Origin of the sequence: Altererythrobacter sp. Root672 (assembly GCF_001427865.1) — a bacterium.
In the GTDB taxonomy this organism is placed as follows: Bacteria; Pseudomonadota; Alphaproteobacteria; order Sphingomonadales; family Sphingomonadaceae; genus Croceibacterium_A.
The window spans coordinates 487097-539849 of record NZ_LMHH01000002.1 but is presented as its reverse complement, the minus strand read 5'-3'; the positions used below and the strand labels follow the sequence as shown (position 1 = coordinate 539849).

Here is a 52753-nt window from a genome sequence, read left to right as displayed (position 1 = left end):
CGATGCTGGCCGGAATTGCCGCCGCCGTCGCTGGTGCTGGTGACGCGGCGATGGCGGCGATGGCCCTTGGCCAACAGGCCGCTCTTGGGAATTACCTGTCCTTTTCCCGGACCCAGGAATCGAGTGCTGACGCCGCGGGCGTGCAGTACCTTTCGAAGGCGGGGATTACGGGCAAGGGCTCGCTCGCGTTCTTCCAAAAGCTGCAAAATCAGGAATTCCGCTACGGCTACAGCCAGAGCGACGAAGCCGGTTTCGCCCGGACGCACCCGCTCTCCGGCGATCGCCTTGCCCGTCTTGAGCTGGACTATCGCGCCGATCCCGCTTGGGACACGCCGCCCGACCCGGAGCAGCAGGAACGCTTCCTGCGCATCAAGGCCAAGCTGTTCGGCTATCTGGCGACGCCGCAGCAGACGCTCAATTCCTATCCGACCTACATGACATCGGTGCCGGCCCGCTATGCCCGCGCCTATGCCTACCACAAGGAATCGCGGATGGAGGATGCGCTCGCCGAAACCGACGCGCTGATCGCCGCTGATCCCAAGGACCCCTATTTCCTCGAGCTGAAGGGCCAGGTCCTGCTCGAATCGGGCAAGCCTGCGGAGGCGCTGGAACCGCTGCGCCAGTCGGTCGAAATGACCAACAACGACCCGCTGATCGCCACGACTTTCGCTCACGCCCTGCTCGCGACCGAAGACCAGGGCCATCTGGAAGAGGCCGAAAAGGTGCTCCGCGCGGCTGTCGGTCGCGACCGGGAGAACCCCTCGGCCTGGTACCAGCTCGGTGTGGTCTACGGCGCTCGCGGCGACATCCCGCGGGCTCGGCTGGCGAGCGCAGAGCAACAGATCATGAGCGGCCGTCCGCGCGAGGCCCTGCAGAACGCGGAATCGGCTGAACATACCTTGCCACAGGGCACGTCGGACTGGATCCGGGCGCAGGACGTCGCGATGCAGGCGCGCGCGGAGCTCGAGAACGAACGGAACCGCCGATGACGGCTTCCATTGCCAGCGGGCCGGGTAATCCTTAGGTCAAGGCCAATGCGCTGGTTTCTTACTCTGGTAATTTCGCTCTCCGCCGGTTTCGCCGGTGCTGCCCTGTGGGACCTGACCGGTCTCGGAGGCCGCACCACGCGCGAATACCTGATGGCCAATCCTGAAGTGCTGCCCGAAGCGATGAAAGTGCTTCAGGAGCGCGAACAGCTTGCCCGGATCGAGCCGATGCGCGGCCAACTCGAAACGCCTTTCCCAGGCGCCGTGCTCGGCAATCCGCAAGGATCGGTCACACTGGTCGAGTTCAGCGATTACGCCTGCACCTATTGCCGCCAAAGCATTGCGGATGTGGATGCGCTGATCGCTGCCAATCCTGACCTTAGGGTGGTGATGCACGAATATCCGATCCTTTCAGCCGAGAGCGTCGACGCCGCTCGCATGGCGCTCGCAGCGGCTCAGCAGGGCCGCTACGCGCAGTTCCACGCCGCGATGTTCCGGCTTGGCCCTCCTAGCCCTGAGGCGATCCAGGCGGCCGCCAAGGAGGCCGGGATGGACCTTGCGAAGGCCAATGCCGCCATTGCCTCGGGCATGTTCGACGCCCAGCTGCACGCCAATGCCTCGCTTGCCAGCACGCTGGGCATTTCGGGCACGCCGGGCTGGGTCATCGGCAACCGGACGTTGAACGGCGCAGTCGGCCGTGACACGATCGGGGAGGCCATCGAAGAGGCGCGCAAGACCTGAGCTGGCTACCCTCATTCAGCAGCCCGGCTTCCCGCAAGCTCGTGACGCAGACTCCCGCATCGGGCGAGTACGGCGCGATGTCGAACCTCCCCTTCCGCCCTGCGCCTTTCTTCGAGAACAAGGACCGCGCCTTCTGGCGCCTGCAGTTCGTGGGTTGGGGCGCCGCGGCGTTTCAGCGCGGGATGTCCGCACTCGCGAACGGTCAGGACCTGTCATTCCTGGTGCTGGTGCTGATCGAAGCCATAACCGGCTTCTCGATCAGCCTGGTCCTCTCGGTGATCTACGGAAAGCTGATCAACCGCCGCCCGATCATCACCTGGAGTGTGACGGCCGTCGTCCTGGTCACGGCAGTGTTCGTGGCAGCGTTCATCAACGGTTGGGCAGTCAGCCTGCAGCGAGGGGGCACGACCGGGTTCGTCCAGCTGGTTCTGGGCCTGTCCTACATCCACATGACCCTGCTCGGCGCGTGGTCAGCGCTCTACTACGCCATCAACTATTACCTGCAGGTCGAAGAGCAAGCGGACAGACTTGAGCGGCTCGAGGCGCAGGCGACGAGCGCCCAGCTCGCCATGCTTCGCTATCAGCTCAATCCGCACTTCCTGTTCAATACCCTGAATTCGATCAGCACCCTGGTCCTGCTCAAACAGACCGAGCCGGCGAATGCCATGCTCACGCGGCTGTCGGGCTTCCTGCGGCACACCCTGGTTACCCAGCCCGGCGGCAAGGTTTCCGTGGCGCAGGAGGTAGAAACCCTGAAGCTCTACCTCGATATCGAGCGCATGCGCTTCGAGGAACGGCTGCGCACCGTGTTCAAGGTCGAGCCCGCAGCGGCGGGGGCCAGCATCCCTTCGCTGCTGCTCCAGCCGTTGGTGGAAAATGCGATCAAGTACGCCGTCTCGCCCCAGGAAGAAGGCGCGCGCATCAGCCTGACCGCGCAAGTCATCGGCAACCGTTTACGCGTGACCGTAGCCGACACCGGCCCGGGCGCGCAGGCCACCGCAACGGCCGCACGCGTCAGCGATGCGCTGTTGGGATCTCACAACATGGTGTCGACCGGCGTCGGCCTGGCGAATATCCGCGACAGACTGGCGCAAGCCTATGGCGAGGAGCACCGTTTCGAGATTGAAACGCCACCGGAGGGTGGCTTCACCGTGATTATCGAAATTCCGTACGAACCCTTCCAGGACTCTGCGGCGGAAATTGGCTCCGCCGTGAAACCGGCAACGGCTCCATCCGTTGCCACCGTACCCGGACAACGGGCGATGGGAACTAGTGCATGACAATTCGAACGCTAATCGTCGATGACGAGAAACTTGCGATCCAGGGCCTTCAGCTGCGGCTGGAGCCTTATTCCGACGTCGAGATCATCGGCACCTGCGCCAATGGGCGCGAGGCGATCCGCGCCATCAAGACCGAAAAGCCCGACCTGGTCTTCCTCGACATCCAGATGCCCGGCTTCGACGGCTTTTCGGTGGTCAAGGGCGTGATGGAGCTCGAACCGCCGTTGTTCGTCTTCGTCACTGCGTTCGAGGAACACGCGATCCGCGCTTTCGAGGCCAATGCCGTCAATTACCTGATGAAGCCGGTGGACGAGGACAAGCTGGCCGACACGCTCGACCGCGTCCGCACCCGCCTCGCTGAAAAGCGCTCGGCCGACGAGGCCAAGAAGCTGCAGGACGTGCTGGCTGAAATCGCGCCCGACGCGATCGAGAACATGCCCATCGAAGACGAGAATGCCGGCCGCTACGAAAAGATGATCAACATCAAGGATCGGGGCCAGATCTTCCGCGTCGATGTCGATTCGATCGAGCACATCGAAGCCGCGGGCGACTACATGTGCATCTACACCGGCGACAACTCGCTGATCCTGCGCGAGACGATGAAGGACCTCGAACGCCGGCTCGATCCGCGCGTGTTCCAGCGCGTCCACCGCTCGACCATCGTCAATCTCGACCAGGTGCGCCAGGTGAAGCCGCACACCAATGGCGAGTGTTTCCTGGTACTGGGCTCAGGTGCCGAGGTGAAGGTCAGCCGTTCGTATAGGGACGTGGTGGCCCGGTTCGTCCACTAGTCTGTTTCCGCCTCAATCGTCGGCGGGCCCATCCAGTCCCCTGGCTTGCGGCACTGCCCGTCGACGCTTGAGGCTCAGCTAAAAAAGCTCCAGACGGCGCGAATGACCGTCTTCTCCCTTCCCGGCTTCGACCTGAACGCTTTCGTCCGCGCCACTCTGGATGAAGATCTGGGTGTCGGCCTGCCCAATGGCGGGCGCGATGTGACGGCCGAGAGCGTCATACCCGCGGACTCCCGCTTCTCGGGCCTGATGGACAGCCGCGATCCGATCGTCGTTGCGGGCCTGCCGATTGCGGCGGCGTTCTTCCAAGCGCTCGATCCAGACATGGAGATCGAGCTGCTGGCGGAGGAGGGCGATGCGGTTCCCGCCGGCACCGACATCATGCGCCTGACGGGCAATGCCCGCGCCATGCTCACCGCCGAACGCAGCGCGCTTAACACCGTGCAGCACCTCTCGGGAATCGCCACCATGAGCCGCCAATACGTCGAGGCCATGGGCCAGACCGATTGCGTCCTGCTCGACACGCGCAAGACCATCCCCGGCCTGCGCATGCTCGAGAAATACGCCACCCGCATGGGCGGCGCCCAGAACCACCGGATGGGGCTGTGGGACGCAGCGATGATCAAGGACAACCACATCCTCGTTGCGGGCGGAGTAGCCGAGGCCGTCCGCCGCGCGCGCGAGGTGGGGGTCGAACGGATCATTTGCGAGGTGGATCGCATTGACCAGATCGAACCCGCCCTCGCCGCCGGGGCAGGCCACCTGTTGCTCGACAACATGGATCCGCCGACCTTGCGAGAGGCTGTGAATGCAGTCGGCGGAAGAGTGCCGACAGAGGCCTCTGGCGGCGTGCGTCTCGACACCATCAGCGCCATAGCGGCAAGCGGGGTCGACTTCGTCTCCGTAGGACGCCTCACCCAGAGCGCGCCCGCGGCCGACATTGGACTCGACTTCACGCCCCTGTGACATTGCGCGAATGGACCCGCTGAGGCAGGAAGTCCTGGCAATCAAGGGGGGCAATCCATGCGACCGCAATCCATTCTTATGTTCGAACGGCTGTTTCTGGCCTCGCTCGCCTTGAGCTTGGTCGGCTTCGCCATCAGCTACCAAGCTGCGGTGGACGCCCTGACGAGCGATCCGGCTATGCAGCAGCTGGGGATCGGCGGCGGCCTCATCATTGGCGCTGCGGCCGTCGGATATGCGATCTATCTCGGCCTCTGGTACCTGATCGCCCACAAGGCCGCGAACTGGGCGAAATGGGTCCTCGTCGTTTTCGTGGCACTCGGTTTGACGTCGCTCCGCGCTGCGTTTTCGGGCTCCTGGGGTCTCACGACTTTCCTGAATCTGGCAGTTTACGGGCTTGAGCTCGTCGCGGTTGCCTACTTGTTCAAGGCCGACGCAAAAGCATGGCTGAGCGGCGAGGACACAGGCGACCCGGCCACCTTCGAGTGAGCAAAGGGACGCTTGTTGCGAGCCTTGTAGCTCTCACACTGGCGTCCGGCACGGCTCAGGCCCAGGCTTATCAGTGCCAGGTCCCCCGCGGGCCTCTGAGCGTGCCCGCCGTCAAGCGCGACGGGCCCGTGCGTCAGGTACCGATCGCTGGCTATACGCTCGCACTCAGCTGGTCTCCTGAGTACTGCCGCGGGCGCGAAACGCGGGCGAGCGATCGCCGGCAATGTTCGGGCAAGTCAGGGCGTTTCGGCTTTGTTGTCCACGGTCTCTGGCCGCCCGAGGGCCGCGGCACCTGGCCGCAATGGTGCCCGGCCACGAGCCAGCCATCGTCCCCCGAGCTTGCCCGTAACCTATGTATGACACCCTCGGCAGGGCTGCTGGCGCACGAGTGGGCCAAGCATGGCAGCTGCATGACGCGGCGACCCGAGAACTACTTCAAGGTCACGCGCATCCTCTGGAACAGCCTGCGCTGGCCGGACTTCGATCGGATCGCCCGCTCGGAAGACCTGACCGCCGGAGACATTCGCGAAGCCTTCACGCAAGCGAATCGCTATTGGGAGCCCGAGCATGTCGGCCTGGTTCTCAATGAGCGCGGATGGCTGAAAGAGATGCGGCTTTGCTACGGCAAGGACTTCATGCCGGCCAAATGCGACAAACAGCGTTTCGGACCAGCCGATTCGGCGCCGGTGAAGGTTTGGCGCGGCCTTTAGCGCCGGGCGGCGAAAAATTCCCGCAACTGCGCCGCCGCAGGTTCTTCGCCGATACCGGGATAGACTTCGGGCCGGTGAAGGCATTGCGGATGCTCGAATACCCGCGCACCGTGCTCAACCGCTCCGCCCTTGGGATCGGGCGCGCCGTAATAGAGCCGAGCGATTCGCGCATGGACGATGGCTCCGGCACACATCGCGCAAGGTTCAAGCGTGACCCACAGATCGCATCCCTCAAGCCGCTCACTGCCCAGCTTTTCCGCCGCGCGGCGTAAGGCCAGCACTTCGGCGTGGGCCGTGGGGTCGGTCAGTTCGCGCGGGGCGTTGTGCGCTTCGCCCACGACGACTCCGTCCTTGACCACCACGGCACCGATCGGCACCTCGCCCGCCAAGGCAGCTTTGCGGGCCAGTTCGAGCGCACGCGCCATCGGTTCGGGAAGCGGCCAGCGGGTCATGCAACCCGGCTAGGGCGCAAGATTGGTTGACGCAAGCAGGACCCACCGCTATGTGCGCCGCTTTCCGGGACACCCCCAGGCTTAGATTTTCGAGAGACGAACGATGTCGCGTATTTGCGAATTGACCGGCAAGGGTCGCCAGACTGGCCACAACGTGAGCCACGCTAACAACAAGACCAAGCGCGTGTTCCTGCCGAACCTGCAGAACGTGACGCTGCTCAGCGAGAAGCTGGACCGGAGCTTCAAGTTCCGCGTGTCGACCCATGGCCTGCGCTCGGTCGAGCACAACGGTGGCCTCGACAACTGGCTGCTGAAGACCTCGGACGAAAAGCTCAGCTCGCAGGCTCGCAAGATCAAGCGCGAACTGAAGAAGACAGCCGTAGCCGCTTAAGGCTGCGGCGCTTCCGGCGCCCTAAAATCCGAATCAGCGAGGCGTGCGGCCTGTTCCGCGCGCCTTTTGCTGTGTCTGGCCGTCGGGCCGCCATTCGAGCTTCATCAGCAAGGTCCGCTGGAACGAGGCGGCGTTGTCGTCCGAGATCAGCCAGGCAACGACAGTTCCGTCGTTGGCCTGCGTGATGGCGAGCCCTTCGTAGTTATCGGTCGGAAGGGGTTCTTCGAGATCGGCGATGACCTCCCCCTTCCACACCGCCCCACTGCGAATTTCGGCCGGATCGGCCACCATCAGCTTTCCGGCGAATCGCGGTGGCAGGCGCCATTTCACTTCTCGCAACAGGATCAGCATTCTCCCGTCGGGAAGTTGCGCCATGTCGACGGGGCGAAACCCCTCGGGAGCGGCGAATCGAAAGGCCTGCGGAGTGCTGCCCTCGACCGGATCGTTAGGGAACAACAAGCCGGGGGAGTCATCGGTAAACCACGCAGGATCGGCCTCTGCGAGCACCAGGAAGCGTCCATCGTCCAGACGGGCCATGGCCTCGGGACCTGTATTGCCACCCCAATTGCGCATCGCCGCAGGACGCACACGGCCCTCGGGGCGAAGATTCCGATCGAGTCGACCAATTCTGTTGCTGTGTTCGTAACCAACCCACAGCCGGCCGCTGGCGCGATCGCGGGTGGCCGACTCAGCGTCGAAGTGGGTTTTGTCGCTGACACTTTGGCCAACCAGGGAGGCGAGGCGCGGATGCGGCTCACCCTCGCCTGGCGGGGTGAACTCAAGCTGGTTTCCGCTGTCGCTCACGGCAAGCAGTCGGCCGGAATCGAGTAGTACCAGGCCCGAGTAACTTCCGAATCGACTGTTGCGGCTGTCGAGCCCCCACACGCCCGCGACATCGAACACCCCAAGCTCGCTATCCGCCACCGGCAATGGCGTGATCGAAAGCGACTGACGATTGTCCTCCACGCTCACGCCGGGCGTCGAGCGGATCCAGGTCCCAGGCGCCAGAACAAGCGCCACGATCAGCAGAAGGAACAGCCGCAACATCCCGCCGGATGCCTCTCAAAGGTTCAGGGCATCGGCCCGGTGAAGAGCAGCGGATCGAGCCGAGCGCCGCGCCAGACCAGCCCCCAATGAAGATGCGGCCCTGTTGCCCGGCCCGTCGCGCCGATCCTCCCGATCAGCTGACCCTGCTTCACCGCCTCGCCGGTGTGCACGAGCAGTTCGGAGCTGTGCAGGAACGCGCTGCTCAGGCCCATGCCGTGATCGATGATCAGCAGGTTGCCCTCAAGCGTGAAAGGCGATTCGGCAGCGAGCACCACCACGCCATCCGCGGGTGCGACATAAGAGGTGCCGGTGCCGCCCGCGATGTCTATCCCCGAATGATAGCTCCCCGGCTCCCCGCGATAGACCCGCTGCGAACCGAATCGCCCCGAGATCCGCCCGGTGGCCGGCCAGACGAAGTTCTGCCGCCAACCCTGGCTACCGGATTCCACCTGACGGGCAGCGGCGATGCGTTCGAGTTCAGGCTTGCGCCGCGCCATGAACGCTTCGCTCGGCACATTGGCAGTGGGGGAGGCATCGACCTGCTCGATATTCCACGCGCGCGGCGAAACCGAGATCTCTTGCGCCAGGTGACTGCCGTTCTGGAGCGAGACGGACAAGAAAGTCCGTGGGCCTGCGTCGCGATCAAAGGCGGCAAAGAACTGTCTGTCGGCGTCGAAGGAGATGACGGTGCCACCAAGGTCGGCCTGGACAGTGCCAATCGGTAACTGACCGCGAATCCAGCCGCCTTGGGTCATTTCCCCGCTGAGATCGAGCGCCATGGGTTTGACCTGGACCGCGAGCGGCGCCGGCTCATCCTGTGCCCGAACCGCAGCATGTGACGCGACACAAGCAACGCCCAGACACCCCAGGGCCAGAGCCAGGGCGCGCTTCACGCTTGGCCGAGCAACCTGCGAGTCGAGATTTCAGGGCTGGCGTAGGGTTCCTGCCGGTCCACGCTCCAGTAGCGCAGTTCTTCCAGCGCGATCGGTTCGCCGGTTACCGCGCATGTGACAAAGCGTCCGGGTTTGATGACCCGGAATCCGTTGGGGCCGTAGAGCAGAGTGGCGGCTTGTTCGCCTGAAGACATCAGCATGGCCATCGCCTTACCAAGCCCCCTCCCTCAAAGCAATTTCGGTTGCTCGCCGGGCGACGAAGCCGGCTTGCTTCGCGGCGGGCGGGGCGATCCTGCCGGGACCACGTCGAGCGTCCCGTCGCGGAACTTCAACGACAGGCTTGCCTCCTTGCGAGCATGGGCAGCGTCGGTGACCGCCGCGCCCTGGGCGTCCAGCACCATGACGTAGCCGCGCTGTAGCGGACGTTCGGGATGGAGATGCTCGGCCAAGCGGGAAATCGATCCCAACCGTTCGCGCCCTTCCGCCAGCGGCCGGGTCAGCAGCGTGGGTAGCAGCCGAACCGTCGCCAATCGGTCGCGGGCCCGATCGACCCGGGCTCTGAGCAAGGGCGCCGAAAGGCGCGCCGAATCGCCTTGCAGCCGGTCCTTGGCTTGCGCCGCCCGGTCCGCCAGCCCGCGCCGCAGTCGTTCGCCGAGATCGTCGAGCCGCTGGGCCGGCTGTGTGGCCAGCGCTTCGGGCTTGGGCATCCGCGCCAGCCGCGCTTCAAGTCGCTCGCGCCCGAGCTGCACTGGGCGGAGCGCGCACTTGCGCTGGCGCAGGCCGAACTCGTCGAGCGTCGCGGCTAGGTCCCGCAGGACCGGCACCGCGATTTCGGCGGCCGCTGTGGGTGTCGGCGCACGGTGATCGGCTGCATAGTCGGCCAAGGTCGTGTCGGTCTCGTGCCCGACTGCGCTGATCACCGGAATCGGCGACCCTGCAATGGCGCGGACCACGATCTCTTCGTTGAAAGACCACAAGTCCTCGATCGAGCCCCCGCCACGGGCGACGATCAGCAAGTCAGGGCGCGGTATCGGCCCGCCTTCGGGCAAAGCGGCAAAGCCGGCGAGCGCATTGGCGACTTGCTCGGCAGCGCCCTGGCCCTGGACAAGCACGGGCCAGACCAGGACCTGGCTCGGGAAACGGTCGGCCAGGCGATGGAGGATGTCGCGGATCACCGCGCCGGTGGGTGAAGTGACCACGCCGATGATCCGCGGCAGGAACGGCAACCGCCGCTTGCGTTCCGCGGCGAACAAGCCCTCCGCCTCAAGCCGCCGGCGAGTCTTCTCGAGCAGCGCGAGCAGCGCGCCCTCGCCCGCCACTTCCATCGCCTCGATGACGATCTGGTACTTCGAGCGGCCCGGGTAGGTCGTCAGCTTGCCAGTGGCGACGACTTCGATGCCGTCCTCCGGCACAAAGCCCAGCCGCTGCACGCCGCCGCGCCACATAACCCCGTCGATCACCGCGCCTTCGTCCTTGAGGCTGCAGTAGAGGTGCCCCGAGGCCGCGCGCTTGACCCCGGAAAGCTCGCCGCGCAGGCGCACGAAACCGAAGCGATCCTCGACCGTACGCTTCAGAATATTCGAAATCTCGGTGATCGAGAGCGGCGCAGCGTTGTCCCCGGGCTGCCCCTTGGCTACCAGCCCGCCGGCGGGGGCATCATCGTCATTGAAGGAAGGGCCGGGCATGAACATCCTGCTGATTGGATCGGGCGGACGCGAACATGCGCTGGCATGGAAACTCGCGCAATCCCGGCTGATCGCGGAAAACGGCGGCACGCTCTACGCATCCCCCGGAAATCCGGGCGTTGCACAGCACGCCACGCTGGTACCGCTCGACCTGACCGACCACGCGCAGGTCGTCGCCTTCTGCAACGAGCGGGGCATCGGTCTGGTGGTCATCGGGCCCGAGGCGCCTCTGGTGGACGGTCTATCCGATTCGCTACGCGCGGCAGGCTTCGCCGTGTTTGGGCCATCCCAGGCGGCCGCCCAGCTCGAAGGCAGCAAGGGTTTCACCAAGGACCTGTGCGAACGAGCCGGTATTCCCACCGCGGGCTATGTCCGCACCACGTCGCTGGAACAGGCCGTGGCGGCACTCGACCGCTTCACTGCCCCCTACGTGCTCAAGGCCGATGGCCTCGCCGCGGGCAAGGGCGTGGTGATCGCGTTGGACCGGGCGGAAGCGGAAGCTGCCCTAGACGACATGTTCGGCGGCTCGTTCGGTGATGCCGGCGCGGAAGTCGTGATCGAAGAGTTCATGGAAGGCGAGGAAGTGAGCTTCTTCGCCCTGACCGACGGCGCGGTCATCGTCCCGTTCGGCAGCGCGCAGGACCACAAGCGCGTTGGCGATGGCGATACCGGCCCCAACACCGGCGGCATGGGCGCCTACAGCCCGGCAAGGGTTCTGACGCCCGAATTGCGCGGCGAAGTGCTGAGCAAGATCCTGGAGCCGACGGTCAAGACGATGGCCGACGAAGGTACGCCCTATGCGGGCGTGCTCTACGCCGGGCTCATGCTGACGAGCGAAGGTCCCAAGCTGGTCGAATACAACTGCCGCTTCGGCGATCCCGAATGCCAGGTCTTGATGATGCGGTTGGAAAGCGATCTCGGCGAATACCTGCTCGCCTGCGCCGACTACAGCCTCGGTGCGCTGCCGGCTCCGCAGTTCTCGACCGAGAAAGCGCTGACCGTGGTGATGGCGGCGGATGGCTATCCAGGAACGCCCGCCAAGGGTGGACGGATCGCGAATATCGAGGTTGCCGAAGCCACGGGAGCGAAAGTCTTCCATGCGGGGACCACGCTCGATGTGGAGGGGCGACTGGTCGCCAACGGCGGGCGCGTGCTCAACGTGACCGCGCATGGTGGCAGCGTGGCCGAAGCCCAAGCCGCAGCCTATCGCGCGGTCGATGCACTGGATTTTCCGACTGGATTCTGCCGCCGCGACATCGGCTGGCGCGAGATCGAGCGCGAGACTGCGGGACAATAAGCTTGTGAGATCCTCCCCGAGCTCGTCTCGGGGAGGTGGCGCGCGCTGAAAGCGCGTGACGGAGGGGTACGCGGAAGAGCGCGGCCTGCCCCTCCACGCCCGACTTCGTCGGCGGTCCCCCTCCCCGAGCAAGCTCGGGGAGGATCTAAAACCCCAGCATATCCCGCACTGCCCAGACCGGCAGGTATGGACGGGAGAGCGCCTTGTCGATCGCGTAAGGCCACCAACCGGGCCCGAAGGGATAGTACAGCCGCACCGGCACGCCCATCCGGCGCGCGACTTCCAAGGTCCGGCGGCGCGGAAGGCCGCGGATGAGTTCGAGTTCGCAAGGCGTCCCCGCATCGAGAAGCGTCCCGAGCGCGGTTTCGGCGAGGCGCGGATCGTGTGTCGCGACGCCCACCATGGTCCAGCGCCCAGCGAGGATCGATGCGAGCTCGAGATAAGCTGCCGCGACGTCGGGAACGTCCCCGCCCGGATCGGCCCACTCGCCCTTGACCAGCCGGATGCGGCACGGTTCGTCGCGCAGGCGCTCGGCATCGGCAGCACTGCGCCGCCACCGCGCTGGGAGCGCGATACCGGCACAGAATTCCTGGGCCAGGGCCACGGTCTGTTCGGCATGCGGCTCGGTCAGGGCATCGAACACGAGTGGCACGCCCGAAGCGGCAATCCGGCGCAAAGCCATAGGGTCGAAACCCAGCGCGGGCGCTTTCACCGCCAGCAGGGTATTGCCGCGAGCCTGCGCGAGCGCGTGCGCGACTTGGCGATTGGCGGCGATGACGTGCTCACGGCTGGTCTCGCCGGCTCCGAAAAAGCCCGCCGTGGTCTTGAACCCTTGCTGTGCGAACTCAGCGCATTGCGCGGCCGCAGCGGCCGGCTCTTGGCCCGGAACGATCCGTTCGACGAGGTTGGGCAGCGCGTAGCGGAAATCGCGCAGCCGGGATTTGATCACACCGCTCATGCCGCGCTCGGCCGGAGCCGCCCCCACATCCAGACGTAACCGTCAGCCAGCAGCGCCGTCAGTCCGGAAAGACTCAAGGGATATGTCCGCACCCGGCGGCATTCGTGCTGTTCGCGGGTCCAGAAGTCGGCGATCCAGGCCTCGGCATCGCCGAGCAGTTCAAAGCTCACCAGCCCCTGCCCAGCCGCTCGGCCCAGGCAATGCAGCATCAACAGCGTGCCGGGTGAGCACCGGCCATAGGCCTCGTCGTAACCGATCTTGTAGAGCCAGTAGCGACCCGCCCATTCGACAGCGAGTTGCATGGCGATCGCCTTGCCGTCGATGCGCAGGAAGGCGACGCGAAATTCTCCGCGGTCGCAGGCGGCCTGGAAATAGGAACGGAAGAACTCCTCCTTGACCGGCTCGCTGGCGATCGCGGTTCCAGCCTCAGTCTTCCAGCTGCGCGCTTCGACCGCCACGGCCTCGTCGAACAAGGCGTCAAATTCGGCCGGGTTCGGGGACAGGATTTCGCAGGTCACTTGGCCAAATTCGGCCGCCCGACGCTCGGCCCGGCGGAAGTCGGACCTGCGGCGGGCGGAGAACCGGCGCTCCGCATCGGTCCACGACGCATCGAGCAGGATATAGGGGCAGGCCGTTGCCGGACGCACCGAAACCCAGCCGCGCCCCTTCATGGCCGCCCTGAGGGCCGGAATCAGCGAGGAGTTGGCTGGAACGCGGTGCAGTTCGACCGCACGGGCCTGCCGGGACAGAAATTGCGCCAGCGTTTGGGCCGAACGGCTGTCACGGCACAGGGCATCGCCCGGCTCGAACACTTCGGCTGCGCCGGGCAAGCGCCACCGCGCGAACGGGCCGCGTCCGTGGCACAAGGGAAGGACAGCGACGGTTTCGTCCGCTTCCTTCGCTTCGATCAGCTTGATCGGGGTATCGGCCAGCAGGGTGCGGCCAAGGGCCGCAACGAAATCAGCGCCTTGCGTCGGCAACGTGGCCTGAGGCTGGAGCAGCTCCCACCCACGCACGAGCGCCTCCATCCCGCCGGGAAGGCCGAGGTCGATCATGAGGACGTGAATCGCATCGTTGGATGGCGCTCCGGTTCTCCCGCGCGGATAGCGCGGAAGTCCTAAGATTCACCCAATTGTGCCCTTTTTCCGGGGCTGGCTGGTCAGCCGAGCCGTTCGTCCATCAGCGCGGTGAGGTTGGCTTCGGGCCGCGCACCGTAGTGGCTGATGACCTCGGCCGCGGCGATCGCGCCCATGCGCAAGCACGTCGCGAGCGGCAACTCGCGTACATGGCCAGCCAGGAATCCGGCCGCGAACAGATCGCCTGCGCCCGTGGTGTCGACGACCTCGTCTATCGGCTCTGCCGCCACTTCGGCGCGTTCTTCACCGGCGACCGCAATGGCGCCCTTGGCGCTGCGCGTGATCACCAGGATCGGCACTTGCGGAGCGAGAATGGCGACCCCCGCCTCGAAGTCCCGCTCACCCGTCATGGTGTGGAGCTCGTCCTCGTTGCCGAACAGGATGTCGATCTGCCCTTCGGCCAACAAGGCCCTGAAATCATTGGCATGGCGCGCGATGACGAACGAATCCGAAAGGGTAAGAGCGACCTTGCGCCCGGCATCGCGGGCGGCTGAAATGGCCCGGCGCATGGCAGCGCGCGGCTCTTCCGGATCCCACAGGTAGCCTTCGAGGTAGAGCACGCGGGCGTTGGCGATCACTTCGTCATCGAGCGCGCTCGCGGGAAGGAACTGCGAAGCGCCAAGGAAGGTGTTCATCGTCCGCTGGCCATCGGGCGTCACATAGATCAGGCAGCGCGCCGTCGCGGGCTCGCCGGCGCGGGCGGGCGTGTCGAAAGCGATGCCGCCGGCGCGAATGTCGTGGGCGAAAACCTCTCCGAGCTGGTCCTCGGCAACCTGGCCGATGAAGGCGCAGCTGACCCCCAGCGCCGCGAGACCGGCCAGGGTATTAGCCGCCGACCCGCCCGAAATCTCCCTTGCCGGGCCCATCATGCCGTAGAGCCGCTCGGCCTCCGCCTCGTCGATCAGCGTCATCCCGCCCCGGACCATTCCGAGCAGATTGATGAGCTCGTCGTCACAGGGAGCCATCACGTCGACGATGGCGTTGCCGATGGCGATGACGTCGTATTTAGGTTCGGACATGCGGTTTTCCGAGAATTCGAGTGGAGGACACGCGGCTCAGCAGGCCGCGCGGGCGTTGACTTGGCCTGCTGCGCGCGCAATCGCAAGCGTCTATGCCTGGGGTCGCAACTTCACTGCTGCTCGCGCTCGGCCAATTGGCCGATCCCCGAGTGATACGGATCCTGCTGAAAAGCCTTGCAGTTACCGTGGTCCTGTTCGTCCTGGTGGCGGTCGGGGGCTGGTATCTGCTCGACTGGGCCCTGGCCGCCCTCGGCCTGGACGAACGGTTATTTGCGGGTGCGGACGAGGTTCGCGGACTCGCATCGCTGTTCGTCGCCCTTGTCGGCCTGTGGCTCGCCTGGCGGATCGTGGCCATGGCGGTGATCCAGTTCTTTGCCGACGACGTGGTCCAGGCGGTCGAGCAGCGCTACTATCCGCAAGCCGCCGCCCGAGCGCGCGATTTGCCGGTGCGCGAACAGTTCTCCACCAGCCTGAAGGCGGCGTTGCGGGCGTCGTTCGTCAATCTGGCCGCCTTTCCCTTCGCCATCGCGCTGCTGGTCACGGGCATTGGCCCAGCCCTGCTGTTTCTGGTGGTGAACGCCGTTCTTGTGGGGCGTGAGCTGCAGGACATGGTCTGGCTTCGCCACCGTCGCGACGCTGCAGACCCCGCCCCCGTCAGCCGGGGTGAACGGCTCCTGCTGGGTGGCGTTATCGCCGCGCTGCTGGCAGTGCCGTTCGTGAACTTGCTCGCGCCGCTGCTGGGGGCGGCCGCCTCAACCCACCTTATCCACCGAAAAGGCCGCACCTGAGCATGCGTTTCAAACTCTTGCTGCCGATCCTGCCGCTTCTGGCCGGATGCGCCACCGTTCCCCAAGCGAAAGCACCGCCGCCGCCGCCACCGCCGGCGCGCTCCCCAATCACCCAGGTCGTACCGCCGACCCAGCCTAACGCGCCGCCAGTGCCGGGCTTCCGCGCGCCGCAGGTCATGCGCGCGCCAGGGCTGGAGTCGGTGATCGAGCGGGATTCGGGCGCCTTGGTGCGCCAATTCGGCAACCCGCGCCTCGACGTGCGCGAAGGCGACATGCGCAAGCTGCAGTTTTCCGGCGAGGCCTGCGTGCTCGACGTGTTCCTCTATCCGCTGCGCGAAGGCGCTGAGCCGGTCGCTACCTGGGTCGAAGCCCGCCGGGCGAGCGACGGCCAGGATGTCGATCGCGCGGCGTGCGTTGCCGCCCTGGGTCGATAAGACCCGCCGCCGAAGTAACCCCAATTTAAGCTTGTTGCGCGATATCCTGTTCCCAAAATTAAGGGAGCACGACCGAGCATGACTATGCAGTTCGCCGATATCGCGCGCCAGGCTGCCGCCGATGGTGCGATCTCCGCCGACGAAATCCTCGCCCTGCGCCGCGCTGGCTGGGGCGATGGCTCGATCCAGGCGCAGGAAGCCGCCGCGATCTTCGACGTCAACGACGCGCTAGAGCAACCGACGGCCGAATGGAGCGACTTCTTCGTCGAGGCGATCGGCGAATATGTCCTCAACGGGGCCGAACCGCGCGGTTACGTCTCCGAAGACGCCGCGGCCTGGCTGATCGAGCGCCTCGACCGCGACGGCCAGCTCAAGGGCATGACCGAGCTGGAACTGCTCGTCCGCGTACTCGAACGCGGCCTCAACGCGCCGCAGCGGCTCAAGAGCTACATCCTCCAGCAGGTCGAACAGGCCGTGCTGACCGGCAGCGGTCCGACGCGGAGCGGTGAACTGATAGCTGGATCGGTGAACGCCACCGAAGCCGCGCTCCTGCGCCGGGTGCTGTTCGCCCCGGCGGGCGATGGCCCGGCCGCGGTTTCGTGCGTCGAGGCCGAAATGCTGTTTCGCCTGAAGGACGCAGCGCTCGGCGCTGACAACGCATCTGAATGGCAGCGCATGTTCGTGCAGGGCGTAGCAAACTACCTGCAGGGCGTCGCCTCGCGGACAGCCCAGATCTCGCGCGAACAGGCGGCCGAACTCGAAGCCTTCGTCGCCGATGACACGACCCACGTGGCGCGCTTCCTCGGCCGCATGGTCCAGAGCGCGCCGAATGCGTTCGGTGTGGTGTTCGGCAAGAAGCAACCCGCGCGCGACGCGCTTGCGGAATTGACCGAAGCTGAGAAGGTCGACGCCGGCGAGACGCAATGGCTCGACGCCCACGTTGAGGCGGATGGCGCTGTCGACGAGTATGAGAAAGCGCTGATCGCCTTCCTGGCCGAAGAAGCCTAGCCGAATTCCAACCGAACCGCGGCTCCGTCCTGAAACGGACGCGGGCCGCGGACTATACGGTAAAGCTCTCGCCGCAGCCGCAAGCGCCCTTGGCGTTGGGGTTCTGGAACACGAACCCGGCGGTGAAGTCGTCTTCCTGCCAGTCCATCGTGCTGCCGATCAGGTAGAGCACGCTCGCGCCGTCGATGTAGAACACGCCGCCGGGAGTCTCGATTTTCTCGTCGAACGCCTGTTCCTGCGTCACGTAGTCGACCGAATAGGCGAGCCCCGAACACCCGCGACGCGGGGTCGAGAGGCGCACGCCGATCGCGCCTTCGGGCGCTTGCTCCATCAGGTCGGCAATGCGTTGTTCGGCAGTCGGCGTCAGGTTGACGGCGGCAGGACGCTGGCGGATCTTGGTTTCAGTCATCAAAGCATCCCCAGTTCGAGCCGCGCTTCGTCGCTCATCTTGGCCGGATCCCATGGCGGATCCCACACCAGGCTGACCTCGGCATCGCGCACGCCCGGGACCGACGAGACGCGCAGTTCGACTTCGCCGGGCATCGATTCCGCCACCGGGCAGTGCGGCGTCGTCAAGGTCATGGTCACAGCCACATCTGCGTCAGGCGAAACATCGACCCCGTAGATCAGGCCGAGGTCATAGATATTGACCGGAATCTCGGGGTCGAAGATCTCGCGCAGGGCGTCGATCACCCGCTCGTAGAGATCGCCGCCGGGATCGCCCGGAGCAGCCGCTTGCGGCTTCTGCGCCAGGAACCCTTCCAGGTAGTCCTTCTTGCGCCCGAGCTTTTCCGCGGGCGTCTCCACGTCTTCCACGCGCGCCCGGACCGGCGGTTCAACGCCGTCCACTTCCTCGACGCGGAAAGACTTCTCCGCTCCCTCGCTCATCCGAAAATCCTCTTGGTTCGCTCGATCCCGCGCAGCAGTGCGGCGAGATCGCTTTCATCGCTGTAGAGCCCGAAACTCGCCCGCGCCGTAGCGGGAACGCCGAGCCGCTCCATCAAGGGTTGGGCGCAGTGATGCCCGGCGCGGATGGCGACGTTCTCTTCGTCCAATATGGTGCCGAGATCGTGCGGGTGAATACCCTCGAGCGCAAAGCTGACGATACCGGCGCTGTCCTCGGGCCCGAACAGGCGCACGTCGTTCATGCCGCGCAAGGCGTCGCGCAACTGCTTGACCAGACGCGCCTCGTGTTCGTGGATCGCCTCAAGCCCGACGCTGGCCACGTAATCGCAGGCCACGCCCAGCCCGATCGCCTCGACGATCGCCGGCGTACCCGCCTCGAACCGCTGCGGGGGCGGGGCAAAGGTGGTCTTCTCGAAGGTCACCTTCTCGATCATCGCGCCGCCGCCCTGCCACGGGGGCATGCGGTCGAGCAGTTCGGCCCGGGCCCACAAGGCGCCGATCCCGGTCGGGCCGTAGAGCTTGTGCCCGGAGAAGGCGTAGAAATCGCAATCTAGCGCCGCGACATCGACCGGCATGCGCGGCACGGCCTGGCATCCGTCAAGCAACAGCTTCGCGCCGACCGCATGCGCCAGTTCCGCCGCGCGCGTAACGTCGAGCACCGAGCCGAGCACGTTCGAAACGTGGGCGAAGGCGACCATCTTGTGGTCCTTCGTCAGCATCCGTTCGGCCTCGTCGAGATCGATCCGTCCGTCCGAAGTGATCGGGCAAACGTCGACTTGCCAACCGGCCAGCTGCCAGGGGACGATGTTGGAGTGGTGCTCCAGCTCGGACAGCAGCACCCGCCCCTTGTCGGGCCAGGAGTAAGCCACGAGGTTGATCGCCTCGGTCGCGCCGCGTGTGAAGACCACCTCGTCCTCGCGCCCGCCAATGAATGCCGCCACTCGCCGCCGGGCGGCTTCGTAGCCGAGCGTCATCTCGGCCGAGCGGGTGTAAACGCCGCGGTGGACCGTGGCGTAGTCTGCGCCGATCGCCTTGCTGACCGCGTCGATCACGGCCTGCGGCTTCTGCGCCGTGGCACCGGAATCGAGGTAGTGCCAGCGGGAACCGTCGACATTCAGCAGGCCGGGGAAATCAGCCTTGAGATCGATGGCTTGATCGAGGACGGGTACGGTGCTCACGCCACGTCACCCAGCACGGCCAGCGCCGCATCCAGCAGACGCTCCTGCTCAAGCTCGTCATCCAATGCCGCGAAAGCATCGGCGATGAACGCCCGCACCAGCAAGGACTTCGCCACTTCGGGCGGAATCCCACGCGCGGCCATGTAGAAGCGCGCCGTCTCGTCCATCTCGCCGATCGAGGCGCCGTGGGCGCACTTCACGTCGTCGGCGAAAATCTCGAGCTCGGGCTTGGCGTTGGCCGAAGCGCCGCGTTCGAGCAGCAAGCCCTTGAAGTCCTGCACCGCGTCGGTCTTTTGCGCATCACGCGCCACATCGATGCGGCCGAGGAAATTGCCGGTGCCCTGGCCCCAATGGACCGCACGCACGACTTGCTCAGACGTCGCTTCGGGTTCGGCATGGATGGTGCGGGTAACGAATTCTCGCGTCGCGTTGCCGCCGCCGATCGTCACCCCGCCGAACTGGAAATGCGCGCCCTTCGCCAGGCGAATTTCGACTTCAACGCGGGTGTAGTCATTACCGATGTTGGCCACGAACAGCTCAGCCCGCGCGCCTTCGCCCACGGTCAAGCGAATGCGGTGCAGCTCGGGCGACTCGCCGCCCAGGACCATGCACTTGCGGCGCGTTTCGCCTGGGGCAAGCTCGACCTCTTTCCACTCGTCGAACCGCTCGGGCGCGAGCGTCTCCAGCGCCGCGAAGTCGGCGTAGCGCCACTCCTCGTCGTGCCAGGTGGGAAGGGCAGCGAGCTGCGTCACGCCACCGCCTCGTAGCCTTCGCGCTCGAGCTCGAGCGCCAGTTCGGGACCGCCGCTTTTCACGATGCGGCCCTTGGCGAGGACGTGGACCACGTCCGGCTTCACGTAATCGAGTAGCCGCTGGTAGTGAGTGATCAGCAGCACGCCCTTGTCCGGGCGGCGCATGATCGAGTTGATGCCTTCGCCGACGATCTTGAGCGCGTCGATGTCGAGCCCGGAATCGGTCTCGTCGAGCACCGCGAAAGCCGGATCGAGAATGCCCATCTGGACCATCTCGGAGCGCTTCTTCTCGCCGCCGGAAAAGCCGACGTTCACCGCCCGCTTGAGCATTTCCATGTCCATGCGCAGCAGCCCGGCCTTCTCCTTGGCCAGCTTGAGGAACTCGCCGCCCGAGAGCGGATCCTCCCCACGTGCCCTGCGCTGGGCGTTAAGCGCCTCGCGCAGGAACTGGACGTTGGACACGCCAGGGATTTCGACCGGGTACTGGAAGCCGAGGAACAGCCCCAGCGCCGCCCGCTCGTGCGGATCGAGCGACAGCAGGTCCTGCCCGTTGAAGCTGACCGAACCGCCAGTCACCTCGTATCCGGGCCGCCCGCCGAGCACATAGGCCAGCGTCGACTTGCCCGCGCCGTTCGGCCCCATGATCGCATGGATTTCCCCCGCGTTCACGGCGAGCGAAAGCCCATTGAGGATCGGCGTACCGCCGACGGTGGCGTGGAGATTCTTAATTTCGAGCATGTTTTCTCTCGTTGGACCCAGGGCGATCGAACGGCTTCTGCAGCTCGTCCTTGATCGCCTTCACGACCTTTTCGGTGTCTTCGATGATGTCGGTTTCGGCAAAGCGCATGACGCGCACGCCGACGTCGGTCAGCTTGCGGTCGCTAAGCGCGCCGAGTGTGGCTTCGGCATCCTCACCGGTGCCGCCAGTCTCGACCACGACCCAACGGGTCTTGCAGGCGAAATCGACGATCGCGCTGCCCATCACCACTTCGCGGTTGAAGGTGAAGCCGCACTGCTTGTCCTTCAGCCGCTCCCACAGCAGCTTCTGCGCTTCGGAAGGATTGCGCCGCATGTCTCGGGCGCGCAGCTTGAGCTGCTCGGCCCGAGCGGGCGAGACCTTCCAGGCCTTCTCCGCGTCTCCGGTGGCCCGTTCGCGGTCGGTCACGTTGCCGAGCGAGAGTTTCTTGCGCTCGGCGGTCATCCAACGCTTCCTTCCAGACTGATACCCAAGAGCTTCTGCGCCTCTACGGCGAATTCCATCGGCAGCTGCTGCAGCACTTCCTTCGCGAAGCCGTTGACGATCAACGCCACCGCCTCTTCCTGCCCGAGCCCGCGCTGCATGGCGTAGAACAGCTGATCGTCGCTGATCTTGCTGGTGGTCGCCTCGTGCTCGATCTGCGCGGTCGGGTTCTTGACCTCGATGTAAGGCACGGTGTGCGCCCCGCATTCGCTGCCGAGCAACAGGCTGTCGCACTGCGTGAAGTTGCGCACCCCGTCAGCATTGGCGGCAACGCGCACCAGCCCGCGGTAGGTATTGTTGCTCTTCCCCGCGCTGATGCCCTTTGAGACAATCGTCGAGCGGCTGCCCTTGCCGTTGTGGATCATCTTGGTACCCGTGTCGGCCTGCTGGTAGTTGTTGGTGACGGCCACCGAGTAGAACTCGCCGACCGAATCCTCGCCATTGAGCACACAGGACGGATACTTCCAGGTCACCGCGCTGCCGGTCTCTACCTGGGTCCAGGAGATCTTGCTCCGCGCTCCCTGGCACAACCCGCGCTTGGTGACGAAGTTGTAGATCCCGCCCTTGCCTTCGGCGTCGCCTGGGTACCAGTTCTGCACCGTAGAGTACTTGATCTCCGCATCTTCCATCGCGACCAGTTCGACCACCGCGGCGTGGAGCTGGTTTTCGTCGCGCATCGGCGCGGTGCAGCCTTCGAGGTAGGAGACGTAGCTGCCCTTCTCGGCGATGATCAGCGTCCGCTCGAACTGGCCGGTGTTCTCGGCGTTGATGCGGAAATAGGTGCTCAGCTCCATCGGGCAGCGCACGCCTTCGGGGATGTAGACGAAGGTCCCGTCCGAAAAGACCGCGCTGTTGAGCGTGGCGAAGTAGTTGTCGCGCTGCGGCACGACACGGCCGAGCCACTTCTTCACGAGCTCAGGATATTCGCGGATCGCCTCGCTGATCGAGAGGAAGATCACGCCGGCCTTCTTCAGCTCTTCGCGGAAGGTCGTAGCGACCGAGACGGAGTCGAACACCGCATCGACCGCGACCTTGCGCGCGCCTTCGACGCCGGCGAGGACCTTCTGCTCCTCGATCGGAATGCCGAGCTTTTCGTAGACCAGGCGAATCTCGGGATCAAGTTCGTCGAGGCTCTTGAGCTCCGTCTTCTTCTTCGGCGCGGCGTAGTAGTACGCGTCCTGGTAATCGATCTTCGGGTAGCCGAGCTTGGCCCAGTTCGGCTCTTCCATCTCGAGCCACATGCGGAACGCCTTGAGCCGCCAGTCGAGCATCCATTCGGGCTCGTTCTTCTTGCCGCTGATGAAGCGCACGGTCGATTCGTCGAGCCCCTTGGGCGCGAACTCCTGCTCGATGTCGGCCGACCAGCCGTGTTCGTATTCGGCCGCCTTGGCAGCAGCCTCGCGCGCGGCGCGATCCTGGATTTCCAACTCTTCACTCATGCGGGTACTTCCGGTTGCGCGAGCTGAGTCAGCGGTACGCCCGCCAAGGCCCCGCGCAGGGTTTCATTCACCAGCCCCCAATGGGGACGGACATTGCAGCAAGGCTCGAGCGCGCAATCGTGCTTGCCCTGCTCGACACAGGCGGTCAGCGCGATCGGGCCTTCGACCGCCTCGACGATATCGGCAAGCGAGATCGCCGCGGCCGGCCGCGCGAGCTTCAGACCGCCGCCCGCGCCGCGAACCGAGCGCAGCAGGCCGGCGCGCGAAAGCAGGCTGACCAGCTTCTGCACCGTCGGCAACGGCACGCCGGTCTCTTCCGCCAGTTCCGTGGCCGAAACGCGCGCAGATCCGCAATGGCGCGCGGCGGCGCACATCGTGACGACGGCATAGTCGGCCATGCTGGACAGGCGCATATTGCGATCCGTTCTCAAATCGGAGTGATTCGCTCCGATTTCATCTAGGGGTCCGTTGCGCGGATTTCAAACAAGCGTCGCTTTGCGCCGCACAAAAAAAGGGGCGGCCCACTGGGGGCCGCCCTGGAAAGTCGAGAACTCGTTGCATCGCTGCTTCGAGCCCTTCGGGTCGCAAGGGCCTAATACGCACCGTCCAGGGGTGAATCTTGTAGGAATGCGACACGGAGTTCAAAATTTGCGCTGGGTCTCCATTGGGTCACAGGGCGCCGCAAAGCGCGCATCGACAGTGAACCGCCGCGCTGCCATAGGCTCAGCCGTGCTTTTTCGCCTTACCCGACACGCCATCTACGCCCTCGACCCCGAACGCGCGCATCGTTTGGCGATCGCCGGCGTGCGGTTCATGCCCGGCAAGCCAGCCGTGCCGGGCGGTCCGCTCGAAACCCGAGTCGCGGGGCTGACCTTTCCCAATCCGCTGGGCATGGCGGCCGGCTTCGACAAGGACGGCGAAGTGCCGGACGCGCTGCTCGGTCAAGGGTTCGGCTTCGTTGAGGTCGGCTCGATCACGCCGCGCCCGCAAGCGGGAAATCCTAAGCCGCGCCTATTCCGGCTGACTGAAGACCGCGCGGTGATCAACCGCATGGGCTTCAACAACGGCGGCGGACCCGCAGCTGCAGCGCGCTTGCTCGTGCGCCAGGGCCGCCCCGGCGTTGTCGGCATCAACATCGGCGCCAACAAGGATTCGGCCGATCGCGTGGCCGATTATGCGCAGATGACCCAGCTCATGGCGCCAATGGCCTCTTACCTGGCGGTCAATATTTCGAGCCCCAACACGCCGGGCCTGCGCGCGTTGCAGGACGAAGGCGCTTTGACCGCCTTGCTCGACGCGGTGTTCGAATCCCGCGGAGAAAGCGGACCCCCGGTGTTCCTCAAAGTCGCGCCTGACCTCGAGCCGGCCGATATCGAAGCCATCGCGCGGATCGCCCTCGACAAGAAGCTCGGTGCGCTGATCGTATCCAACACCACGATCTCCCGCCCACCGCTGCGGTCGAGCCAGGCAGGCGAAACCGGCGGGCTCTCGGGCGCGCCACTGAAAGAGCTGGCCCTCCAGCGCGTGCGCGATTTCCGCAAAGCCACAGGTGGCGAACTGCCGTTGGTGGGAGTCGGCGGCATCGCTACGGCCGAGGACGCCTGGCAGCGGATTCGCGCTGGAGCGAGCCTGGTCCAACTCTACAGCGCGATGGTCTACGAAGGGCCGGGCATAGCTCGCCACATCGTAAGTGGCCTGGAAACCCTTTTGCGGCGTGATGGCTTCGGCTCCATTGCCGAGGCGGTGGGAAGCGAATAGCACCTTAGTGATGCCCAATCGTCTCCTGCTCCCCCTCGCCGTGCTGCTGCTTGGCGCCTGCGCCACCGTTCCTGCTCCCGCCAAGACCGCCGACGCCAAGACCGCGGGCGTAGTCAGCGCAGCCGATCCGCGTGCGGCCGAGGCCGGTGTCGCCATGCTTCGGCAAGGCGGAAGCTCAACCGATGCCGCGATCGCGACCATGCTCGCGCTCACCGTGGTCGAGCCGCAGAGCTCGGGCATCGGCGGTGGCGGCTTCATGATGCACAGCGCGCCCGACGGCGACATCCAGACTTTCGACGGCCGCGAGACCGCCCCATCTGGCGCGGACCCGCAATGGTTCCTCGACGCCGACGGCAAGCCGGTGCCCTTCATGAGTGCGGTCATTTCCGGCCTCAGCGTCGGCGTTCCGGGCAATGTGCGCCTCGCCGCCGAAGCGCACGAGCGTTACGGGAAGCTGTCCTGGGCAGCCCTGTTCCAACCCGCAATCAAGCTGGCGCGTGACGGCTGGGTGCTGAGCGAGCGCGGGCGGCAGTTCTTGGTCCAATCCAAGAACCGAGCGGCCCACCAATCCGAAGCTCTGGCGATCTACTACGACGCCTCGGGCGAAGCGCTGCCGGTCGGCTCCGTGCTGCGCAATCCCGCGCTGGCCGAAACGCTTGAGCACCTCGCAGAGCAGGGCCCCGAGTGGTTCTACAGCGGCACCAACGCGGCCCAGATCGCCGCCGAAATCGCCGCCGAGACCCCCCGCTCCGGCGCGATGACCGTGGCGGACGTGGCTGCCTACCAGGCCAAGGATCGGCCTGAGCTGTGCGGCCCCTATCGCGGCTACCGTATCTGCGGGATGGGTCCGCCCTCCTCGGGTGCGACTACCGTCTATGCCATCCTCAAGCAGCTTGAGCGGTTCGACCTCGGAGCCCTGGGCAAGGACTCGCCGGTGTTCTGGCATCTCTTCGCCGAATCGCAGCGCCTCGCCTTCGCCGACCGCGAGCGTTACCTTGCCGACCCCGACTTCGTTTCGGTGCCGGCTGAAGGACTCATGGAGCCGGACTACCTCGCCGGGCGTGGAGCGTTGATCGATCCGAACAGCACCCTGGCGCAAGTTACCGCGGGAATGCCGCGCGGCCTCGCGCTCGCTCCGCCCGATGGCACCGAGCCGGAAGAACACGGCACCTCGCATTTCGTCGCCGTGGACCGCGAAGGCAGCGCGGTCAGCTACACCTCGACCGTCGAGGGCTCGTTTGGCTCCGGCATCATGGTCGGCGGCTATTACCTCAACAACGAACTGACCGATTTCAGCTTCGCCCCCTCGGTCGATGGCCGTCTGGTCGCCAACCGCGTCGAGGGTGGCAAGCGCCCACGCAGCTCGATGGCGCCGACGCTGGTCTACGATTCGCAAGGTCGGCTCGTGCTGGTGATCGGCGCCGCGGGCGGTGCGACGATCCCGGTACAGGTAGCCCGAGCGTTGATCGGTGTGATCGACTTCGGCCTCCCGCTCGACCAGGCGATCGCCCTCCCTGTGCTGTTCGCTCCGGGCGACCAGTTAAGCGCCGAGGAAGGCAGCGCTCTCGTACCGCTGATCCCGCAACTCCAGGCGCTCGGCCATGCGCAGATCGCGACTCGCAGCCTGCCGCTCAAGACCAACGGCGCTCAACGCACCGCCGCCGGATGGGCAGGCGCCGCCGATCCCCGCAGTGAAGGAATGGCGATCGGCGAGTAAGCCAGTCTCTTGCCGCCTCGCTTCGCGCGCCGTAACCAGCACCCATCGATAGGCCGGAAAACCGGCGAAGGGGAAAGGAGGCGCGAATGCAGCTTACCGATTTCGCGTCTGCGCCGAATCTCGTCCGGCTGTTCTTCATCCGCGCGGACGAACTCGGCGAACGCCCGTTTCTGACTGCCAAGATCGAAGGCACCTGGACCTCGATCAGCTGGAACGAGGCTTCGCGCCAGGTCTGCCTGCTCGCGCAATCGCTGCGGTCGATGGGGCTCAAGGACGGCGACCGCGTGGTGCTGGTGGCCGAGAACCGGCCCGAATGGGCGATTGCCGACCTGGCGATCATGGCCGCTGGCTGCATCACCACCCCGGCCTACACCACCAACACCGAACGCGATCACCTGCACATCCTCGACAATTCGGGGGCCAAGGCGGTGATCGTCTCCAATCGCAAGCTGGCCGAGCCGCTGCTCCCCGCCATCGTCCGGTCCGGCATCGCGCACCAGGTGATCGCCATGGAACCGCTGCGCGCGGGCCAGGCGGACTTCGAGGTCCATCAATGGGCCGACCTGATCGAGGGCGATGCCGTGGCAGCGCGCGCTGCGGTGGAAGCGCGGATTGCCGGGATCGGGAGGCGCGATCCGGCCTGCATCATCTACACCAGCGGCACCAGCGGCGCGCCGCGTGGGGTGTTGCTCCACCACGGGGCGATCCTGTGCAATGTCGAAGGCGCGGCCGAAGTGCTCGCCGGCGACTTCGGCTGGGGCGACGAACGCTTCCTTTCGTTCCTGCCAATGAGCCACGCGCTTGAACACACCGCGGGGCTGTACCTTCCGATCGGACTTGGCGCGGACGTCTGGTTTGCGGAAGGTCTCGACAAGCTCGGCAGCAATATCGAGGAAGCCAAGCCGACTTTCATGGTCGTGGTCCCGCGCCTGTTCGAGATGCTGCGTGGCCGCATCGTCAAGCAGGTCGAAAAGCAGGGCCGGTTCGCGCAATTCCTGCTCGATCAAGCACTCAGCCTGGCGGAACGGCGCGCGGCTGGCGTTCGCCGCCTGAGCGACTGGCCGGTGGAGCGCTTGCTCGACGCGACTCTGCGCCCGAAGATCCGGCAACGCTTCGGCGGGCGCATCAAGGCGCTCGTTTCTGGCGGCGCGCCGCTCAATCCCGAGGTCGGCGCATTCTTCGAATCGATGGGCCTGGTCATGCTCCAGGGCTACGGCCAGACCGAGAGCGCGCCGGTGGTGAGCTGCAATTACCCCTCGGCCGGCATTCGCCTGGCGACAGTCGGCCCGCCCTTGCGCGGGGTGGAAGTCAGGGTCGCCGACGATGGCGAGATCCTCGTCCGCGGCGAGTTGGTGATGCTCGGTTATTGGCACAACCCGGCGGAGACCGCGAAGACGATCATCGACGGCTGGCTCCACACCGGCGACATCGGCCACCTCGACGAAGGCGGTCGGATCGTCATCACCGATCGCAAGAAGGACATCATCGTCAACGACAAGGGCGACAACATCGCCCCGCAAAAGCTGGAGGGCATGCTCACGCTCCAGCCCGAAATATCCCAAGCGATGGTGAGCGGCGACAAGCGGCCTTACGTCGTCGGGCTAGTGGTGCCCGACTGCGACTGGTCTTTCCGCTGGGCGAAGGAGAACGGTGAGAAGCTCGACATCGACCAACTCCAGAAACTCCCCGCATTCCGCAGCGCTCTGCGCGGCGCGGTCGATCGCGTGAACCAAGATCTCTCGGTTACCGAAAAGGTTCGCCAGTTCGCCTTCGCCGACGAACCGTTCACGATCGAGAACGGCGAGATGACCCCAAGCCTCAAGATCCGCCGGCACAAGATCAAGGAGCGGTACGGAGACCGGATCGACGGGTTGTATAGGGGCTAGCTTGGCAGTCCTCGGCGACGATCAAGCCGCTTCGGCTTCGACCTTCTCCGGATAGAAGCACGGTTCGCGGTCGGACCAGCCGGGCGCGGTGGCCGCGGCTTCGCTGAGCGACTGGAGCAGCATCTTGCGGCGGGCCGGGCGGATCTGCGGCAGCGCAGCGGCGCCGCAAAAGGCGGATGGGAGCCACGGGCGCGCCTTCGCACCCAGAAGCCGCTCATAGAGGAAGCGGTACGAAGAGAAGCTAGACAGCTGTTCCTGCGCCAGGTCGAGCGCGGTGACGCGGGTCAACGGGCCCATGAAGTCCTGCACACCGTCCATCGAGGTTTCACAGGGGATCGTCTCGCGCAGGGTCCGGAGTTCGCGGTACGCAAGGTACTGCGCGCGGATCGAACCCATGTCGCCGGACTTGCGCGACCACAGCTTGAAGGCATCGCCGCGACCGAGGCCTATATCGAGCGAGCGCTCGATGAAAAGCTGCTCTTCCTCGGTGAAGCTGGCGAATTCGCGCAGTTCGGCAATGGTCAGCGATGCAGTCCCGGTCTTGGCCATGACAGCCCCCTTTCGATGGGAGTGTCACCGATGTTGGTTAACGATCCGCAAAGGCCGGTGCGGAAATCCTCCCTGTGCCGGGGAGGATCTTAGATAAGGCCGGCCAGCGGGCTGCTGGGGTCAGCGTATTTCCGAGTCGCCATGCGACCGGCGAGGTAAGCATCGCGGCCGGCCTGGACTGCGTACTTCATCGCACGGGCCATCCTGATCGGGTCCTTGGCTTCGGCGATCGCGGTGTTCATCAGAATGCCGTCGCAGCCGAGCTCCATCGCCACAGTGGCGTCGCTAGCGGTGCCCACACCGGCGTCGACCAGCACCGGGACCTTTGCACCTTCGACGATCAGGCGAATGGTCACCCGATTCTGGATGCCGAGCCCTGAACCGATCGGTGCACCAAGCGGCATGATCGCCACGGCGCCCGCTTCTTCCAGCTGCTTCGCCCCGATCGGATCGTCGGTGCAGTAGACCATCGGCTTGAAGCCCTCGTTTGCGAGCACCTCGGTCGCACGCAAGGTCTCGCGCATGTCGGGGTAGAGCGTACGCGCTTCACCCAACACTTCGAGCTTCACCAGGTCCCAGCCGCCGGCCTCCCGCGCCAGGCGCAGAGTGCGGATCGCATCCTCTGCGGTGAAACAGCCGGCGGTGTTGGGCAGGTAGGTGACCTTCTTGGGGTCGATGAAATCGGTCAACATCGGCGCCGAAGGGTCGGACACGTTGACCCTTCGCACGGCGACCGTGACGATCTCCGCCCCGCTCGCTTCGAGTGCCGCGGCGTTTTCCGCGAAGTCCTTATACTTCCCGGTGCCGACGATCAGGCGCGAACGAAAGGTACGGCCCGCAACTGTCCAGGTGTCGTCATCGGAGCCACCGCCCACGAAGTGGACAATCTCCAGGGCATCACCTTCGGCCAATGTCACTTCTCCCAAAGTCGAGCGGGGCGCGATCACGCCGTTGTGCTCGACCGCAACTTTCTCCGGCTTCAGTCCCAGCTCGGTGACGAGTTCGGCGATGGTCGAGGCGGCGGAGCGGCGCGGCTCGCCGTTGATGGTGAGATTGATGGGCGCGGTCATGCCCCGCGCAGATAACGCTTACGCGGGCTTGCGCAAGTTGAGCGTGTGCCCGGCCGCAACGAGAATCACGCCGATGATCGTCAGCACCGCCTCTTCAATGCCATGGTCGACGGCCAGTGCGCCGCCCATGAAGGACAGGCCGACCATCGCGACGACGAAGGGCGCGGCGCGCCGGTGCTGGATGGCGCCGATGCCGATGGCGACGCCGGCAACGACTGTCGCGCACACCAGGCCCACGCGGTGGACGATCGGGTCGAGCAGCAGTCCGCCGCCAAGACCGAGTCCCGCCACGATGACGATGCCCAGCACGCAATGCACTGCGCAGAGGCCGGAAAGGACCATGCCAACGCGGTCGAGCCGCCCGCGAATCCAGGGAATAGTGTGACCCATCGCGGCCCCATCTATGTAACTGTATAACGTTGCGCAAGCCCCCACGGGTTCTTCGCCTGCGCCGTTCGTCGCGCGAGGCTTGCGCTTTGTCTTACGTAGGGGCAGTGGGCCTGCTCATGGTCGTACAGGCAGAGAATCCGGCTGGGGACCTTGCACCCCGCGCCCGGACCGTTCGCGCGCTCCCCTTGGCCCGCTGGTTACTGGCGGTTGCCGTTCTGGTGGTGCTGATGATCGCGGTGGGCGGCATTACCCGGCTCACCGAAAGCGGTCTCTCGATCACGGAATGGAAGCCCGTCACCGGCGCGCTTCCGCCGCTGACAGAGGCGCAGTGGCAGGCGGAGTTCCAAGGCTACCAGCAGATCGGCGAATATCGCCAGATCAACGGCCCGGCCGGAATGACCCTGAGCGACTACAAGTTCATCTACTTCTGGGAGTGGTCCCACCGGCTGCTCGGCCGTTTGATCGGGCTGGCGTTCGCGCTGCCTTTGGCATGGTACTGGGTCAGGGGCGCAATACCGAAGGGCTATAAGCCACGGCTGCTCGCGCTGCTGGCACTTGGTGGCCTGCAAGGGGTGTTCGGCTGGTACATGGTCCGCTCGGGTCTGTCCGAGAAGGTGACCGACGTCAGCCACTTCTGGCTCTCGATCCATTTGCTGACGGCCCTCTTCACCCTTGCCGGACTCGTCTGGACCGCGCTCGACCTGATCCAGCTCAGTCGCAATCCCTCGGCTAGGCCGGCGCGGCTGACCGGTTTTGCCGCACTCACCGGGCTCATCGTGTTCGTCCAGCTGTTGCTCGGCGCGTGGGTAGCGGGGCTTAACGCGGGCCTCGCCTCCGATACGTGGCCCTTGATGCAGGGCCGCCTGTTTCCCGAAGTCGACTGGTCGAAGGGATTTGGCTGGGCGCTGACGCATGATCCCTATTTGCTCCACTTCCTCCATCGCTGGTGGGCGTGGGTGGTGGTCGCCGCACTGGTCGTCCTTTCCCGCAAGGTCCGCCGCGCGGGCGTTCGCCAGGCCGCGGTGGCAATCCATTCGGCGTTCGGCACCCAGATCCTGCTTGGCATTGCGACGGTCATGACCGGCGTGGCGCTATGGCTGGCGGTCTTGCACCAACTCGTCGGGGCTCTGCTCGTGGCCGCTACGGCCTGGGGCGCGCACTCCGTAGGACGCCGGCCGTGAGCGCGCTGATCTGGTCTCCCTTCGGCGACGAAGCCAGCGCCGAGGAAGTCGCTCGCCAGATGATCGACGAGCGGCTGGTCGCCTGCGCCAACATCCTCCCGCCGATGCGCTCGATCTACCTATGGCAGGGCGAAATCGACGAGAGCGCAGAAGTCGGCGTGCTGTTCAAGACCGATGCCGCCCTGCTCGATCGGGCAACTGCCCGCCTTGCGGAGATCCATCCTTATGAAGTGCCCGCGGTGCTCGGCTGGCGCACGGATACTGCGGCCAAACCCACCGCCGAATGGTTGCGCGGATTGGTCAGCGACTAGCCTGACTGAAGGGCGCTAATTCTGGCAGGTAATATTTTACCTCTCAGCAAGGCCGCAGATTGCTTGACTTACAGGGGCTCAAACGACAAATGGCCCGCTCTTCGCAAGGCCGGGGCGAATCCGGCTGCGCGAAACCTGTTTCGTAATAAGGACACACCGCCATGAAGGCGCTCACCAAGATCACCCGGTCGATCAAGCCGGCCGAGGTCGAAAAGAAGTGGCACCTGATCGATGCCGAGGGACTGGTCGTTGGCCGCCTCGCCGTGATCGTCGCCAACCACCTGCGCGGCAAGCACAAGACGAGCTTCACTCCGCACGTCGATTGCGGTGACCACGTCGTGGTCATCAACGTCGAGAAGGTCCGTTTCACGGGCAACAAGCGTGACGAGAAGACCTACTACAAGCACACCGGCTATGCCGGCGGCATCAAGGCCGTGACGGCGGACAAGGTCCTCGACGGTCGCTTCCCCGAGCGCGTGCTGGAAAAGGCCGTTGAGCGCATGATCCCGCGCGGTCCGCTGGGCCGTCAGCAGATGAAGGCGCTGCACCTCTACGCCGGCACCGAGCATCCGCATGGTGGCACCCAGCCCCAGCCGCTCGACGTCGCTTCGCTGAACCGCAAGAACAAGGCCGCCGCATAATGGCTACCGAAAACAACGATACCCAGACCGTCTCCGATCTGGCCGAGCTCAACACGCTCGCTGTCACCGACGACGCCCCGGTTGTTGCTCCTCCGCCGTCCACCCCGGCCATCCTGCGCGAGCAAGAGCTCGACAAGCAGGGCCGCGCTTACGCCACCGGCCGCCGCAAGGACGCGGTTGCCCGCGTGTGGATCAAGCCCGGCAGCGGCAAGGTCGTGGTCAACGGCCGCGAACAGGAAGTCTACTTCGCCCGTCCGACGCTGCGCCTGGTTATCAACCAGCCGTTCGCGATCGCCGGCCGTGAAGGCCAGTACGATGTCGTCGCCACCGTCAAGGGTGGCGGGCTCTCCGGCCAGGCCGGTGCGGTCAAGCACGGCATCAGCCAGGCTCTCGCCAAGTACGAGCCGGCCCTGCGCACCACGGTCAAGGCCGCCGGGTTCCTGACCCGCGACAGCCGTACGGTCGAGCGTAAGAAGTACGGCCGCGCCAAGGCTCGCCGCAGCTTCCAGTTCTCGAAGCGCTAAGCGGTTCGATACCGAACAAACGGAAAGGGCGGTCCTGCGGGGCCGCCCTTTTTGTATGGGCGTTTCAGGCGTTGCCCGTGCCGCGGCGAGCCAGGATCATCGCCCCGACCACGCAGCCGCCGAACAAAGCGCCTTCCAGGCCGCCGGTCACCGCCTGGCTTATCGGTCCGAACCCCTGTTCCCCGAACAGCGCCCCGATCGGGTCAAGCGTCAGGCGCGAGTACGGCAGGCTCCGCGCCAAGAGGTCGAGGCTGCCGCCCATCATATGTCCGCCAAGCAGGGTAATGAGCACTCCCGCGAGACCTCCAGCAAGTGCGGCTATCCCGACTCCCTGACGCAGGCCCGGCTTGCCCGAACGCCCCGCAAGCCAGGCGCCAAGTCCCACGGCTCCCCCCAGCAGCAGACCTTCGGGCGCGCCGGTTATGTCACCGGGCGATTGCCCGAACAGCAGGTTGAACGCGTCGAGGCCGAGCAGTTTGACGACGGCTCCGACAAGCAGCCCGCCAACGGCACCGCCTGCGGGCGCCCAGCGCCAAGGGTTTCCCGAGGCATATCCGGCCGCCGCCATGCCAAAGCTAACCCCAGCCGCCCCAAGGATCGCGACGACCACGGTGATCACGGTCAGGACGAGGAGGACAGATGTCGCGCCCATTCCTGGTTGCAGCGGCGTGGTCGAGCCGCTGAAGCCATAGAACAGGCCGCCGATCAGTCCCGCAAACCCACCTCCCAGCGTGCCCGCGGCGCCGAATGGCAACCACTCCAGCCAAGCGTTGACCGAAGGACTTGGCACTGCCGACGTGCCGAGGGCGCCATCGGTCCACTCGACCGCGGCGATGAAGCGATAGCCATGCTTGGGCACCGTCTCCACGAACCGAGGGGCTGCCGCGTCGTCTCCGAGCTGGCGGCGCAGGGTCTTGATGCACTGGGTGAGCGCTTCATCGGTAACCGGGACGCCGCGCCAAACTTCGTCGAGGAACCTGTTCTTGGAAACGAGCTGGCCATGCTCCCGCACCAGGAGGGCAAGGGCATCGAGATAGCGGGCGTTGATCTCAACCGTTACGCCCTTGCGCGCGAGCCGGCGGTTGCGCGGATCGAGCTGGAAGTCTTCGAACAGGTAAGTACCGGCCGCCCGGTCATCTGCCTCGCCCATGGCCGAAGGCTAGGCCAAGGCGAGAGAAACTCAAGACGGCTGTGGCGTGGGCACCGGATCGTACGAACCGGCGGGTTGAGCGTGCAATGACTGCTGGAGGTCCTCCATCGGCCGCTGCGATTCCCTGATCGACCCCGTCGTCGGGCTGTCGAGGTCGATGATCAGGATCACCGACAGGGCGAACAGGAACAGCAGGAACGCCGAGACCTTGCGCCCGTTTCGGCCCGTCATGACATAGCCGATCACCCCGGCGGTGATGATCTGATAGATGAACAACAAGGCAAAGACCTGCGGCGGAACGTGGGTGCGCCGCGCGGCCTTTCGTGCCGCGTCCATGTCGATCATGTCGTTCATCGTGTTGACGAAGGTGACCGCAAGCGGTGTTCCCTCAATCGAGGGATAGGCGGCGACCGTTGCCTTCCACAAATCGGTGAGGAGCGCGTCGCTCCGGGCGACCAAGCCTTCCCCTTCGGGACCGGGCTCGGCCTTGCCCAGCGTAATGCGGTTGTCGACATAGGCGGTCAGCAGGTTGCTGATCTCGGTCCGATGGGGTTCCTTGAGCAGCTGCGCGCGCAAATAAGTCGTGCCGATTGCGTTGGCCTCTAGCAGCACCTGGGTTCGGCGATTGTCGAAGCGATCGATGGCCAGCGAGAACGTGAAGCCGACCAGGAGAGCAAGCAGACCCATCACCGCGGAGAAGATGTAGCCTTCCTGATCCGACCTCTCGTCGTTGCCCGGCGAAACCCAGCGCCTCAGGAAGTAACCGAGCAGGGCGCTCAGCACGAGACAGACGAGAAGCCCTACAAAGACGAACCACAGCGGCTCGCTCAAGATCCAGTTCCCGACCAGAGTCATCGACGGTTCCCCTGCACAGCGAGCGACCTGACAGCTTGTGAGGTAGCGGCACAGTCATCGCCATCGGGGTTTTTCGGGAGAGTACCGGGTCCTAGTGAACCGGCGGATCGGTCTCCGGAACCTGGTTCACCGGCGCCACCGGTTCTCCGGCTTCGCGAGGCGGCAGGGCATTTTCCGGCACGTCATCGATCTGCATCGCTCTGGTCGGCACTTCGCCGAGGTTACGCGCCCTTACCGTGAGCGTCGCACCGTCCCAGGTCAGCTCGTTGAAGCTGGGCGGCGTCGAGCGGACTCGCTGCGACAGCGTGCCGGCGCCGATCATCCTGACCGATCCCGCGGGCGTCTGTTCGATGATGTCGAACGGATCGTGCACATGGCCGCTGAGCACCGCCAGCACCGGCCGCCGGGCCAGCTCGGTGAGCGCTTTCATGCCATTGATCGTCAGCGCCGTCCCCTTGGTCCCAACCTCGCGCAGCGGGTGGTGGGCCGTGACCAGCACCTTTACGCCCTTCGGCAAGGCATCGATCGCCGCGAGGCACTTGGCGAGCGACGAGCGGCTCACCCAGCCCTTGGACCAATTGAGCCGCGGCTGACCCCGCACCGCCGTCTTGAGCGGGACGATGGCGAGGCCCGGCAAGTCGATCTCCCGCTCGATCAGCCCCTCAATCTCGCGAAAGCGGCGATAGGGATCGAGGAAGCGTTCGATCAGATTGAAGTAGGGCATGTCGTGGTTGCCCACTTCGACCGTCACAGGGACGTCGAGCGATTGGATCCAGCGCGTCGCAGCGTCGAATTCGCGATGCCGAGCCCGCATGGTCAGGTCGCCAGTGATGGCGACGGCGTGCGGCTGCCTATTGGCGATTTCCTGCCTGACCCAGTCGAGCGCTCCGCGGTCCTCGAGACCGAAATGAATGTCGCTCAAGTGGAAGAGCAGAGTCGTGGGCGGCGCGCTATCGGGCATCGGCCTCAGTGGCTAGCAGGTCGACCCCGCAGGCCGCCAGTACGAACTCGACCGAGGCGGCAGCGTCGACCTGTTCCCCATCTACCAGGACCCCGAATGGATTGCCCTGAGTGCTCGTCAGCCGGAGCGTTCGTTCGGTGCCGAGTGCGTCGTGCGGGCCCTCGCGAAAATTGCGTTTGAGCAGCGCCCAGGTCTGTTCGAGATATTCTGCGGCCGATCCCGCATAGTAGCCGGCAACCTCTATCCCGTGATCGCGCGGAGTCAGCATGACTAGCGGATAGCCTTCGTCTCGTCCCAGCGGGGGATCGGCGCAGGCGATCATTTCGCCGCCGAGCGTTTCGTTGATGGCCTCCACCGTTCCAGCCGCAAGTTCGGCCACATTGGCTTCACGCATCGCCTCGCGCACGCGGCCCCAACTCGTACCGGGCCCGGCGAGCAAGCCGGCGTAGGCGTCGCCATGCTCGCTGCGGATTACGCCCGGCCGGCGCTTCTGGGCTGCGCCGCTTGCGACCAGGGAGATGACGTCTTCCAGTGGACGATCGCCGTGCAGGCGTTGGTAGAGCAGGTTCATCGTGCCGCCGGGCAGGACCAGGACCGCCCCGCCCCACCCCTCAAGCCCGGCAATCAGCGAGTTGATCGTGCCATCCCCGGCAAAGACCGCGACGCATTCGACACCGGCGGCATCGAGTGCATCCGGCGTCGGTAGCTCCTCTTCCGGAAAGACCGTGCGTCCGACGAGACCCAGGTCATTCGCGGCGAGACATTCCTCGAGCGCCGCAAGCGCCGCGTCGTCGTTGCTGCCGCTCGAAGCGTTGCTGACCAGCCAGATGCCATTGTCTCCCATCATGGCGCCAAAGCGAACGCCCCGGCGCTCGGTTCCCGTCATGCCCGGCGAGAAATTATCAGCCAGCCGGAAATCCCGTTGAGCACACTATAGCCGAAATAGGCCCAGCCCCAGCCGGGATGGCCGTACGCGGCCAGCAGCAGCACGCCGAGCAGGAGCACGAACTCGACCCCCAGGCTGGCCTTGCCGCCAAAGCCGCGCAGAAGGGCCGGCAGCTGCTCCAACAGCGGATGGCGGCTCTCAAGCACCGCCTTGTGGACAGCAAAGTTGCCGATTCCGAGCAGGAAAGTGATGAAAATTGCCATAGTTCGCAATGTGGCGATGCATTCGTCGGTTGCCAATTGCCGTTCGTGGAGCGGACTGGACTCTTCATCGGCAGCGTCGAAATCCGTCGAACGACGCACGGCTTATATCGAGCGCTCCAACACCGGCATCGTTCCCTGCGGTATCTCTCTGCTTGCGCCGCAGCCGCCACTCAGTCCCGGCAGTTGCGGCGCAGCCTGAAGGGGAACCGCAATGACCATTCGTACACTTTCACTGGCGCTGGCTGCGGCCTCCGCTCTTATCACTCCCGCCGTTGCTTTCGCCGGCGAGAACCAGACCACCCAACGTGTGAGGATTGCCTACAAGGACCTCGATCTTTCGAGCGACGCCGGGCAGAAAGAACTCGACCGCCGGATGGACAAGGCCGCTCGCGATGCCTGCGGCATGGACGAGAAGGTAACGGGCTCACGCATCGCCACCTCTGAATCGCGGCAATGCTACAGCACCACCCGCACGCAGATCGGCCAGAGCCTGAGCCACCTCACCGGCAACCGTACCGCCGGCTGATTACAGAACCCCCCGAGCCGGGCGCGCCTCTCCGGTTAGCGCCCGGCCATAGCCTTGACCTTGCGCAGATAGGTTCGCCCTATGCGCAAGGTCTCGCCATTTTCGAGCTCCGCACACCACACACCGAGACCTTCGTGCCGGAGGCCGCGAATGCGGTCGCGCCGCAGGATCGTCGAGCGGTGGATTCGGATGAAGCGTGAAGGATCGAGTCGGCCTTCGAGACCGGCGATGGTCTGCAGCAAGAGGTAGCTGCGGTCCTGTACATGCAGCCGGACATAGTCGCGCTCGGCATCAATCCGTTCGACCTGGTCGGCTTCGATCCGCAGCAGTTCCGAGCGGTGGGGGACCCAGAACTCCGTCAGCCAGTCTCCGCCGCCACCGTTGGTCGATGCGACATGGTCCCGCCGTCCAAAGGCCCGGTCGATCGCGCGTTCGAGCCGTTCGGCGCCGACCGGCTTGAGGACATAGTCGACCGCTTCGATATCGAACGCCTCGACCGCAAAGTCTTCATGCGCGGTGACGAAAATGACCGCCGGCGGGTTGCTCCGCTTGGCGAGTTGGCGGGCCAGCGTGAGCCCGTCCATCCCCGGCATGGTCATGTCCAGCAAGAGCAAGTCGGGCTTGAGCTTGTCGGCCAGACGCAAGGCCGCCTCCCCGTCGCTGGCCGTGCCGATGACGGCCAGTTGGTCCATCTCGGCGCACAGAACCTGCATCCGCTCGATCGCCAGCGGTTCATCGTCGACGATCATCGTCCGAAGCACGCCGTCATCCCCCAACATCGAACTCAGCCCTCCAGATTGCGCAAGATCGGCAGCCGCAGCTGCGTGGTGTAGCCTTCCGGCGTCGCGCCGGTCGCGACAGTCGCCTCGGTGCCGAAGCGAGCTTCGAGCCGGTCCCGCACGTTGGCCAGGCCTATACTATGATTATTGCCCGGCTTGGAGTTGATTGCGGCGCCCGGCCCGTCATCCGAGACAGTAATCACCAGCCGGCCATATTCCTCGCGCGCCGCCAGCGTGATCGTCACCTGCCCCGAGGTCGGCGCCACGGCGTGCTTGACCGAATTCTCTACCAGCGGCTGAAGGATCATTCCCGGTACTCGGGTATCCTCAAGCTCCGGCGGGAGCTGATAGACCGCCCGCAGCCGATGCGGGAACCGGACCGCCTCGATCTCCAGGTAGAGTTTCTGCAACGCGAACTCTTCCTTCAACGGCACTTCAGAGGTTGGATCGTCCGCCAGGCTGCGGCGATAGAAGGTGGAGATCATCTGGATCATCCGTTCGGCGGCCTGGGTCTTGCCCGTGAGCACCAACGCGGACAGCGAATTGAGGGTGTTGAACAGGAAGTGCGGATTGACCTGATAGCGCAGGCTGCGCAGCTCAGCCGCCTTGGCCGCGCGCCGATATTCGCCCTCGCGCCGCTCGGCCGCGGTTGCCCGCTCGCCGGTCAGTAGCGCGAGATAGAGTGCGCACCAGGCGAGCAACATGAAGTAGCGGCCGAAGGCGACTTCGGTGATGTCCTGCCAGGCGGTAGCGAGCGTGATCGAGGTGGGTTCGTCGGTCGGCTTCTCGTCAGCACCCATGTCCGGCAGCTCCGCGAAGATATTGCCGCCGACCGATTCCGCCTTCTGCGCCTTCATGCGCTCGTAAACGCGCTTTTCGAGGTCGGCCATGATGATCTGGTTGGTCTGGGCGATGGCTACCGCCACCGGCAAGGAGACCAACAATGCCGCAGCGATCTTGGCCCACAGCGGGCGCTCGTCGAAGATCCGCAGGACCAGCCACAGCGCCAGCGTGATGACCACGCCTGCGGCGCAAGCGATGGCCCGGCGCCACATCATCTCCATCGCGAACCCGAGATCGAGCATCTCGGCCCGCAGCGTGGTCAGCAGGAAGTACGCCAGCCACAGCCCGAGGATCGACAGGAGCACCGTCTTGAACGGCACCCGCGCGCTGAATTCGTCTTTACGTTCCCCATTCATCCCGCCTGTCTAGCGGGCACAGGGGTAAAAGGGCCAGCCCAGCCGTCGAAGAGGGTGGCCCCTTGGTCGAACGATGCTTGAGGTTCGTCAGGCGCCTTCGAGCAGCCCTTCGTTAGCGATCTTCTCGCGCCAGTGCGCCGGAGCGAGCGTGTGGACGTTGCTGCCCTCGCTGTCGACCGCGACCGTCACCGGCATGTCCTGCACGGTGAACTCGTAGATCGCCTCCATCCCGAGGTCTTCGAAACCGACCACCTTGGCCTGCTTGATCGCGCGAGCGACGAGATAGGCCGCGCCGCCAACTGCCATGAGGTAGGCGACCTTGTGCTTGGCGATCTCCTGCACCGCGCCCTGCCCGCGCTCGGCCTTGCCGATCATCGCCAGCAGCCCGAGGTCGAGCATCATGTCGGTGAACTTGTCCATCCGCGTGGCGGTGGTCGGGCCGGCGGGGCCGACGACTTCGCCCATCACCGGATCGACCGGGCCGACGTAGTAGATCGCCCGGCCCTTGAAGCTGACCGGCAATTCCTCGCCCTTGGCCAGCATGTCCTGGATGCGCTTGTGCGCCGCATCGCGCCCGGTGAGCATCGCGCCGTTGAGCAGCAGGCGGTCGCCCGCCTTCCAGCTGCGCACTTCCTCCGCCGTCAGCTTGTCGAGGTCGACTCGCTTGGCCGCACTGTCGGGCTGCCATTGAACCTTGGGCCACTGTTCGAGGTCCGGCACGGGCAGATAGCTCGGCCCAGAACCGTCGAGCGTGAAATGCGCGTGGCGCGTGGCGGCGCAGTTGGGGATCATCGCTACCGGCTTGCCCGCTGCGTGGCAGGGCCAGTCGAAGATCTTGACGTCGAGCACCGTGGCCAGGCCGCCCAGCCCCTGCGCGCCGATGCCGAGCGCGTTGACCTTGTCGAAGATCTCGACCCGCAGCCGCTCGATGTCGGTCTGCGGTCCGCGCGCCTTGAGCTGGCCCATGTCGATCGGATCCATCAGGCTCATCTTGGCGAGCTTGACCGCGTGTTCCGCCGTCCCACCGATACCGATGCCGAGCATGCCCGGCGGACACCAGCCGGCGCCCATCTGCGGGACCATCTCCAGCACCCAGTCGACGATGTTGTCGCTGGGGTTCATCATCTTGAACTTGGACTTGTTCTCGCTGCCACCACCCTTGGCGGCCACGTCCACCGTCACCTTGTTGCCCGGCACCATCTCGACCGACAGCACGCACGGCGTGTTGTCGCGGGTGTTACGGCGAGTGAACGCAGGATCGGCCAGCACCGAGGCGCGCAGCTTGTTTTCCGGGTTGTTGTAGGCGCGGCGCACGCCCTCATCGACCACGTCCTGCAACGAGCGCGAGGACTCCAGCCGGCAATCCTGCCCCCACTTCACGAACACGTTAACGATGCCGGTGTCCTGGCAGATCGGCCGGTGCCCTTCGGCGCACATGCGGCTGTTGGTGAGGATCTGCGCAATCGCATCCTTCGCCGCCGGGCCCTGCTCGGCCTCATAGGCTTCGCCCAGCGCCCGGATGTAGTCCATCGGGTGATAGAACGAGATGTACTGCAGCGCGTCCGCCACGCTTTCGATCAGGTCTTCCTCGCGAATGGCGACCATGCCGTTCATCGAAACAGTACTCCTTCTGGTCGATGGCCCCATAGGCGCGCACCCGCCCGCAGGTCAAAGCGCTTGCAAGAACAGCGGCCAGCGAAGGTTTGCCAGCGACTAAATGCTACAATACCAAGCATTGCGGCGAAGTGTCGCAGGCCCTAAGGCTCCGCCAACCCCGTTATTATGGACACTTGACGTGACGATCGTGGAGGACCGGCCGCTAGCCGGACATGAGGCAGCCCGCCGGGCAATGGTCGAAAGCCAGCTGCGCACGAGCGGCGTCAACGCCGATTGGCTGCTGCGCCGCATGAGCGAGGTCGCCCGCGAACAGTTCGTACCGGCCGCCGCCAGCAGCTACGCCTATATCGACCGCGCCATCGCGATCGACGGCACCCACCACCTCGCCGCGCCTGTGGTTCAGGGCATGATGCTGCAGGAAGCGCAGCCTACCAAGGACGACAAGGTCCTGCTGGTCGATTGCGGCAGCGGTTACCTGGCAGAACTGGTGCGGCCGCTGGTCGGCTCGCTCGAAGTGCTTTCACCCAGCGAAGCCGTCGCCAAGGCTCGCAAGGCCGGCGATTTCACGCTCCTTCTCATCGACGGAGCGATCGAGCAGCTGCCCGACTCGCTGGTCGGCCGCCTTGCCGAAGGAGCCCGCGTTGTTACCGGACTGGTCCAGAACGGCATTTCCCGCCTCGCCATCGGCCGCAAGGCCGCAGGTGAAGTCGCGCTTTTCCCACTCGCCGAACTCGGCATCCCGTCCTTGCCGGAATTCGCGGCACCAAAGGGCTGGCGTTTCTGAGATGGGAATGAAGGCTTTACGCACCCTCCTGGCGGTCGGCGTCTGCTTCGCTGCGCTTCCCGCACAGGCGGAAACGCTCAAGGAAGCCTTGGCCAAGGCCTATGAGTCGAACCCCACGCTTGAGGCAGCGCGCGCCAACCAGCGCGCGACTGACGAGAATGTGCCGATCGAGCGCGCCGATTCGCTTCCCTCGCTGAGCGCCAACGGCGGCATCAACGAGTTCCCATACGACAGCAGCGACCTTGCCAGCGCCCAGCGCCAGGCAACCGCGGCGATTACCCTCGGCGTGCCGGTCTATGCCGGCGGTGGGGTCAAGAACGGCATCCGTGCGGCGGAGACCCGCGTGGTTGCGGGCCAGGCCGACTTGCGCGGTACCGAAAGCCAGGTCTTCAGCCAGGTCGTCGCCGCCTACATGGACGTGGTCCAGAACGAAGCGCTGGTCGGCCTGGCCTCCAACAACGTCCAGGTCCTCAACGTCAACCTCCAGGCGACGAGCGACCGTTTCGAGATCGGCGATCTCACTCGCACCGACGTCGCTCAATCGCAGTCGCGCCTGTCGCTGGCTCGCGGCGACCTGGAAGCCTCGCGCGCGAACCTGATCCGGGCGCGCGAAAATTACATCGCCTTGGTGGGCGAAGCTCCGAACGACCTGCAGCCCCCGCCGCCGCTGCCGGGCCTCCCGGCGGCTCCGGACGATGCGGTCGATATCGCGCTACAGAACAATCCGGACCTGCTCGCCGCGCAGGAACGCGCCAAGGCCGCTGGTTTGGATGTCCGTGTCGCCAGCGCCTCGCGTTTGCCGCGGGTGGATGTCAACGCCAACGGCAATTACGCCAATTACCTCAACTCTCTGCCCGAAGCGCTGCAGGACCTGACGCCGAACTCGAATAGCGGCGCCACCTTAGGCGTACGCGCCACGGTGCCGCTCTACCAGGGCGGTCGGCCGGCGGCGCTGCGCAGGCAGGCCCAGGCGCGTGAATCCGTCGCGCTTGAGAACATCGTGGCGACCGAGCGCGACCTGATTGCTCAGGTCCGCGCTGCCTATTCGAGCTGGCGCGCTGCGAACGAGATCATCGCGTCGAGCCAGACCGCGGTCGAAGCCGCTGCGCTCAGCCTCGAAGGCGTGCGGGCGGAAAACACCGTCGGCAACCGCACGATTCTCGACATCCTCGACGCGCAGCAGGAACACCTGCGGGCGCAGGTCCAACTCGTGACCGCGCGGCGCAACGCCTACGTCGCAGGGTTCACCCTGCTCGCCGCCATGGGCCGCGCCGAAGCGCGCGATCTGGGCCTCGACGAGCTGGGCATGCTCTACGATCCGGCAGTCAACTACGAGCGCGTCCGCCGTAACGCCTGGGATTGGAGCGACGATCCTGCGCCGGTGACTCAGTCGACCCGCACCGTTGACATCCCCGCGCAGGACGCGGAAATTCCGCCTCAGCAAGCGGTCGAATAACGGGGCAAGTATGCGGCACGAAGGCGAACCCTCGGTCGAAGAGATTCTGGCTTCCATCAAGAAGGTGATTGCGCGCGACAATCGCGAAGCCCTCCAGGCTGAGCGCCGTCGACGCGAGAACGCGGGCATTGCACTGACGCCGGCCCAACCCGGGGAAGCGTTCGAAGCCGAAGAGGAAATCCTCGAGCTCGGCGAAGCGGTCGAACTGGCCAGTCCTGCAAAGCCCAAAGGCCCGGAAGCCGATCGGCTGATGACGGAGGGCACCGCCCGTTCGATGCGTGAATCGCTCGAAGCGCTGGCGATGATTGCAGAGCCCGGTGTGCCGCCGCAAATCGTTCGTTCAGGGGAAACTTCGCTCGAAGGGCTTACCCGCGACTTGCTGCGGCCGATGCTGGCCGAATGGCTCGAACGCAATCTTCCCGAGATGGTCGAACGGCTGGTCAAGGCCGAGATCGCACGGATCGCCGGCAAGAAGGGCTGATTGCCCGTGCCGTTCAAGGCACGCCTCAATCGTTCTCAAGATGACTGACATCCCACCCGCCAACCTGGCCCAGGCCGAACGCGCCCTCGCGGCCATCGGTGGCGACGCCATCAAGCGCCAGATATTCCTGTGCGCGATGTCGGAGAAGCAGGCCTGCTGCCGGCGTGAAGTGGGCGAAGCCTCTTGGAACTATCTCAAGCGCCGGTTGCGCGAGTTGGGCCTGGTGGGGGCAGGGGGCGTTCAGCGGACCAAGGCCGACTGTCTGCAGATCTGCGAGGCGGGCCCGATCGCCGTCGTGTGGCCGGACGGCGTCTGGTACCATTCCTGCACCGAAGCGGTGCTCGAACGCGTGATCCAGGAACACCTGATCGGCGGCGTGCCCGTCGAAGACTACCGCTTGCGGCCGTCGGCCTGATCGCGGTCCTGCGCATCGGACACCGATTCATCGTGCCCGGTGCCGCTTGAAAGAAACACCAGCCCCATCAGCGCCGACATCAACAGCACGGCAAACCCCACACCGAGCGCCGTAGCTATGTACAGGTGAATCGAGGGCATGCCTGAGGTCAGGTAGACCCAGCCAAGTGCCACCACCACCACCACCAGGGTGAAGGCGAACATCCACTTCATCAACCGCTTGTACCGCGCCCAGGCATGGGCGGACAGGCCGGGATCGTCGAGCGGTGAACGTTTGGTCATGCAGATCACATGGTCCCTGGGACCCTGCTTGGCAACGCAGGACCTCCGCGATTTGGCCAAGCCCTTGTTTCATGTCATGTTACCCTTCCAAGAAGGGAGAGTCGCCATGACTATTGCCCGAGTGATCGCTGGACGGAACCAGCAGATCATCGATTGCTCGCCGGAGGAAACCGTGCGCACGGCGGCCGAGCGGCTGGCCGAACACCGGATCGGCGCCATGCCTGTGGTTACGGGCGGGCAGGTTGACGGGATCTTTTCGGAACGTGACCTGCTCTACTGCATAGCCAAGCACGGTGCCTCTGCGCTCGACCTCAAGGTGAGCGAGGTGATGACCGCGCCACCCATCGCGGCGGAACCTACGACTGACGTTCTCGACGCGCTCGAAGTCATGACCTTGCGCCGGATCCGTCACTTGCCAGTGCTCGACGGCGAACATCTGGCGGCCTTCATTTCGATCGGTGACTTGGTGAAATACCGCCTTGAGCTGGTCGAAAGCGAGGCCAACGCCATGCGCGATTACATTCGTACCGCTTGAGCCGGAGCGGGGGTGTCCCTACATGCCTGCCATGGCCCAGGCTCTCACTCTCACGCAAGCCGCCGCGAACCGCGTCGGCGCCATCGCTCGCAAGCAGGGCCGCGAGGCCATTCTGCGCCTGTCGGTGGAGGGTGGTGGCTGTTCCGGGTTCCAGTACAAGTTCGACCTGACCGACGAGGCCGAGGCCGAGGACATGATCAGCGAAACCGAAGGCGTGAAGCTGGTGGTTGACCCGATCAGCCTTGAGCTTGTGGCCGGCAGCGTGGTCGATTTCGTCGAATCGCTCGGTGGAGCGGCCTTCAAGGTCGAAAATCCTAACGCTGCCGCCGGTTGCGGTTGCGGTTCCAGTTTCGGAATCTAAAGTCCGCCCCGTGCGGATAGCCAGCTTCAACATCAACGGCGTTAAAGCGCGCCTGCCTCGTTTGCTCGAATGGCTGGAGGAAACTCGGCCTGCCGTCGCTTGTCTGCAGGAAGTGAAGAGCCAGGAAGAAGGCTTCCCCTTCGAAGAGTTCGAGAAGATCGGCTATCACGCGATCTGCCACGGCCAGAAGGGCTTCAATGGCGTGGCGATCCTGGCCGACGGGGTGGCACCGGTTGAAAGCGGACGCGGGCTTCCCGGCGATCCTGAGGACGAACAAGCCCGCTTCATCGAAGCGGATGTGCGCGGGGTGCGGGTGGTCAATCTCTACCTGCCTAACGGCAATCCGCAGCCGGGGCCCAAGTTCGATTACAAGATCGCCTGGATGGAACGCTTGCGCACTCGCCTTGGCGAGCTGCTCGAGAGCGAAATGCCGGTCGTGGTCGTGGGCGATTTCAACGTCATTCCCGAAGACAAGGACGTGTTCTCGGTGCGGGCCATGGCCAACGACGCGCTGATGCAGCCTGCTTCGCGCGATGCTTACGCGCGGCTCCTCAACGACGGTTGGACCGATGCGATCGACACGCTCAATCCGCGTGGCGGGGTGTGGACCTTTTGGGACTACCAGGCCGGCGCCTGGCAGCGCGATCACGGCTTCCGGATCGACCACCTGCTGCTTTCACCGCAAGCGGCGGACCGGATGACCGCGGCGGGCGTGGACAAGGCCTATCGCGGGCGCGAAAAGGCCAGCGACCACGCGCCGGTTTGGGTCGAGATCAGGGACTAAGCCCTTAAATCAGCGGTAAAAGATGTGCGTGTCGATGCGGGCAAGCTGCTGCTTGCGGTTGGCCCAGCCCGGACGAACGTAAGTGGCGTGGAAGAACATGGCGTTGTCGGCAACGCACTTCCACAGGCCCTGGTGAGCGATCTGGGCGACGGCCTTGGCCTTGCGCCACGCAGCGGAGCTCTCATCGGCCTGCGGGATGCGTCCGGCGCGCACGAACGAGAACTGGGCGCGCTGGGTGATGACCGAGCAGTAGTCGCTCGGGTAGAGGCCCGAGGTCGAGCGGTTGATGACCACTTTGGCCACCGCCAGCTGGCCGTCGAGCGGCTCTCCACGGGCTTCGAAATAAACGGCCTCGGCAAGGCACTTCATGTCGGCGGAAAGCTCGGCATCGATCGGCATGTCGCCGACGAGCTCCTGGAGCGAGGTGGCCTGGCGATAACGCGCAGCGGCCTCTTCACCGAATTCCTGAACGTCGAGCGGCTGATCCGCATCGCTCGCGACGAACCGCGGTTCGTCGGCCGCGGGCGCTTGCGCCACAACGGCAACTGCATCCTGGAGAGGAAGGCTACCTTCCTGGGCCCAGGCCCCCGTGCTGCCGGCGCCAAACATGGCAACAAAACCGGCTATGGCCGTGAGCATGGCTCCGGCCCCAAAAGTCTTCGACATTGAAAACAAAACTTAAGGCGGTGAGTGCCCCGACGCAGGCCCGTGGAATGCAATTACGAACGACCCGTAACCCCGCGATCCATCTGCAGCCTGCCGGCCACTCCCCGTCTGCGCGCTGGTTCGCACGGCATCATTGCCGTGCGCTAAACCGCCTACGCTGTGGGAAGTCGAGGGTCAGATAGCCAATCGCGCCACGTCAGCAACGTGCGGATCCCGCCAAAGCGATGAAGCGTTCTCCATCCGCGATGTCCAGTTCCACAATCCAGAGATCGCTGTCCTGCCGCTTCCGGCGGTCGCAATAATCCCAGAATTCCTGTGCGTTTTCAGGTTCTTGTGTGCGATTCAGCGTCCAGGCACGGGTGCCGTCGGGCTGGGGCATGCGTTCATATGCTTTAGCGGGGGAGCCGCGCGCGCAACAAACGACAAGCAAAGTACCGGCGTCGCGTTCGCCCTTGGCGATAACGGTAGCGAAGCCGCCCGCGGCCTCGACGGACCGAATCAATCCGGAAACTTCGATATGAGCGGGAAGCCGGCCCTCCATCGAATCACCTTTCGGCCCGATATCCGGGCAGGCTCGACAGCGGAATGTGCGATCGCATGAAGGTTCCGGTGCCGCGGCCGATCTCTTCGCCTTCGGCATCGATGAGGTGAGCGTCGGCGATGAACACCCGGCGTCGCCCGCTAACCCAGCGGCCCTCGGCGATCACTTCGCCGCCACGGACGGGCTTGGTGAAGAGCAGGTTGAAGCCGGTGGTCAGCAGGAAGCGGTCGGTGACCATCGAGTTCGCCGCGTAGAACGCCGCGTCGTCGAGCATCTTGAAGTAGATCGTGCCATGCGCCGCGCCGGCCGCATGGAAATGCCGCTCGTCGACGGTGAAGCGGATCCGCGAATGGCCTTCGCCCAGGATCTCCAACCGGGATTCGAACAGCCGGTTCACCGGCGCCGCAGCATAGAGGGATTCGAGCGCGCGATAGTGGACGTCGGCGCCGCTGGCTCCGGCTATGTCGGGCACGTCAGGCGGCGTCGCGGTCCGTGGCATTGGTCAACAAGCCATAGAGCGCTTCCTCGTCGGGCGCGTCACTCAGGGCTTCGTGAACCCGCTCGTCACGCATCAGGCGCGAGATCGCGGCGAGGGCGTGAAGGTGCGTCGCACCGCTGTTCTCGGGCGAGAGCAGGCCGATCACGAGATCGACGGGCAAGCCGTCGGCCGAAGCGAAATCCGCCGGGTGGCGCAGTTTCAGCAGTGCCGCCACCGGACGCGTGACGCCCGGAAAACGCGCATGCGGAATCGCCACGCCGCGGCCGAAGCCGGTGCTGCCCAGCTTTTCGCGCTCGTCGAGCTGCTCGAGCACCTGGCCAGCATCGAGCCCCCAACTGCGGGCAAAAACGTCGCTTAGCTGTTCGAGGATCGACTGCTTATCTGACGCATCGACGAAGGCGATCGCTTCGGGCTTGATCGAAAACAAGGGACTCATGTCTCGGCTTCTCTGGTTCACACTCTGATTCGCGCCGCTTCGCGCGGGTTTTTAGCCCGCGCGTATCCACTTGATTTCAAGAAGAAATAGGGCAGCGTCGTCGGCCTTTCCTTAGGTCATAGGCCGGGTTCAGGTGGGCTCGACCCAACCGATCGAACCATCATTCCGGCGGTACACCATATTATGTCGCCCCGTTCCAGCATTTTTGAAGAACAGTGCGTTGGTGTGTCTCAAATCGAGAAGCATGACCGCGTCGGAAACGCTGACTTCGGGTATATCAACTCGAGTTTCCGCGATGACCGGCGGCGCGTCCGTTATTTCCTCTGCTTCCGGTTCTTCAGCCGCAAAGACTGTGTAGGCAGCCTCTTCTGCCAGCGCCGCATGAGTGGCCTGCTCATGGCGGTCCTTGAGCCGACGCTTATAGCGGCGCAGCTGTTTTTCGACCTTTTCGGCCGCCTGGTCGAACGCCAGGTGAGCATCTTGTGCCTGGCCATGACTTTTGAGGATCAGGCCCTGATTGGCGTGGAGAACAATGTCACAGGCAAAAGCCCCGGCCGGGGCCTTTCCGAAGGTGACGGTCGATGAAAGTGCGCGATCGAAATACTTCTGACTGATCGCAACAAGTCGATCCGAAGCGTGATCCTGAAGAGCCGAGCCGGTATCCATCTGGTGACCGGACACTCGAATGTCCATGAGTGGGGAACTCCTACTGGTTTTCGTACCTAGCCGGACAATGAGGCGACTCTAGAATCAACCCGTCCAGCCCACTGAGTCAAACGATTCCAGAAAGGCTTTGTGCCGGGCGAGCTCTTCAGAACTCGCAGAATGGGGCCGCGCCGGACGGAATTCGCGTTGGCGCGGACGAAATGCAGTGACCTCGACCACGGCAGTTGCGACCTCTGCCGCCAAGGCCAGGCCGATCTGCCGGCCCCCGGTCAGCTCGACATAGACCTGAGCCAGAAGCTCGGCATCGAGCAGCGCCCCGTGGAGCACGCGGTGACTGCGGTCGACACCATAACGAGCGCAGAGCGCATCGAGCGAGTGCTTGGCTCCGGGATGACGGCGACGGGCGATCGCGAGCGTGTCGATCATCCGGTCCAGCCCCACGTCCGTGTGGCCGCACACGCTGAGCTCGTAGTTGAGGAAGCCGAAATCGAACTGCGCGTTGTGCGCGACCAGCGGCGCATCGCCGAGGAATTCGAGCAATTCGACGACATGTTCGCGGAAACGCGGCTTGTCGGCGAGGAACGAGTCCGACAGCCCGTGCACCTGCTCGGCCGCGAGAGGCATTGAGCGGTCCGGATTGAAGTAGGCGTGGAAGGTGCGGCCTGTCGGCACGCGGTTGACCAGCTCGATGCAGCCGATCTCCACCATCCTGTCACCGCTTTGGGGGTCGAGCCCGGTAGTTTCGGTGTCGAACACGATCTCGCGCATGCAGGACATATCGACTGCGGGCCTGCCGCTGACAAGGGCTGCGCGGATCAGCCGGCGAGCTTGTCCACCAGCCGGGCGACTGCGGCGCGGGTCTCCTCCAGCGAAAGCCCGGTGTCGATCACGTGATCCGTCCGCGCTCGTTTTTCGGCATCAGGCATTTGCAGCGAGAGGATGGTGGCGAAGCGTTCCGCCGTCATTCCCGGCCGCGCGAGAACGCGGGCACGTTGCACTTCTGGCGGAGCCGAGACGACGACCACGGCATCGACTTCCTCGACACCGCCTTTCTCGAACAACAGGGGGATATCGAACACCACCAGCCGCTCTCCAGCATGCTCGAGCAGGAATTCCTTGCGGGCTGCGCGGACCGCTGGATGGACGATCGCCTCGAGCCGGGCGAGGGCGGCAGGGTTGTCGAACACTTCCTTGCCGAGCGCCTCCCGGTCGATTCCCTGGGGACCGGTGGTCCCGGCGAAAGCGGCCTCGATCGGCGCCACAAGATCGCCACCAGGGCCTTGCAAGCGGCGCACAACGGCATCGGCGTCGAAGACCGGGACGCCCAGTTCTTCGAACATCGCCGCAACGGTCGATTTGCCCATCCCGATCGAGCCGGTGAGCCCGAGGATGACCGGCCGGGTCATGCGGCGAGCAAGGCTCGCAGTTCGCGATCGGCATCGCGCGGCGGAGATTCGCCAAAGAACTTCTCGAACGCCGCCGCAGCCTGGCCAATCAGCATCGAAAGGCCATCGACCGTGCGGAATCCAGCAGCCCTGGCTTGCTGGAGCAGCGGTGTGTCGGCGGGATGAGTCACGATGTCGTAGACCACGCTCCCCGGTGGGGCGTGACTGAAGTCGAAGGCCAGTGACGGCTGGCCAGCCATGCCGAGCGGGCTGGCATTGACGATCACATCGAAGCAGCCGACGCGGTCGTCGAACGCGAAGTCGGTCGGGTCGGCGAAATGGGCGATGTCGACCGCATGGTGCTCGCCACCGGGATCGAGCTCATCGAGCAAGGCCCGGGCCTTGTCCGGATCGCGCCCGGCGAGCACGATCACGAGATTCTCGGCCGCCAGCGCGGCGACAATTGCCCTGGCCGCGCCGCCGGTACCCAGCACTCGGGCCATGCGGAACAAGTGCTCGTTGGCGAGCAAGGGGCGCAGCGGTTCGAGGAATCCGGCAGCGTCGGTATTGTGCCCGGTCAGGGTGCCGTCGGCTTCATGGACGATGGTGTTCACCGCCCCGATCCGCTCTGCCAAGGGATCGAGCCGGTCGAGGTGGGGCATGACCGCCTGCTTGTGCGGCATGGTCACGTTGCACCCGCGCCAGGCAGGATCGGCGCGCCGCCCAGCGAGGTAGGGTCCGACTTCTTCGGAGCGCACCAGGTTCGCGCGATAGTCGGCATCAATACCGAGCTTGCCGAGCCAGAACCCATGGATCGCCGGTGACTTTGACTGGGCGATCGGATCGCCGATCACCTCAGCATAAGCCCGGGTCACGCAGGCAGTTCCGCCATCTCCCGCAAGGCGCCGAGGACCGGCAGGAGTGGCATGCCGAGAACGGTGAAGTGATCGCCCTCGATGCTTTCGAACAACTGCACGCCGAGCGCCTCGATGCGGAACACGCCGACGCACTGGCCGACTTCGGGCCATTCGGCCGTGAGATACTTGTCGATGAAGTCTTCGGACAGTTCGCGCACCTTGAGCGTCGCGACCGAGACATGGCGCCACACGATGACGCCGTTGATGGCCAGGGCCGCCGCCGAATGGAGCTGCATCGTCCGGCCGGAGAAGAACCGCAAATGCTCGGCCGCCTGTGCCCGGCTGGTCGGCTTGCTGAACCGCTGCCCGTCGACCGTGAGCACGGAATCGCTGCCCAGGACCGGCCGACCGCTTCCTTCGACCGACAGCGCCTTGGCTTCGGCCAGCGCCAGCGCAATCTCGTCCCCGCCGGCATTCTCCATGCCGGATTCGAGCGAACGCTCGTCGATGGCCGCGGGCCGGACTTCGAACTCGACGCCGGCGGCGCCAAGCATCGCCCTGCGCGACGCACTCTTCGAGGCGAGAACTATTCCAGTCATATCGACCCACTCATATCGGTTTTGTCCCGGCTCCGGCCATCCCGGCCCGCGCCCTGCGTTCGTTGAAAAGCTTGATCACGGCCGCTGCCGTCTCTTCAATCGAACGGCGAGTGACGTCAATCACCGGCCACCCATTATCGGCGAACATGCGCCGAGCAAATGCCACTTCGCGTTCGACCCGCTCTTCATCCACATACGCGGTCTCGGTCTTTTCGTTGAGCGAAAGCAGGCGATTGCGCCGGATTTCCACCAACCGCCGCGGGGCCGTGGTCAAGCCGACCACCATCGGATGCTGTAACTGGAACAGCGACGCGGGCGGCGGGCTTTCGACCACCAGCGGTATATTGGCGACCTTGAAGCCGCGATTGGCGAGATAGATGCTGGTCGGAGTCTTCGAGCTGCGCGACACCCCGGCAAGGACGATGTCGGCCTGTTCCCAGTCTTCCGCAGCGATCCCGTCGTCATGCGCGATGGTGAACTGGATCGCATCGACGCGGGCGAAATAGGCATCGTCCATCATATGCTGGCGGCCCGGTCGGCCCTTGGCCTCTTCACCAAGGCGATCCTCGAGCGCGGCGGTCACCGTGTCGAGCGGCGCGACATGCGGCAGGCCAAGCGCCCTGCACCGCTCTTCCAGTCGGCGGCGGGTATCGTCATTGACCAGGGTATAGAGCACCAGGCCAGGATGCGTGGACAGTTCCTCGACGATCCGATCGAGATGCTGCATCGAACGCACCATCGGCCAGAAATGGCGGATCACCTCGGCATCGTCGAATTGCGCCAGCGCCGCATTGGTGATCATCTCCAGCGTCTCGCCGGTCGAGTCCGAGAGGAGATGAAGATGGAGCAGGGTCATGTGGACAAGTCCCGGCATAAACCACGGGAGGGACTGCCGGACAAGTTCGGCAAAGAATTCCACCCCCATTACCCGCTGATTCGGACACGGTTGGGTCAACAGGCCGCAGGATCTATCGACAGGCTGGGGATAGCGTGGAGAACCAGAACTTGACGCGGACCTGTGCGGATTCGCCACTGCGCCAAACTCTGTTCAACTCGGGATAAATCGGGCAAGGGGCCGCCATCCCCGATATCCACAGGGCCAACAGAGTCCTGAATCCTATTTAAAAATATATATTTATTGGATTGGACCCTTTGAATGCCC

At 65.0% G+C, this 52753-nt stretch carries 66 protein-coding genes (2 of these 66 cut by a window edge); 28 read left to right on the top strand and 38 right to left on the bottom strand.

Features of this window, described 5'->3' with window-relative positions:
• The 7 genes from ASD76_RS13905 to ASD76_RS13875 all read left to right on the top strand — a co-directional run.
• Positions 1–989: the 3' portion of a M48 family metalloprotease gene (locus ASD76_RS13905; RefSeq protein ID WP_055924084.1), read on the top strand. It extends 379 nt beyond the left edge of the window; the window shows 989 of its 1368 coding nt (coding positions 380–1368); its start codon lies beyond the left edge, outside the window; its stop codon occupies positions 987–989.
• A gap of 45 nt (positions 990–1034) precedes the next feature.
• Positions 1035–1727 (top strand): DsbA family protein, encoded by a 693-nt coding sequence (locus ASD76_RS13900; protein ID WP_055924079.1) that lies wholly within the window; start codon positions 1035–1037, stop codon positions 1725–1727.
• A gap of 77 nt (positions 1728–1804) precedes the next feature.
• Complete coding sequence (locus tag ASD76_RS13895) at positions 1805–3007, top strand: sensor histidine kinase (RefSeq protein ID WP_055924356.1); 1203 nt, start codon at positions 1805–1807, stop codon at positions 3005–3007.
• Positions 3004–3798 carry a LytR/AlgR family response regulator transcription factor gene (locus tag ASD76_RS13890; RefSeq protein WP_055924076.1) on the top strand — a complete coding sequence of 265 codons (795 nt, stop codon included), beginning with the start codon at positions 3004–3006 and terminating at the stop codon, positions 3796–3798. Before ASD76_RS13895 ends, ASD76_RS13890 begins: the two co-directional genes overlap by 4 nt.
• A 102-nt stretch (positions 3799–3900) precedes the next feature.
• Positions 3901–4764 (top strand): carboxylating nicotinate-nucleotide diphosphorylase, encoded by an 864-nt coding sequence (nadC, locus tag ASD76_RS13885; RefSeq protein ID WP_055924073.1) that lies wholly within the window; start codon positions 3901–3903, stop codon positions 4762–4764.
• Between the two features lie 57 nt (positions 4765–4821).
• The gene (locus ASD76_RS13880; RefSeq protein WP_156457725.1) at positions 4822–5250 is read left to right on the top strand and encodes a hypothetical protein; all 429 of its coding nucleotides are present in this window, start codon (positions 4822–4824) and stop codon (positions 5248–5250) included.
• 101 nt (positions 5251–5351) lie between these two features.
• Complete coding sequence (locus tag ASD76_RS13875; RefSeq protein WP_235506742.1) at positions 5352–5960, top strand: ribonuclease T2 family protein; 609 nt, start codon at positions 5352–5354, stop codon at positions 5958–5960.
• On the opposite strand, the gene ASD76_RS13870 is transcribed toward ASD76_RS13875, so the two are convergent.
• Positions 5957–6412 carry a nucleoside deaminase gene (locus ASD76_RS13870; RefSeq protein ID WP_055924065.1) on the bottom strand — a complete coding sequence of 152 codons (456 nt, stop codon included), beginning with the start codon at positions 6410–6412 and terminating at the stop codon, positions 5957–5959. The two genes, ASD76_RS13875 and ASD76_RS13870, sit on opposite strands and share 4 nt — an antisense overlap.
• A gap of 103 nt (positions 6413–6515) precedes the next feature.
• Here ASD76_RS13870 and rpmB point away from each other — a divergent pair, with 103 nt between their 5' ends.
• Complete coding sequence (gene rpmB / locus ASD76_RS13865) at positions 6516–6803, top strand: 50S ribosomal protein L28 (protein WP_055924061.1); 288 nt, start codon at positions 6516–6518, stop codon at positions 6801–6803.
• A gap of 33 nt (positions 6804–6836) precedes the next feature.
• Here rpmB and ASD76_RS13860 read toward each other — a convergent pair whose 3' ends face one another.
• The 4 genes from ASD76_RS13860 to xseA form a co-directional block, all read right to left on the bottom strand.
• Complete coding sequence (locus ASD76_RS13860; RefSeq protein ID WP_055924058.1) at positions 6837–7850, bottom strand: esterase-like activity of phytase family protein; 1014 nt, start codon at positions 7848–7850, stop codon at positions 6837–6839.
• 23 nt (positions 7851–7873) lie between these two features.
• Complete coding sequence (locus ASD76_RS13855) at positions 7874–8629, bottom strand: M23 family metallopeptidase (protein WP_082553846.1); 756 nt, start codon at positions 8627–8629, stop codon at positions 7874–7876.
• A gap of 110 nt (positions 8630–8739) precedes the next feature.
• Entirely contained in the window at positions 8740–8943 is a 204-nt protein-coding gene (locus ASD76_RS13850; protein ID WP_055924347.1) for a DUF2093 domain-containing protein, read from the bottom strand.
• 27 nt (positions 8944–8970) lie between these two features.
• Positions 8971–10428 (bottom strand): exodeoxyribonuclease VII large subunit, encoded by a 1458-nt coding sequence (gene xseA / locus ASD76_RS13845; RefSeq protein WP_055924055.1) that lies wholly within the window; start codon positions 10426–10428, stop codon positions 8971–8973.
• Here xseA and purD point away from each other — a divergent pair.
• A complete protein-coding gene (gene purD / locus ASD76_RS13840) occupies positions 10427–11725 on the top strand; it encodes a phosphoribosylamine--glycine ligase (protein WP_055924052.1) in 1299 nt (432 codons plus the stop codon). The two genes, xseA and purD, sit on opposite strands and share 2 nt — an antisense overlap.
• Before the next feature lie 145 nt (positions 11726–11870).
• Here purD and ASD76_RS13835 read toward each other — a convergent pair whose 3' ends face one another.
• The 3 genes from ASD76_RS13835 to ASD76_RS13825 form a co-directional block, all read right to left on the bottom strand.
• Positions 11871–12683 carry a hypothetical protein gene (locus tag ASD76_RS13835; RefSeq protein ID WP_055924345.1) on the bottom strand — a complete coding sequence of 271 codons (813 nt, stop codon included), beginning with the start codon at positions 12681–12683 and terminating at the stop codon, positions 11871–11873.
• On the bottom strand, positions 12680–13738 hold the full coding sequence (locus ASD76_RS13830) for a GNAT family N-acetyltransferase (RefSeq protein WP_055924049.1): 1059 nt from the start codon (positions 13736–13738) through the stop codon (positions 12680–12682). The genes ASD76_RS13835 and ASD76_RS13830 overlap by 4 nt, the downstream gene beginning before the upstream one ends.
• 104 nt (positions 13739–13842) lie before the next feature.
• Positions 13843–14838 carry an adenosine kinase gene (locus ASD76_RS13825; protein ID WP_055924046.1) on the bottom strand — a complete coding sequence of 332 codons (996 nt, stop codon included), beginning with the start codon at positions 14836–14838 and terminating at the stop codon, positions 13843–13845.
• 92 nt (positions 14839–14930) lie between these two features.
• Between ASD76_RS13825 and ASD76_RS13820 the strand changes: the two genes are divergently transcribed.
• The 3 genes from ASD76_RS13820 (at position 14931) to ASD76_RS13810 (ending at position 17068) form a co-directional block, all read left to right on the top strand.
• Entirely contained in the window at positions 14931–15626 is a 696-nt protein-coding gene (locus ASD76_RS13820) for an EI24 domain-containing protein (protein ID WP_055924043.1), read from the top strand.
• Positions 15627–15628: 2 nt separating this feature from the next.
• Entirely contained in the window at positions 15629–16060 is a 432-nt protein-coding gene (locus ASD76_RS13815; protein WP_055924040.1) for a hypothetical protein, read from the top strand.
• 78 nt (positions 16061–16138) lie between these two features.
• Positions 16139–17068: a hypothetical protein gene (locus ASD76_RS13810; protein ID WP_055924037.1), complete on the top strand. Its 930-nt coding sequence runs from the start codon at positions 16139–16141 to the stop codon at positions 17066–17068.
• A gap of 52 nt (positions 17069–17120) precedes the next feature.
• On the opposite strand, the gene ASD76_RS13805 is transcribed toward ASD76_RS13810, so the two are convergent.
• The 8 genes from ASD76_RS13805 to ASD76_RS13770 are packed head-to-tail and all read right to left on the bottom strand — an operon-like array spanning position 17121 to position 22995.
• Entirely contained in the window at positions 17121–17477 is a 357-nt protein-coding gene (locus tag ASD76_RS13805) for a HesB/IscA family protein (protein WP_055924033.1), read from the bottom strand.
• Complete coding sequence (locus tag ASD76_RS13800; protein ID WP_055924030.1) at positions 17477–17956, bottom strand: SUF system Fe-S cluster assembly protein; 480 nt, start codon at positions 17954–17956, stop codon at positions 17477–17479. Before ASD76_RS13800 ends, ASD76_RS13805 begins: the two co-directional genes overlap by 1 nt.
• The gene (locus ASD76_RS13795; RefSeq protein ID WP_055924028.1) at positions 17953–19152 is read right to left on the bottom strand and encodes an aminotransferase class V-fold PLP-dependent enzyme; all 1200 of its coding nucleotides are present in this window, start codon (positions 19150–19152) and stop codon (positions 17953–17955) included. Before ASD76_RS13795 ends, ASD76_RS13800 begins: the two co-directional genes overlap by 4 nt.
• Complete coding sequence (locus tag ASD76_RS13790) at positions 19149–19904, bottom strand: SufD family Fe-S cluster assembly protein (protein WP_055924025.1); 756 nt, start codon at positions 19902–19904, stop codon at positions 19149–19151. The genes ASD76_RS13795 and ASD76_RS13790 overlap by 4 nt, the downstream gene beginning before the upstream one ends.
• Positions 19901–20641, bottom strand: coding sequence for a Fe-S cluster assembly ATPase SufC (gene sufC, locus ASD76_RS13785; RefSeq protein ID WP_055924022.1), 741 nt, complete (start codon positions 20639–20641; stop codon positions 19901–19903). Before sufC ends, ASD76_RS13790 begins: the two co-directional genes overlap by 4 nt.
• The gene (locus tag ASD76_RS13780; RefSeq protein WP_082553845.1) at positions 20628–21104 is read right to left on the bottom strand and encodes a DUF559 domain-containing protein; all 477 of its coding nucleotides are present in this window, start codon (positions 21102–21104) and stop codon (positions 20628–20630) included. Before ASD76_RS13780 ends, sufC begins: the two co-directional genes overlap by 14 nt.
• The gene (sufB, locus tag ASD76_RS13775) at positions 21101–22582 is read right to left on the bottom strand and encodes a Fe-S cluster assembly protein SufB (RefSeq protein WP_055924019.1); all 1482 of its coding nucleotides are present in this window, start codon (positions 22580–22582) and stop codon (positions 21101–21103) included. The genes ASD76_RS13780 and sufB overlap by 4 nt, the downstream gene beginning before the upstream one ends.
• On the bottom strand, positions 22579–22995 hold the full coding sequence (locus tag ASD76_RS13770) for an SUF system Fe-S cluster assembly regulator (protein ID WP_055924017.1): 417 nt from the start codon (positions 22993–22995) through the stop codon (positions 22579–22581). Before ASD76_RS13770 ends, sufB begins: the two co-directional genes overlap by 4 nt.
• A 316-nt stretch (positions 22996–23311) precedes the next feature.
• Between ASD76_RS13770 and ASD76_RS13765 the strand changes: the two genes are divergently transcribed.
• The 3 genes from ASD76_RS13765 to ASD76_RS13755 all read left to right on the top strand — a co-directional run bounded on the left by ASD76_RS13765 (position 23312) and on the right by ASD76_RS13755 (position 27943).
• Complete coding sequence (locus tag ASD76_RS13765; protein ID WP_055924339.1) at positions 23312–24340, top strand: quinone-dependent dihydroorotate dehydrogenase; 1029 nt, start codon at positions 23312–23314, stop codon at positions 24338–24340.
• Positions 24341–24350: 10 nt separating this feature from the next.
• Positions 24351–26057: a gamma-glutamyltransferase gene (ggt, locus tag ASD76_RS13760; RefSeq protein WP_055924014.1), complete on the top strand. Its 1707-nt coding sequence runs from the start codon at positions 24351–24353 to the stop codon at positions 26055–26057.
• Positions 26058–26143: 86 nt separating this feature from the next.
• The gene (locus ASD76_RS13755) at positions 26144–27943 is read left to right on the top strand and encodes an AMP-dependent synthetase/ligase (protein WP_055924012.1); all 1800 of its coding nucleotides are present in this window, start codon (positions 26144–26146) and stop codon (positions 27941–27943) included.
• A 21-nt stretch (positions 27944–27964) separates the two neighbouring features.
• Here the strand turns inward: ASD76_RS13755 and ASD76_RS13750 are convergent, their stop codons facing one another.
• The 3 genes from ASD76_RS13750 to ASD76_RS13740 form a co-directional block, all read right to left on the bottom strand.
• Complete coding sequence (locus tag ASD76_RS13750; protein ID WP_055924009.1) at positions 27965–28492, bottom strand: hypothetical protein; 528 nt, start codon at positions 28490–28492, stop codon at positions 27965–27967.
• Positions 28493–28581: 89 nt separating this feature from the next.
• Positions 28582–29562 carry a sulfur carrier protein ThiS gene (gene thiS, locus ASD76_RS13745; RefSeq protein WP_082553843.1) on the bottom strand — a complete coding sequence of 327 codons (981 nt, stop codon included), beginning with the start codon at positions 29560–29562 and terminating at the stop codon, positions 28582–28584.
• A gap of 18 nt (positions 29563–29580) precedes the next feature.
• Positions 29581–29952, bottom strand: coding sequence for a MerC domain-containing protein (locus ASD76_RS13740; RefSeq protein WP_055924005.1), 372 nt, complete (start codon positions 29950–29952; stop codon positions 29581–29583).
• Positions 29953–30179: 227 nt separating this feature from the next.
• Between ASD76_RS13740 and ASD76_RS13735 the strand changes: the two genes are divergently transcribed.
• The 4 genes from ASD76_RS13735 (at position 30180) to rpsI (ending at position 32609) form a co-directional block, all read left to right on the top strand.
• Positions 30180–31133, top strand: coding sequence for a COX15/CtaA family protein (locus ASD76_RS13735; RefSeq protein WP_235506759.1), 954 nt, complete (start codon positions 30180–30182; stop codon positions 31131–31133).
• Complete coding sequence (cutA, locus tag ASD76_RS13730) at positions 31130–31444, top strand: divalent-cation tolerance protein CutA (RefSeq protein WP_055924003.1); 315 nt, start codon at positions 31130–31132, stop codon at positions 31442–31444. Before ASD76_RS13735 ends, cutA begins: the two co-directional genes overlap by 4 nt.
• Before the next feature lie 161 nt (positions 31445–31605).
• A complete protein-coding gene (gene rplM, locus ASD76_RS13725; RefSeq protein ID WP_055924000.1) occupies positions 31606–32085 on the top strand; it encodes a 50S ribosomal protein L13 in 480 nt (159 codons plus the stop codon).
• The gene (gene rpsI, locus ASD76_RS13720; RefSeq protein ID WP_055923997.1) at positions 32085–32609 is read left to right on the top strand and encodes a 30S ribosomal protein S9; all 525 of its coding nucleotides are present in this window, start codon (positions 32085–32087) and stop codon (positions 32607–32609) included. Before rplM ends, rpsI begins: the two co-directional genes overlap by 1 nt.
• Positions 32610–32673: 64 nt before the next feature.
• On the opposite strand, the gene ASD76_RS13715 is transcribed toward rpsI, so the two are convergent.
• The 5 genes from ASD76_RS13715 to ASD76_RS13695 all read right to left on the bottom strand — a co-directional run bounded on the left by ASD76_RS13715 (position 32674) and on the right by ASD76_RS13695 (position 36724).
• Positions 32674–33759, bottom strand: a complete 1086-nt coding sequence (locus tag ASD76_RS13715; protein ID WP_055923993.1) for a winged helix-turn-helix domain-containing protein — start codon at positions 33757–33759, stop codon at positions 32674–32676.
• Positions 33760–33789: 30 nt separating this feature from the next.
• Positions 33790–34614, bottom strand: a complete 825-nt coding sequence (locus tag ASD76_RS13710) for a DUF4239 domain-containing protein (RefSeq protein ID WP_055923992.1) — start codon at positions 34612–34614, stop codon at positions 33790–33792.
• 91 nt (positions 34615–34705) lie between these two features.
• On the bottom strand, positions 34706–35575 hold the full coding sequence (locus ASD76_RS13705; protein WP_055923989.1) for a metallophosphoesterase family protein: 870 nt from the start codon (positions 35573–35575) through the stop codon (positions 34706–34708).
• A complete protein-coding gene (locus ASD76_RS13700) occupies positions 35565–36461 on the bottom strand; it encodes a diacylglycerol kinase family protein (RefSeq protein ID WP_235506739.1) in 897 nt (298 codons plus the stop codon). The genes ASD76_RS13705 and ASD76_RS13700 overlap by 11 nt, the downstream gene beginning before the upstream one ends.
• A complete protein-coding gene (locus ASD76_RS13695; RefSeq protein WP_055923986.1) occupies positions 36458–36724 on the bottom strand; it encodes a hypothetical protein in 267 nt (88 codons plus the stop codon). The genes ASD76_RS13700 and ASD76_RS13695 overlap by 4 nt, the downstream gene beginning before the upstream one ends.
• A 211-nt stretch (positions 36725–36935) precedes the next feature.
• Between ASD76_RS13695 and ASD76_RS13690 the strand changes: the two genes are divergently transcribed.
• Complete coding sequence (locus tag ASD76_RS13690) at positions 36936–37250, top strand: UrcA family protein (protein ID WP_055923983.1); 315 nt, start codon at positions 36936–36938, stop codon at positions 37248–37250.
• A gap of 35 nt (positions 37251–37285) precedes the next feature.
• Here the strand turns inward: ASD76_RS13690 and ASD76_RS13685 are convergent, their stop codons facing one another.
• The 3 genes from ASD76_RS13685 to ASD76_RS13675 form a co-directional block, all read right to left on the bottom strand.
• Positions 37286–38029, bottom strand: coding sequence for a LytR/AlgR family response regulator transcription factor (locus ASD76_RS13685; RefSeq protein ID WP_055923980.1), 744 nt, complete (start codon positions 38027–38029; stop codon positions 37286–37288).
• 5 nt (positions 38030–38034) lie between these two features.
• Complete coding sequence (locus ASD76_RS13680) at positions 38035–39228, bottom strand: sensor histidine kinase (protein WP_055923977.1); 1194 nt, start codon at positions 39226–39228, stop codon at positions 38035–38037.
• Positions 39229–39315: 87 nt separating this feature from the next.
• Positions 39316–40842 (bottom strand): fumarate hydratase, encoded by a 1527-nt coding sequence (locus ASD76_RS13675; RefSeq protein ID WP_200943106.1) that lies wholly within the window; start codon positions 40840–40842, stop codon positions 39316–39318.
• A 181-nt stretch (positions 40843–41023) separates the two neighbouring features.
• On the opposite strand from ASD76_RS13675, the gene ASD76_RS13670 reads away from it, so the two are divergent.
• From ASD76_RS13670 to ASD76_RS13655, 4 genes are read left to right on the top strand one after another with little or no spacing between them, the layout of a single operon-like run.
• Complete coding sequence (locus tag ASD76_RS13670) at positions 41024–41629, top strand: protein-L-isoaspartate O-methyltransferase family protein (protein WP_055923970.1); 606 nt, start codon at positions 41024–41026, stop codon at positions 41627–41629.
• A 7-nt stretch (positions 41630–41636) separates the two neighbouring features.
• Entirely contained in the window at positions 41637–43085 is a 1449-nt protein-coding gene (locus tag ASD76_RS13665; protein ID WP_055924327.1) for a TolC family outer membrane protein, read from the top strand.
• A gap of 10 nt (positions 43086–43095) precedes the next feature.
• Positions 43096–43566 carry a DUF2497 domain-containing protein gene (locus ASD76_RS13660; protein WP_055923967.1) on the top strand — a complete coding sequence of 157 codons (471 nt, stop codon included), beginning with the start codon at positions 43096–43098 and terminating at the stop codon, positions 43564–43566.
• A gap of 40 nt (positions 43567–43606) precedes the next feature.
• Entirely contained in the window at positions 43607–43981 is a 375-nt protein-coding gene (locus tag ASD76_RS13655) for a (2Fe-2S) ferredoxin domain-containing protein (protein ID WP_055923964.1), read from the top strand.
• Here the strand turns inward: ASD76_RS13655 and ASD76_RS13650 are convergent.
• A complete protein-coding gene (locus tag ASD76_RS13650; RefSeq protein WP_055923961.1) occupies positions 43957–44262 on the bottom strand; it encodes a hypothetical protein in 306 nt (101 codons plus the stop codon). The two genes, ASD76_RS13655 and ASD76_RS13650, sit on opposite strands and share 25 nt — an antisense overlap.
• Positions 44263–44368: 106 nt before the next feature.
• Between ASD76_RS13650 and ASD76_RS13645 the strand changes: the two genes are divergently transcribed.
• The 3 genes from ASD76_RS13645 to xth are packed head-to-tail and all read left to right on the top strand — an operon-like array spanning position 44369 to position 45942.
• Positions 44369–44797, top strand: coding sequence for a CBS domain-containing protein (locus ASD76_RS13645; protein WP_055923958.1), 429 nt, complete (start codon positions 44369–44371; stop codon positions 44795–44797).
• Positions 44798–44828: 31 nt separating this feature from the next.
• Positions 44829–45158 carry an iron-sulfur cluster insertion protein ErpA gene (gene erpA, locus ASD76_RS13640; protein ID WP_055923955.1) on the top strand — a complete coding sequence of 110 codons (330 nt, stop codon included), beginning with the start codon at positions 44829–44831 and terminating at the stop codon, positions 45156–45158.
• Positions 45159–45168: 10 nt separating this feature from the next.
• Positions 45169–45942, top strand: coding sequence for an exodeoxyribonuclease III (xth, locus tag ASD76_RS13635; protein WP_055923952.1), 774 nt, complete (start codon positions 45169–45171; stop codon positions 45940–45942).
• A 9-nt stretch (positions 45943–45951) separates the two neighbouring features.
• Here xth and ASD76_RS13630 read toward each other — a convergent pair whose 3' ends face one another.
• From ASD76_RS13630 to ASD76_RS13585, 10 genes are all read right to left on the bottom strand, one after another.
• Positions 45952–46608 (bottom strand): cell wall hydrolase, encoded by a 657-nt coding sequence (locus ASD76_RS13630; protein ID WP_156457724.1) that lies wholly within the window; start codon positions 46606–46608, stop codon positions 45952–45954.
• Between the two features lie 196 nt (positions 46609–46804).
• A complete protein-coding gene (locus tag ASD76_RS13625; RefSeq protein ID WP_055923949.1) occupies positions 46805–47149 on the bottom strand; it encodes a DUF1491 family protein in 345 nt (114 codons plus the stop codon).
• Between the two features lie 4 nt (positions 47150–47153).
• Positions 47154–47648: a PaaI family thioesterase gene (locus ASD76_RS13620; RefSeq protein ID WP_082553840.1), complete on the bottom strand. Its 495-nt coding sequence runs from the start codon at positions 47646–47648 to the stop codon at positions 47154–47156.
• Positions 47623–48084, bottom strand: coding sequence for a PTS sugar transporter subunit IIA (locus ASD76_RS13615; RefSeq protein WP_055923946.1), 462 nt, complete (start codon positions 48082–48084; stop codon positions 47623–47625). The genes ASD76_RS13620 and ASD76_RS13615 overlap by 26 nt, the downstream gene beginning before the upstream one ends.
• 129 nt (positions 48085–48213) lie before the next feature.
• Positions 48214–48777: a ribosome hibernation-promoting factor, HPF/YfiA family gene (gene hpf / locus ASD76_RS13610; protein WP_055923943.1), complete on the bottom strand. Its 564-nt coding sequence runs from the start codon at positions 48775–48777 to the stop codon at positions 48214–48216.
• Positions 48778–48834: 57 nt separating this feature from the next.
• Positions 48835–49518, bottom strand: a complete 684-nt coding sequence (gene dnaQ, locus ASD76_RS13605; RefSeq protein ID WP_055923939.1) for a DNA polymerase III subunit epsilon — start codon at positions 49516–49518, stop codon at positions 48835–48837.
• A 47-nt stretch (positions 49519–49565) separates the two neighbouring features.
• Positions 49566–50156 carry a dephospho-CoA kinase gene (coaE, locus tag ASD76_RS13600; RefSeq protein ID WP_055923936.1) on the bottom strand — a complete coding sequence of 197 codons (591 nt, stop codon included), beginning with the start codon at positions 50154–50156 and terminating at the stop codon, positions 49566–49568.
• The gene (locus tag ASD76_RS13595; RefSeq protein ID WP_055923933.1) at positions 50153–51010 is read right to left on the bottom strand and encodes a shikimate dehydrogenase family protein; all 858 of its coding nucleotides are present in this window, start codon (positions 51008–51010) and stop codon (positions 50153–50155) included. Before ASD76_RS13595 ends, coaE begins: the two co-directional genes overlap by 4 nt.
• Complete coding sequence (locus ASD76_RS13590) at positions 51007–51591, bottom strand: Maf family protein (RefSeq protein WP_055923930.1); 585 nt, start codon at positions 51589–51591, stop codon at positions 51007–51009. Before ASD76_RS13590 ends, ASD76_RS13595 begins: the two co-directional genes overlap by 4 nt.
• A 10-nt stretch (positions 51592–51601) precedes the next feature.
• Entirely contained in the window at positions 51602–52447 is an 846-nt protein-coding gene (locus ASD76_RS13585; protein ID WP_055924318.1) for a pyruvate, water dikinase regulatory protein, read from the bottom strand.
• A 300-nt stretch (positions 52448–52747) separates the two neighbouring features.
• On the opposite strand from ASD76_RS13585, the gene hemE reads away from it, so the two are divergent.
• Positions 52748–52753 carry the start of a uroporphyrinogen decarboxylase gene (hemE, locus tag ASD76_RS13580; protein WP_055923927.1) on the top strand. Its footprint extends 1020 nt past the window's final position, so only the first 6 of its 1026 coding nucleotides appear in the window; the start codon lies at positions 52748–52750; its stop codon lies off the right edge, out of view.

Bases quoted from the DNA above. Each gene is read 5' to 3' on its own strand.
- sufC (WP_055924022.1), bottom strand. From the start codon at position 20,641: ATGCTCGAAATTAAGAATCTCCACGCCACCGTCGGCGGTACGCCGATC.
- ASD76_RS13895 (WP_055924356.1), top strand. From the start codon at position 1,805: ATGTCGAACCTCCCCTTCCGCCCTGCGCCTTTCTTCGAGAACAAGGAC.
- ASD76_RS13695 (WP_055923986.1), bottom strand. From the start codon at position 36,724: ATGGCAATTTTCATCACTTTCCTGCTCGGAATCGGCAACTTTGCTGTC.
- ASD76_RS13685 (WP_055923980.1), bottom strand. From the start codon at position 38,029: ATGTTGGGGGATGACGGCGTGCTTCGGACGATGATCGTCGACGATGAA.
- ASD76_RS13900 (WP_055924079.1), top strand. From the start codon at position 1,035: ATGCGCTGGTTTCTTACTCTGGTAATTTCGCTCTCCGCCGGTTTCGCC.
- ASD76_RS13800 (WP_055924030.1), bottom strand. From the start codon at position 17,956: ATGAGCGAGGGAGCGGAGAAGTCTTTCCGCGTCGAGGAAGTGGACGGC.
- dnaQ (WP_055923939.1), bottom strand. From the start codon at position 49,518: ATGCGCGAGATCGTGTTCGACACCGAAACTACCGGGCTCGACCCCCAA.
- ASD76_RS13890 (WP_055924076.1), top strand. From the start codon at position 3,004: ATGACAATTCGAACGCTAATCGTCGATGACGAGAAACTTGCGATCCAG.
- ASD76_RS13625 (WP_055923949.1), bottom strand. From the start codon at position 47,149: ATGGAGGGCCGGCTTCCCGCTCATATCGAAGTTTCCGGATTGATTCGG.
- erpA (WP_055923955.1), top strand. From the start codon at position 44,829: ATGGCCCAGGCTCTCACTCTCACGCAAGCCGCCGCGAACCGCGTCGGC.
- ASD76_RS13750 (WP_055924009.1), bottom strand. From the start codon at position 28,492: ATGGCCAAGACCGGGACTGCATCGCTGACCATTGCCGAACTGCGCGAA.
- ASD76_RS13770 (WP_055924017.1), bottom strand. From the start codon at position 22,995: ATGCGCCTGTCCAGCATGGCCGACTATGCCGTCGTCACGATGTGCGCC.
- ASD76_RS13820 (WP_055924043.1), top strand. From the start codon at position 14,931: ATGCCTGGGGTCGCAACTTCACTGCTGCTCGCGCTCGGCCAATTGGCC.
- ASD76_RS13710 (WP_055923992.1), bottom strand. From the start codon at position 34,614: ATGACTCTGGTCGGGAACTGGATCTTGAGCGAGCCGCTGTGGTTCGTC.
- ASD76_RS13860 (WP_055924058.1), bottom strand. From the start codon at position 7,850: ATGTTGCGGCTGTTCCTTCTGCTGATCGTGGCGCTTGTTCTGGCGCCT.
- ASD76_RS13585 (WP_055924318.1), bottom strand. From the start codon at position 52,447: ATGACCCTGCTCCATCTTCATCTCCTCTCGGACTCGACCGGCGAGACG.
- rplM (WP_055924000.1), top strand. From the start codon at position 31,606: ATGAAGGCGCTCACCAAGATCACCCGGTCGATCAAGCCGGCCGAGGTC.
- ASD76_RS13755 (WP_055924012.1), top strand. From the start codon at position 26,144: ATGCAGCTTACCGATTTCGCGTCTGCGCCGAATCTCGTCCGGCTGTTC.
- ASD76_RS13630 (WP_156457724.1), bottom strand. From the start codon at position 46,608: ATGTCGAAGACTTTTGGGGCCGGAGCCATGCTCACGGCCATAGCCGGT.
- thiS (WP_082553843.1), bottom strand. From the start codon at position 29,562: ATGACCGCGCCCATCAATCTCACCATCAACGGCGAGCCGCGCCGCTCC.
- ASD76_RS13680 (WP_055923977.1), bottom strand. From the start codon at position 39,228: ATGAATGGGGAACGTAAAGACGAATTCAGCGCGCGGGTGCCGTTCAAG.
- ASD76_RS13815 (WP_055924040.1), top strand. From the start codon at position 15,629: ATGCGTTTCAAACTCTTGCTGCCGATCCTGCCGCTTCTGGCCGGATGC.
- ASD76_RS13870 (WP_055924065.1), bottom strand. From the start codon at position 6,412: ATGACCCGCTGGCCGCTTCCCGAACCGATGGCGCGTGCGCTCGAACTG.
- rpsI (WP_055923997.1), top strand. From the start codon at position 32,085: ATGGCTACCGAAAACAACGATACCCAGACCGTCTCCGATCTGGCCGAG.
- rpmB (WP_055924061.1), top strand. From the start codon at position 6,516: ATGTCGCGTATTTGCGAATTGACCGGCAAGGGTCGCCAGACTGGCCAC.
- ASD76_RS13615 (WP_055923946.1), bottom strand. From the start codon at position 48,084: ATGAGTCCCTTGTTTTCGATCAAGCCCGAAGCGATCGCCTTCGTCGAT.
- ASD76_RS13735 (WP_235506759.1), top strand. From the start codon at position 30,180: ATGATCGCGGTGGGCGGCATTACCCGGCTCACCGAAAGCGGTCTCTCG.
- xseA (WP_055924055.1), bottom strand. From the start codon at position 10,428: ATGCCCGGCCCTTCCTTCAATGACGATGATGCCCCCGCCGGCGGGCTG.
- nadC (WP_055924073.1), top strand. From the start codon at position 3,901: ATGACCGTCTTCTCCCTTCCCGGCTTCGACCTGAACGCTTTCGTCCGC.
- ASD76_RS13660 (WP_055923967.1), top strand. From the start codon at position 43,096: ATGCGGCACGAAGGCGAACCCTCGGTCGAAGAGATTCTGGCTTCCATC.
- ASD76_RS13675 (WP_200943106.1), bottom strand. From the start codon at position 40,842: ATGAACGGCATGGTCGCCATTCGCGAGGAAGACCTGATCGAAAGCGTG.
- purD (WP_055924052.1), top strand. From the start codon at position 10,427: ATGAACATCCTGCTGATTGGATCGGGCGGACGCGAACATGCGCTGGCA.
- ASD76_RS13835 (WP_055924345.1), bottom strand. From the start codon at position 12,683: ATGAGCGGTGTGATCAAATCCCGGCTGCGCGATTTCCGCTACGCGCTG.
- ASD76_RS13810 (WP_055924037.1), top strand. From the start codon at position 16,139: ATGACTATGCAGTTCGCCGATATCGCGCGCCAGGCTGCCGCCGATGGT.
- ASD76_RS13825 (WP_055924046.1), bottom strand. From the start codon at position 14,838: ATGTCCGAACCTAAATACGACGTCATCGCCATCGGCAACGCCATCGTC.
- ggt (WP_055924014.1), top strand. From the start codon at position 24,351: ATGCCCAATCGTCTCCTGCTCCCCCTCGCCGTGCTGCTGCTTGGCGCC.
- ASD76_RS13805 (WP_055924033.1), bottom strand. From the start codon at position 17,477: ATGACTGAAACCAAGATCCGCCAGCGTCCTGCCGCCGTCAACCTGACG.
- ASD76_RS13645 (WP_055923958.1), top strand. From the start codon at position 44,369: ATGACTATTGCCCGAGTGATCGCTGGACGGAACCAGCAGATCATCGAT.
- ASD76_RS13855 (WP_082553846.1), bottom strand. From the start codon at position 8,629: ATGGCGCTCGATCTCAGCGGGGAAATGACCCAAGGCGGCTGGATTCGC.
- ASD76_RS13700 (WP_235506739.1), bottom strand. From the start codon at position 36,461: ATGACGGGAACCGAGCGCCGGGGCGTTCGCTTTGGCGCCATGATGGGA.
- ASD76_RS13715 (WP_055923993.1), bottom strand. From the start codon at position 33,759: ATGGGCGAGGCAGATGACCGGGCGGCCGGTACTTACCTGTTCGAAGAC.
- ASD76_RS13655 (WP_055923964.1), top strand. From the start codon at position 43,607: ATGACTGACATCCCACCCGCCAACCTGGCCCAGGCCGAACGCGCCCTC.
- ASD76_RS13690 (WP_055923983.1), top strand. From the start codon at position 36,936: ATGACCATTCGTACACTTTCACTGGCGCTGGCTGCGGCCTCCGCTCTT.
- ASD76_RS13830 (WP_055924049.1), bottom strand. From the start codon at position 13,738: ATGATCGACCTCGGCCTTCCCGGCGGGATGGAGGCGCTCGTGCGTGGG.
- ASD76_RS13665 (WP_055924327.1), top strand. From the start codon at position 41,637: ATGAAGGCTTTACGCACCCTCCTGGCGGTCGGCGTCTGCTTCGCTGCG.
- ASD76_RS13780 (WP_082553845.1), bottom strand. From the start codon at position 21,104: ATGACCGCCGAGCGCAAGAAACTCTCGCTCGGCAACGTGACCGACCGC.
- ASD76_RS13850 (WP_055924347.1), bottom strand. From the start codon at position 8,943: ATGCTGATGTCTTCAGGCGAACAAGCCGCCACTCTGCTCTACGGCCCC.
- ASD76_RS13880 (WP_156457725.1), top strand. From the start codon at position 4,822: ATGCGACCGCAATCCATTCTTATGTTCGAACGGCTGTTTCTGGCCTCG.
- sufB (WP_055924019.1), bottom strand. From the start codon at position 22,582: ATGAGTGAAGAGTTGGAAATCCAGGATCGCGCCGCGCGCGAGGCTGCT.
- ASD76_RS13590 (WP_055923930.1), bottom strand. From the start codon at position 51,591: ATGACTGGAATAGTTCTCGCCTCGAAGAGTGCGTCGCGCAGGGCGATG.
- ASD76_RS13740 (WP_055924005.1), bottom strand. From the start codon at position 29,952: ATGGGTCACACTATTCCCTGGATTCGCGGGCGGCTCGACCGCGTTGGC.
- ASD76_RS13620 (WP_082553840.1), bottom strand. From the start codon at position 47,648: ATGCCACGGACCGCGACGCCGCCTGACGTGCCCGACATAGCCGGAGCC.
- coaE (WP_055923936.1), bottom strand. From the start codon at position 50,156: ATGACCCGGCCGGTCATCCTCGGGCTCACCGGCTCGATCGGGATGGGC.
- hpf (WP_055923943.1), bottom strand. From the start codon at position 48,777: ATGGACATTCGAGTGTCCGGTCACCAGATGGATACCGGCTCGGCTCTT.
- ASD76_RS13650 (WP_055923961.1), bottom strand. From the start codon at position 44,262: ATGACCAAACGTTCACCGCTCGACGATCCCGGCCTGTCCGCCCATGCC.
- ASD76_RS13705 (WP_055923989.1), bottom strand. From the start codon at position 35,575: ATGCCCGATAGCGCGCCGCCCACGACTCTGCTCTTCCACTTGAGCGAC.